Genomic DNA, 56,956 nt, shown 5'->3' on the forward strand with positions numbered 1-56,956 from the left:
AACCACCCGGGCGTTTCCGAACCGTATATGCCCTAAAGGACCGCTCTTCTCTGCCGATTCCTTGGTCATGACTAGTAATAAGTATATGCAAATCGGCCCGCCCGCTCGATGATTATCTTCGTTCAGAATGGATTGGTAACTCTGATTTCAGGTTTACACAGTCCAACCCGCAGGGTTAGGACCACAAGACCATCTCTCGAATCTCTGCGCGTGATTCTAAAGCCTCCAGCCGTGAAATCCAACTGAGGACCATAACCTACCAGCATGATCCATTCTAAAGGGGCCACAGCCACGGTCCTGGATTCCTACCGCCCAGAGCCGAATCTACGACTCACCTCCCTCGTCCTCGTCCTGGCGTTTCTCCAGTTTGTGGATGGTGAGTTCCACCCACCAGTTACCCTCTTCGCCGTCGATGCCGTAGCGATGGCGCACCGACGATGGGATAGTCACACGACCGCGAGTATCCATCTGAACGACGTGGTCCTGCTCGCGGGGATTGTCGATCTCGACCATGCGGACAAGGGTGGGTTCGGTCACAATCTTGTAGTGTTTGTCCACACACACCCTAATAAAATCTTCGCAGGGGGAGTTCACCCATGATTTCCCAACTACTGGATCACTGAGTGTGGTTTTACCTTGATCAGAGATATTGAGTGAGCATTTGGGGTACTTATACTATATAAGTGGCGATCTTTGAACCATACTGAGTGGTTATTTTAGTCGTCAAGCTTATTTTCCGCCCACCTAATTGGGGTTATTATGGGAAGTCGCAATATCACGGCACAAGTACAAGAAGACGTGATCGACAGGCTCGATGGAGAGGCCGACCAACTCGGCATGAGTCGGTCCGAGTACGTTCGCCAGCACCTCCACGTTGGACGGCGCGTGATGCAGGCGTCGGGACAACTGGACCGAAACTTCCTCGCAACCGTCGCCGAGGACGGGACCGATCACATAGAGGGAGACATGGCAACATCACTCGACGACATCGAAGACGAGATCCTCGATGCACTCCCAGCAGACGCCCGTCGTGCGATGGGACCAGAAGAGGTCAGAGAAGCTGTGTTCGGGAGCGACCATGAGCAACTGCAACACATCAAGAATGGCCTCGACAGACTCAATGAGCAGGGTGACATCACTATCACCGCCGACGCAGAGAGCTACAAAAGTGACTGAAGAGCGCCAGACAGACCGCGACCCTGACCGCGTCCAGACGCGGGCCTGTGAGCAACGCCGTAAGGAGCCACAACGGAAGTGGCGGCTCCAGCCAATCGAACAGTACGAGAAAGACCTCTACGACCGACTGATTGAACGAGATGCAAAAACGCGGATGAAAGTGGTGCGAGAGTTCGAATCGTACTTGCTCGAAGAGGTGGCCCCCAGCGCGGACGTGTCGATTCACGGCATCAGAGACGCCGTTCAGCGAGATGTTGAGGGGCACCGCGATGACGTACTCATTTCCAATCCGTCTCTCGGCTGGGAGACTGTTGAACGCCATCTACAGAATTCGCTCTTGTGTAGCGTAGCGGAACCAAGCCATCGAAGTTAGGGCATTCCGCCGACAGCAGTCGTTTATGACCAACAAACGCGCTGCTTTCGGCGGAATGCTTGAGCAACTCGTTGATCTCGGAGTAATAGAGTTTCGGCCAGAGCCGCTCGACGCCATCGTCGAGCGGCGACTCAAAGCTATCTGGACCAGCCGTGCCTGCCCAAACTGTGACGCCGACGCTCTCCATGCTCTCGATGGCTCGGCCCGCATCTGGTGTAGCCGTTGTGACTGGAAAACGACCTACACCCGCGGCACACCCTTCTACGACTCGGAACTCGCCCCCGGCGAGTTCCTCGTTGCCTTCATCCTCTACGCTGACACTCTCCTCAGCATCAACCAAATCGCACCGCTGCTCGACCGCGCCTACAAAACCGTCTTCGAGGCAATTAGCGACGTGGAAACCGCGTTCGCCCGCGGTTTCTCGACGGTGTGGGAACGCATCGGTGACACGATTGCTGGACCAACACAGGTGGACGAAACTCAGCGGGTGTGTTCGGGGTACAAAGGCCAGAACCCACCGCGGGACGGACTGTCCCGCGGCGGGTCTCCTGGACCCGGACGGACGCGATGGACAGGAGAGCAGGGCGATGAAATGACGCTCGTCGCGGCCTGCCGCGACGTGCTCCAGGTGATCTCAGCCGAAGAAGGATCGAAATACGACGAGAACCTCGGGCCAGTGATCGAGGAAGCAGGCGATCTCTCCCAGCCGCTGGGAGAGATCTGGACCGACGAACTCCCCGCGTATCAGCAGATGGAACACGAGCATCGAACCGTTGTCCACGATGATGAATACGTCTCGGACGACGGTGTCCACACGAATCAGGTCGAGTGCCTCTGGTCGTTAGTGCAGCCGTGGCTGGCGAAATTCCGCGGCCTCTCCAAGCAGGGCTTGGAGCAGGCCGCTCATACTTTCGGACTTCTCCGATCCCTGAATCTCGTCGGAGCACCCATCCACAGCCTCATTGATTGCGTCGCTGTCAATGCATTCCGCTAGTCTACACAAGAGCGACAGAATTTGAAGTCGTTCTACAGGACTCTGGACAAAAAGAAAGCATACGCCGGAAATCCAGTCACGGAGCCGCTATCGGACTACCGAGATGAGTACGGAAATGAATTCGGCTCAGGCCGCCCCTACATCCCATTCAGCCGACTGCAGAAGTTTCTGAACTGGCTGGACACGCCGTTCGGTAGAGCATCATGGCTCCTGGCGTTCAAGCAGGCTATTCGAAAGGGTGAGGCTCTTAACGTCGACCTGCGGTGTCTCAATCTCGACCATCCCGTCTTCTCCTCGGTCGTCAACAATCACGACGTCGTCCTTGACCAGCGGGTGCGCGACCGGCCCGACACCATCCTCGTTTACGGCGGGTTCAACGAGGGGGCCGAGGTACCGAACGACAGCATCACAGACTGGGAGGGGCCAGGGGAAGTACGAGAAGCTGGCAACAAGCGCAAGCAGGAAACCGGGTCCGTGCTGCCAGTCGATTCCGAGTTGAAGACAGCTCTCATCGAGTTGTTGCTGGTCCGGCCACCGACGTATAGTCTCGACGTCCACCCGCTGTTCGCTATCGGTGCTGGCAAACCCCGTCGGATTACTTCGACTTCGACTGGGCACCGTCTATGGGTGACTGATAGTCATATCGACAGCATTCAGCGATGGTCTGAGCAAGAGTCACTATCAGAGTGCCAAACCTGTGACAGTGACAGGCTGCTCCAACGGAACCCAGCAGATGGAGAAAAAACCGGCCGTCGGTATCGGTGCCAGAACTGCTCGGCTGTCCACTGGCGATCGATTCACTGGGAACAAGGCTTGGAGATGTCACAGAAGATGGTCTACCATCAGGGTCGCCACACGTTCTCGTCGGCACACAGCCCAAAGAACAGCGGCCTGCATGACAGCGCTATCCCGGATGCCGTCCGCAAGGAGGGAGTTCGGGGCGACTCGAATCAGCAGGGAGACACCGAGGATAGCATCTACGTCGAGGGGCAGTACCAGGACTTCGAGCAGGACGTTCGTCGGCCGTACCTCGACGGCATCTACAAGTTCGGCGTCTACGACGACCCCATCCCGGCGGTTGGTGAGGGGTGGAAACGATGACTGACATCTGCTGTCCTCGCTGCGGCGCTGAGTGTAGTTTCAATCGTTGACCTGCTAGGTTATACTCTCTCTAGTCGGTGAATTATACAAAACAACCACCGCATATAACCTGAAGCATATTAAGGCCTGTGACAATAGTTCTTGGGTATTTCTGATTATTAGCTGCATCGAGCATTGGGCATTGTCGGTATCAGACCTCCATTTCGGAGTGACAAAGCAGTTATAAGGCGGGCCATGGATGATACACGCAAAGCTAAGGAACACAAATAAAGTGCCCCATGGGAGCGGGGAGTACCAATCCCCGTCCCGGTGGAGTTTGACCGACACCGGGGCCACCCCAACCAACCAGTTGTGGTGGTTTCTCTGCGGCCCATAGTAATAAACGCTTGCCTCTGGTGAGCACCTGCTCTATCCTGTTCGTAGGGAGAGAGGTTTGTAACTGAGGAAAAGCGCTGTCATCGGGTATGACGAGGTGGCTCGCTCGTCAGCACTGGAATGCGGGCCAAAGCCCCCATGTCACTAGACATATCTCAACCCAGTGCTGATCGCATCGACGTCCGAAACGGTAGCTTCACTTCCGGGTTCTCCAGCCAGCCTTCGCTACCCACGAGTCACCGTGACTACCAGCTGTCCGTTCTATACTTCATGGAGGTGCGCTGATGAGCGACGCCGAGCAGCCTCCTCAGTGTCACACCCTCGGTTGCGAAAACACAGCTGTCGAGGCTGGCTACTGTACTGAGTGCGCCGAAATCTCTCCCGGCGTTCTCGAGCATCAACCCGACGAAAGCCATGCGTCTTCTGACGACGCTGATAGTGATGGCGATGCTGACCATGACACCTCCAACAAGAGTGGCTCTACCGAAGGGACACCAACCAAACGCGAGATTGACGATCGAGAGCCTCCACATGCGACGGAAGACCCAAACAGGGCCTTCGCTGATGCAATTGCGTGGTTCCACGACCAGATCGACAAGTCGGTCGCCGATCACGACAACAAGAATGGTGACCATCCTGATCGACCCACGGCCGCCCGTGAGTACTTCCACGAACGCGGCTGGACCGACGACACCATCGGTGACGCCCGCCTCGGCTGGGCACCACCGAATCGTACCGGTCTGCTTGACCACCTCATGCGCGAAGGCTACGATCGAGAAGCTATTCTTGGGACTGGCCTATTCACCGAAGACCTCCGTCCGCTCTGGCAGGGCCGCTACGTCCTCCCGTATTTCGACGCCGACGGCCAGCCCGTCTATGCAATCTCTCGATCAACTGGCAGCGAAGGTGGCGGCGCGGTCGGCTACGACGGTCACCCCGCCGACGGTCTCAGCGGGAAATACGCCAAACCTGCCCACACCAAAGAATACGCCCGTATCAGCGAACCCATCTACGGTCTCGGTTCCGTCGAAGACGGCCAGCCTGTGCTCGTCACCGAGGGTATCGCCGACGCCATTACCGCCCATCAGGCGGGGTACGCGTGTATCTCGCCAGTCACGACTCGGTTCAAGCACGACGATCGCGAGCGACTGCGCGAAGTCCTCAACGATCATAACGTCCCGCGTGCGTACGTCGTCCAGGACGCTGAGCGACCCAGCAGCGATATCGACGAAGACGGCCGACTCACGCTCACACAGGCTGGTGAGGGTCTCCGCGGCGCGCTCGATACCGCCGCCTATCTCGCTGAGAATGATATCGACGCCCGACTCGCCGAACTTCCCCGTCCCGGCCTCGACAAGGTCGACCTCGACGACTATCTCCGAGAATGGACCGACGACTCGCTCGCTACAGTTCTCGCGAGCGCGAAGCCTGCCCGAGAGCATCCCGCCTACGACCCACAGGATGCTGCCATCGACGCTGCCACCCGCGACCAGCCGGATCCACTCGACGGTGAGCGATCCGACGCCAGTCACTCGACACTGTTCGACCTCGATATTCGCGATGCGAGTGGTCTCGATGCCGACTACCGGGGCCAGAGCCCACTTGGCCACCACGGCGAGAGCGAGACGTACTTCGTCGTTATCGACGAGCGCGATGTCGCTTACGACCACAAGTACAAGGCCGCCTACAACGCGCTCACATACCTCCTCGCCGACGCCGGCGAGCGCCCGCCCGACAGTCCCAACGGACGTCTCGACGACGCCGAGGTGTTCGCTGCGTGGCGACACGCTAAGCAGAAGGGAATCCTCCCCGACGACGATCCGATCCCACGGCGTGCACTCCGTCATATCGCCGTCGATCACGGTCACTGCGAATCCAGCGATATTCAAGACGGCTGGAAGCTTCCACGCGACGCCCACGACGATGCGCTCAGCACACTCGAAGACAAGTACGGCCTCAACCCCGGTCGTGAACCGATCGGCACCGGTTGGAGCCAGTCTGCCGACGAGGTTGATCCTACCACTCTCGACGTCGTTCTCGATCCCGAACTCGCATGGCAAGCCGCCCAGCACGTCAACCCCGAGGACCTTCCAGACGTAGGCGCACTTGATCTCGAACCTACGTCTGATGGAGAGGCCTGGCAATGCCCACAGTGCGCCAATAGTGTCGACGTCGTCCGGGCGGTCGCCATCCACCGCGGCAGCGTGAGCTGCTGTGAGGAGCCGCTCGCTGACGATGAATACGACGCTACCTATCACCGTGCCCGCGAGGAGTTCGGTGCTCCCCTCCCTGAGTACGTCAGTGCCGCGACCGCGACCGACAACTGGGCACTCATCCAGGGCGCGCTCTCTCAGCTCACCCACTGGCATCTCTCCGAAATCGACTCCACCATCACTAGTCTCGGTGACGACGAGGACGTCCTCGCCGAGATCGATCCCACTTGGGAGGATTCAGCCTCTGGCGAGCGCGTCATTGCATTCCGCTCAGGTGGGTTCTACTGCCGTGAACACGACTGTACTATCGATCCCCTTCGACTGGTCGCACTCGAAGCCGGTCTCATCGACGCTTGTGACGATCCCCTTGCCGGCGAGGCGTTCAAGCAGGCCTACCACATCGCTCGCGAGGAGTACGGTGCCCCGCTTCCCGAATGGACGGTCGGCAATCCTGATCATGTGCCCGTCCTGCCGCCCGCGACGGACCTCCTCGGCGAGTTCACTACCGACCGTGATCGACTCGACGACGCTCGCGAAGACGTCGAGAGCCTCTATCGCGAACTCGCCAGCGACAGTCGACAGGCACACCTCCTGACTGCGCTTCCCGCGCTCGGCAAGACCACCTCTGTGGTCAAAAACGCCGACGAATACCCCGCACTCTATCTCGCCCCTCGGAAGGAGCTCATGGCCGAAGTAGCTGAGAAGGCGCGCACGCGCGGGATGACCCATATGCACCTCCCCGTCTTCAGTGAGGCGCGGCCAAACGAGCCCGCGCTCTACGAGGCTGCCAGTCTGATCCGTGAGGAAGGCACTGATCTGCTCCGAGAATTCGAGGATCTCGCCGAGCGTATCGAGGAGCCGATCCTCGAGAGCGATGATGGTGAGGAAGCTACCATCGGGATGCACGTCTCCGTCGAGGAGGAGAGTGATGAGCTCCACCTCGAACGCGGCAGCTGTCCAGTTGCAAACGGCCAGTACGGTGAAGCGTGGATGCTCGCAGTCCATGTCGCCCGACATCTCGGCCACGCTCCCAAGGACATCCATACCCACGACGAGGCACTGTTCGGCGAATCACTCCCCTGTCATTCCGACGGTGGCACGTGCGCGTATGCCGACGCCTGGGAGGCCGCCAATGATCCGGAGAATCCCAAAGACATCCTAATCGGCCACTACGGCCACGGCTACGTCGACGGTCCTCGTACCTACTATTCGGAAGTCGGTGAAGATTCCCAAGTCCTCGATCGGACCATCGCCATCGACGAGTTCCCCGGCGATGTTTACGACGAGCGCTTCGGCGAGATTTACCTCGACCACGCCACGTGGCTCGCTCGTGCACTCCGTAGCGACGTCGAGGACCGTCAGACGCTCTTCGAGGAGGACCTCTGGAGCGATGAGTGGGTCCGGGCGTGGCTCCGCGGCAACGCTACCAGTGAGATCGACGCCGTCGCCGACGTCGATCATCAGCTCGATCTTATGCAGCGAGTGCTCGACGCACTCGCCGTCGTTGACGATATCCTCGAAGCAAACCCATCCCTCGGTACGGACAGCTCCGGAGGCGATGAAACGGGCCTTGGCCACGCTCTCAGACGAGTTCGGGACCTCGGCCCTGAGTGGGACGCTGCGTCGATCGAAGGTGCCTGTGCGGGGCTTCGTGCCGCTCTCGATAGCGCTGCAGATGTGAGCCGACAGACGATCGAACAAATCAAGGATACCGTGCTCCCGCCACTCGCGACCACCGCTGTCGAACTCGATGATGAGACCTCACTCGGTGCCGGGTGTGTCGACGCTCTCGATCACTTCGGTGGTGACCTCACAGCAATGGTTGAGGAAGCCGTGACTGCTTTCCGCGAACGCCGCGACGGCGCTGGCGGACTGGTGAAGGCCGCCCAACGCGCTCTCAACGGTGGTGAAGAAGGCTGTCGGGAACTCGCTCTCCACGCCCACGATGGCTACGCTCACCCGCTTGCATACCTCCTGCTCCACGGCGTGATCGCTCCCGAAGACAACGAGGACGATGACAGTGCTGGGGCGACCACGATTCCGACCGATACGTTCTCGTTCGATCACGAGGAGGGGACCAATCTCAAGCGGACGAGCCTCGGCCGCGAGACGATCATCGTCGATCGCAATCACCACGGCGCTGTCGTCCACCATCCACCTGCTTTCGCCGAGGCCGACGCACAGAATCCCGTCGTCGGTCTCGATGCGACTGGTCGCGAGCGTCTCTGGTCGCTCGCTACCGGTGCCAACGTCCACGCACAGGATATCCACGAGACTGCACGCGAACGCCGTGCGTTCCTCCGGGACGTGCTGAACCTCCAGGTGGTCCAGACCAGCCCACACATTCAGACCTACTCCGGGCCCCCACAGAGCAAGAATTTTGATGGTGATGTCGCACTCGTTGAGTCCGTCAGCGAGGAGTACGCCGCCACGCAATTACGCCAGGACACGCTTACCGCGACAACCAAACCCGGCGTCATCACGACGAAGAAAGCTCGCGGTGAGATCGAAGAGCGCATCCAAGACGACATCGCCGCGATCGACCACTACGGGAACGTCACCGGTTCGAACGCACTTGGAGAATTGAATCTCGGTGTCGTCTTGGGCTGTCGGCACTTCGGCGACGCTGTCGTCGAGAAGTGGGCCGCTCTCGCTGGTGAAACCGTCCATCGATCGGGCAAGGGCGCTGATCTCGAATACGACAGCGAGACCGCCAATACGTTCCTCAAGCATATGCGCAGGGATCAGACTCTCCAGGCGATCCTGCGATTCGGCCGGGACAAGGAAGGCGCGGTAGTGTTCGGACACACGGCAGCGTTGGCCGAGAGCCTGCCCGTGGTTGGCGAGGGTGCGGTTGTCCGTGCGTTCTCAGAGGCTACCAAAGCCGTGACAAATGCTGCACAACGCTATCGCGGACGGGAGTTTGCCGTCAGCGATGTCGCTGACGCTGTCGACTGCTCGCGACGGACGGTTCAACGGGTGTTGAACGAACAGGTCGAACTGGGCTATCTCGAGAAACGCGAGACGAAGAACGGCCTCGCCAACGGCTTCCAGAATCTCGAACAACCCAGTGATGGTGAGATCGAATTGCCAGAACTTGATGCACCGTTTGACTCGGAGAAAGACGGGCCACCAGGGAGCTCCACTCATGGACAAGCATCTGCTGACCCCGACGATTCCTCCCTAGGAGTATCTAGTACGGGATTTGTCTGGGTGGTTGGAGTTAATGCAGGGGGTGAAGCCCGCTGTCGGAGTAGTCGGGCAACACTCCCAGCTCCCGAGGGGACTGACCCCGCCGGTTTGCCGGGATAGTTCGGATTATTTCCGGCAATCCGTGAGGTTGGCGTGTGGTGACCGTGGCGGTCGGAGAGCCAGTGGCCTGTTCAGCGAGATACCGATCGTCGATTCGGCTGCCGGGAGAGCTGAACTCAGGTGATGGTTTACTTGCGTGTGTCCCTGAGACTTTCTCATGGACGTGCCCGACCTGCCAGCGCCGGTGGTAATAGAGATGGACGACGGCGATACCCTCCGTGGCACGCTGATCGAAGAACGGACAGATGGATGGCTCCTCGACGAAGAAAGTGGTCGCCTGATTCTAGTATACTCACAGGATGTCGAGCAGATTGAGCGTGATACTGAGTCGACGAACTGAGCACGATAATTGAGTCGGACATGGCCGGCCGGAAGAGTTGCTGTGTTTGCAATACACGGGTAAGCACGTTTAGCACATCAGAAAGGTGCCACCAGTCCTTCGTGAGTAGTGCCTACCGTTGCAACTATCAGTTGGTGTATCAATTTTCAATCAGCGATGTCGGTCATCCCAGAAGAGTGGGTCGGATTAGATTCAACCGCGGGTCTGCTCTATGAGCTTGGCTGGCTTCTGCTGATGTTTGTGGTCCTTGGCGGTCTCCTAGTGCTCCAACCATTCTTTTTCGACGTCAAAATCACGCCAATCCGTCTCAGCGGATCGATTCTCCTGGGGGTGGTGCTTGGTGTTTTACTCGTTGTTTCAACTATGAGCGATCGCATCCGGCGATTTTGGGAGACTTATGAATATCGGTTCGGGGCTCTCTTGGTGTTCTCGTTGCTGTTTCAGGCAGTGTTACGTCTCGTACCAACGTGGACGCTTCTCACTGGAATCACGATCTCAATCGTTGCTGTCCCGGGTCGAATCGCGATCTATCTGCAAGCACGGGCAGAATAGATAACTCTCTACTCTCTACGCAGGATATGGGCACATCAGAGACCTTCGAAGAGACGCAGCGGTTTGGTCAGCCATGGATCTGGCTGCTCATCGGAGCCGTCGGAATCGTTTCGGTGATAGCGAGCGCGGGAGTGGGACTGGTGATTGTTGTAGCCATCGCTGCTCTCTTTTGGCTTGTTCGACTGACGACGGAAGTGCGTGAGGATGGTGTCTACGTTCGCTTTGCACCGTTCCATCGTTCGTTCCGAGAGATCCGCTTCGACGAAATCGAGAGTTGCGAGGTCACAGAGTTCGATCTCTTGACCTACGGTGGGATCGGCATTCGCTGGACACCATCAACGATCGCCTATATGACGGCCCGAGGGAGGGGTGTCGAACTTCAGCGAGACGGTGAAAAGTCGGTAGTGATCGGCTCACAGCGTGCTGACGAACTGGTCGCCGAAATTGATGGCAGACTGTGACATAGTTTACCGGCAATGATCTTGTTCCTGGCCAATACATGATTGTATATCTATTTCTGCAGATGCAGATATAGAAATGCATACAGAAATGTATATAGAAATGTCTATATTCTAAAAGTCAGTGAGACGTGCTTGTGCTGTCTGTGCGTCTTTGAGAACGTCTGGTGCGTGATCTTGTAGTGCAGCACGGAATGCCCAACGAAGCAACGTGCTCCGGTCCCACGTGGACTCATATTCACCACCTGCTGCTTCGGCCAACGCTCGTGCTACATCATCGCGATCATCATTCTGGAGTGCAGCAATGAGTGCAGCTCCTCGGGGGTCATAAAAGGAGACACTGCCGGACAGTTCTCCGTTTTCAACGTGGGTCAACTCTTCGGCAACTGCATCGACGAAGTCAGACTGGTCAGCTTCAGTCTCAAGCTGAGATCCGTGGGTCTCTTCTTCTCGCATAGCAGTGAGTTTGCGCTTTTCATCTTCGGAGAGATCACTGTCAGTCATGTCTGGAGTTGAGAGCGGAGTTCGTCCGCCACTGTGAGAAAGGAATTTTTTGCATCACGAGCAGTTGCACTGAGTTCATCTTCAGGCACTGCGAATAGTGTTTGACCGACATCGGTCGCGTTCTCAATGCCTTGACTCTTGACAATCCAATTGTCTGCGATCAGTCCGTTGAATTCGGCACGGAAATCTGCGAGCCGATTTTCATCGAGGTTTGTCCTCCGGTCGTAAAGGTTCGGAAGTAGCATAACCAGATCCATCGGTTCACTGTAAGAATCTGGATCTGAAATCATGACAAGTTCGTCGCGAAGTTGCTTTGCTTGGTCCAGCTCGAACGGCCCCATCTTTACAGGAGCCCATACCCGCTGAGTAGCCCAGAGGCCGTTGTAAGCAACGTTGTCCCCTTTTCCGGGCAAATCGAGGAGAACAACACTATAATCGAGTGGTTCGATGTAGTCGTTGAGGAACCCACGGAGTCGAGTATAGCGCTCACCGACATCATCGACATTACCAAGATCCGCATTGAGTGAGTCAAGGTCTGGATGAGCAGGGATTAGATCAGGCCCTTCAGCAGTCTCGTAAACAAGTTGGTTGACAGCCTTCTCCGGCCCAAGCATATCGGCGATTTCCGGCCACCGATCTTGCATTGTGGTGGCGATATTTGGGTAATCATCTTCGGCGGCAATATCCTCTTGAACATCTTGGTACCGCCCGAATACCTTGGCTAGATCACCTTGTTTCCCGGCGAGATCGAGTAGTAGAACTTCCTCACCAAGTTCGTGCAATGCAACGCCAATGTGGGCTGTGCAAGTGGTTTTCCCAGTGCCACCTTTGTCAAGATAGGTAGCAGCGCGCAATGTGTCTGCCATGCAGAAACATCTATAGATATAGCTATAGATAAACCTGTGTCAGACGTCTGGCTTGCGGCCGGCAAATTCACACTCTTATGCGCGGCGGATTCGCCAAATGGTGATTTTCACGCTTTGTGCAACCTGTATCGAACTTGGAAAATCCTCAGCCACTCTATCGGCCTTTAGTGAGATTACGGATGTCTTTGAAGTGGTTAACTTGACGTGGCTGCCGCACTACACTGCGCTCACACCGTTTGAGGAGTCGGCAAAGGCTTATTTGTGTGAATCCACAAGTTGAGCATGAGGACGCGGATCAGGCCCGCTGGCTGGAACCCTCGGGACTGGTTCGGTTAGGGATGTGGGGTAGTGGCCTACGTCCTGTTGACGTCCGTTCTACAAATGTTCATCTTCTAAGAGATGTCTCCGCAGCAGTGGTGAGTTCAAGATCCCGATAGAGCTCTCCCATTGGGATGAAATATCATGTGTATTCCCATCTGGATGCCGCCCTCTGATCCAAGCCACTATACGAGTTTTTTGAATTTCGCCGTAATCTCCGTTCACACCGCTGATTCGATAGAACGGCAGCGGGGATCCCTTTGGTTCGCGCCAATTCTTATCGTACCAGCTCACTTCATCAGGAAGGTCTGAGACAGATAGCCCGTTGCGCATTGCATCCGTGACGTAGCCAGCCAGATAATCAGCAGCAGCAACCTCGGGGTAGGTCAGGTCGGCTTTCGGCATTCCGGTGATATGGACGCTCCCAAATGATGACTGGAAGGCTCCGTCGAAATATTTGGCTGCCTGGGAGCGAAGGTACTCTTGATGATTACCATACATGCTGATAGCTCCATCAGCGATGAGGATTGAGCTTCCATTGTAGCTGTCGTCAGGAGTGATGGTTTTCTTTGCGAGTGCGCAAACGGCAGCGGCCTTGTGATGGATTGATTCTCCCGAGTAGCCAGCAGCTACTCGCCAGGGGATTCCTCTCGATGCAAGTGATTCTATCAAATCCTCTATCCGCCGATTGCGCTCTTCTCGGGAGGTATTGGCTGCTATTGTCTTCGATTTACCTTTCCAGGGCGAGAGATCGCTCTCAACCAGGCTCTCTGCGAGATTTTCCCCACTTTCCCTTGGGCATCGAACAACGGCAAGTGCAAACGGATTATTTGAGCCGACGACGTCGCCTGATTCGTCGACTCCAATCACGTGCTGGGCTCTGGCGGTGTTCCCAGAAGATTGTTCGATGAGACGTACTTTCCGCATAGAGATCTCGATACCTCGTGGCTACATACAGCAGTCCGGGGATATGCTTGAATCTTCACCTTCTGGCTGGATTCTTCAGGATCGGGTTGTGATGACTCCGGTTTCAGCGCGACTCGTTTTGTACATTTCACTCATCATGTAGGATGGAGTACAGCGATAGTCGAACCATTGAGTGTAGGAGTACCTTTTGCTCGCCGCGTCGAGACTGTTTGGTGTTGCGGGAAAGACGAATCCGATAGCGTCAGATCGGGAAAGTACCTCTAATTCCTGATACGAGAGCGGTCTATCTGGAAATCCGTTGAGCATGATGGATTATGTCCTGATGGATTGATGGTTTCGGCTGTCAAGTATGTCTTTTGTTAGCAACTCTCCTACAAACGGAGACAAGAGTTAATACGCTATACATGGTACATGTATTGTGATGGCGGCATCGGACAACCAACTCGGAGCCACCCGAACTGATCCAGAGGAGACGTTCAACGACTTCCTCACCTACGCTGAGTTATTGAATACACCGCAACTGGCCCGACTCTATACCTATATCCTTCGTGAAGGGCCAGTCGAGATCGAGACGGTCAAAACGGACCTCGATATGCCGCATTCAACTACCTACAAGTATGTGGGACGTCTCGAAGAGATGAATCTGCTGACCCGGCATGAGGACGACACACCGACGAGGGTGACCGTCGAGCCGATTCACCTGTTGCTGGATACTGAGCAGGGAGAAGTAGCTGCCTCGCCAACGCTTATCGACGCCATCGGCCGACAGCTTGACACAGAGGATATCGAACTATTCGTCGACCGCCAGGGCATTGCCAAACTGGCTGCCGCGCTGCACTACACGCTGCGCATCATGGACGAAGACTTCACTCAGCGGACAGCAGCGAACAAGCTTGATGTACATCCCGTCGAGGGAATGACGGTGTTCACTGCCCTTCAGGACGTGATTGAGGAGGCCTCCGCCTATGACCCGTATCTCGACCAGCCTGCGTGATGAGCCGAGAGTCAGAGATTCCGGCCAAGAGTACGGCCATCATCGACAGCAGCGTCCTGTTCGCGATGGGCGGTCCGGACAACGAGAAATACATCGCGTTCGAGGAGTTCGTGACGAGCCGCGGTCTCAGGGTCAAGGTACCTGAGCAGGTTGCCGAGGAGCTCGGGGAGGGGCCGGAGGCGTATGCGTATCAACGTGAGCGATTGCAGGCGGCACAGAATGCGGGCTGGTTGCAATCCAGTCGAATCGACTTCTCGAAGCCGCGTGTTTCAGAGGTCGTAGACAAGACACGGAAGCGAATGGCGGCTCTTTCTGCGGATGACGTCACCGAAGACGAAATCGAGCGGACGGATACCGTGCTCGCAGGGCTAGCGTATCAGTACGCAACGGGTGGAGCGAGCCACGTTACGATTTTCGTGAGTGATACAATTGCTGAACAGGCGATCGGGGATGTGTTGGGTGCGGTTGACGTTAGCAACACAATATCAGTAATTGAGGGACGCGCGTTTCTCGAAGAACTGGTTACTGATTGGCTCGGGTGAGGGAGATAGCCATACTTCATATAGCTACGTCTAGCATGGTCGTATTCACCTACCAATGGAGGAATTCGTCTACGAGTGTGTCGATTGCGGACATCAGATAAATGGCGACGAAGGCGCAGCGTTGTCCTGTCCGAAGTGTCGCCAACTGATGAAACGAACAGAATCGTCGTGACTCAACGAGAAAGTCACAATAGAAGCCGACAACCCGGACGACCTCTCTCGTATCTACACCTTATCGCCAGAGCCACTTAAAGAGCAGCGGAGACTGTCGGCTCATCGATTAGGCCGAGGAGCCGATGGTCAACTCCGGCAGACTCGGATCGCGGTAGGGATTACGCCCGTAGACCGCCTCGTGGAGGTCTTGTTTATCGAGTTGGTCGATCAGCGTCCGCCGGAGGCGGTTGAGGTTCGTCACGTCGAGGTCGTGTTGCTCGCAGAGCGCGGTGAACTGGTCGTCGTCGGTGATCGAGTGGAACTGGTCGTAGAGGTCGGCGAGCCGTTCCGGTGGCTGTTCGGCGATCCATTCCTCGTCGTGGAGACCGAGATGGTGTTCACGCTCGCGATCGACGACGTGACGGATCACGACGAGTGCGACCTTCGGGATGGCGCGCTGGCTGCCGAAGGCGGTGAGATCGAGATCGACCATCGTACCGATGGCACGGTCGCGCTGCCACGGCGTCAGCCCGAGGCTGCCACAGAATGCGTGGGTGAGACGGAGCTTTTCGAGACGGTGAGCACGCTGACTGTAGCCTTCCATCGCGGGGTGGCGTTCCTCGTGGAGGCGGCGGATGTTGTCGCTGAGATCGCCGTCGGGAGAATCAGCGCGTCCGATACGAGTTGCGCTTGGGGTGACCAGTCCCCAGCGGCGAGTGGTTTCGTCGCGCTGGAGATCGGCACGCGAGACAGTACTATCACCGGGACGGCGACTCAACCGATCGATGTCCTCCCGATCGGATTGGGAAGTCGGGCGTGAGGCGGTTCCACCGTTGGACATGGTTCAGATGATACTGGCTGCTGGGAATTGAAAGATGCGTCTACGTCGAATGAGATCTCGAACAGAAGGGGCGAACCTCTCTCGTATCTACACCTTATCGCCAGAAGTACTTAAAGAACGACGCGGATAGCCATTGGAAGGCATCTGTCGCATTGATGCTGCTGGAGTTGGTGCCTCCATCTGACAGTCTGCTATCGATATGTTTCGACGTAGCGGCCCGAATATCGTGCAAGCGCTTTCCCCTGTCAGATACAGATTGATATAGAGGAGGCTGAAACAACGGGTATGGATGAAGAGCGGCGACTTCTGCCGTTCGCTGAAGATGCACTCGCGGTGATTACCGACGCGGCGGGTGGGACTGGTGAGGAACTTCCGAGAGAGAAGGTTATCGAAGTGATCACTGCCGACGAGCGTTTCGATGAGGCCGACGCTGCAGCAGCCCTTGAAATGCTTCAAAGTCGGGGATACGTCTATTACGTCGGGGAATACGTCCGAATCACACCGACTGACGATTGAGTACCCTACTATACCCGGTAGAAGTTTCTTGTGAAGTTTTACTTTCAGAGAGCTTTGAAAGCTTCTATAAGCATGTGAGTGGCATACGGGACCGAGGTCGGAATAGGTCCGGACCTCAAAAGAGTGTGTCACACGCTCTCTTTCACTTCATTTCCTATACATGATGGCGCGTTACAGAAGCTGGTTCTGCTCTCAGATTCGATGTTTGCCAACGGTTCTTTAGACATCGGCTCTCTGAGTGCGATGTATGGCGATTCCGTTCGGCGCGACGTGGGGCACGCTGATCGAGCGGTGTGAGGATCTGCCCGATGAGGCGACGTTGATCACGCCGCTGGCATCGAAGCGATTCCGAATCACCGACGTTCAGGACCAGCGAATCATCATCGAAGACGTCGATTCGGGTGATTCCCAGCCGCTGCAACGCGAGCAGTTCGAAGCACTCGCCGAACACACACACACGCGAGGCGGTTGATGGCTACGAGCTCGATCGCTTGCCGCCGAAGGCCGAGCCCTACGCGGCGGTGCTTGCACTCCACCCGCGCTATGTCCTTGACGAGCGTGAGAACACGCTGACCGAACTCGACGAGGCCGACGAGAGCGCCGTACTGGATGAGACACCGCACTTGTCGATGACTGCGAGTGCCGAAGACGAGCAGGACAGCGAGCGCGAAGTGCCCGAGATTGACGTGTATTCGGATATGTTGCTATTGATCGATGCGCTCGAACGCGAGGACATGAGTGCTCTCGAAAGCATCGAGACGCCCGTACTAGTCAACCTCTACACCTTGTTATCGGACGTCCAACGCAACGCCAACAACCTGCGCCAGGACGTGACTGATGTGCTCTTAGAGCGCGTCGGGCACGATCGGCCAGTGCACGGCCAGTACGGTTCGGTTCAGCGGACGACACGCCGGAATCGCTCGCTGAAAGATGACGAGGAAGTGCTTGATGCGTTCGCCGAAACTGGCATCGATCGCGACCAACTCGTTGGCGTCGACCGCTCAAAAGTTGAGGAAGCGCTGGATGTGGTCGCCGTGCCCGAATCGGCCGTCTATGATGTTTCCGAGAGCGAGTACGTACGCAAGGCCGAGGTGGATGAAGAACGCAAGGAGACGCGTTTGCAGGGGCTCAAAGACCGGCTGGCGGTGAGTGACGATCCCGAAGCGGATGTCCTCCGCCAGGAAGTCGAGCGGTTGGAACAGAAGATCGAGGAACTGACCGAGTTCTCACCAGCGAGTTCGTTTGAGACGCAATCAGAAAGCGACTGAGATGCGAGTATGGGATCTCAGGCTCGGCAATGGGTAAGCCTCATGAGTACTGATTCTGTCGTAGCGATTAATTTCTCGAAAACAGGCGCATGTGTGTTCCTGTCGCATTTATCCGCGTTGCTTGTCATTAATATGACCCAGAAAATGGATAAGGCTTCAATAACTACCATTATTCTATGACAAGCACATCGGAGCAGGTGGGACAATCGATTACTGAGAACTTACAGAAGGTTTTGGCCGAAGCGGATGAGTCGGTGATTGCGGTGGGTTTGGACGAAAATTCGACCCGTGAACTCGTTGAGATAGTTGCTGAGAGCGAAGAGCCACCGAACGTCCGCTTGCTTGCTGAAGAGAGCGTGTTGAAATGGGTGAGAGATGATTTCATGTTGGCGAGTAGAGCTGCGGAGTTGCGTGAAGCGGATGTCCTGGAACTGCGAGCTGCTACTGAGCGGCTGGACGATACGCTGTTGGTGACCGAGGAGATGGTCGTCTCGCTGCTCACGCCAAATAGCGAGCAGAGCGCTGCGCTGGCCACCGATGACGAGGAGTTCGCTGCGGCCGTGCGCGAGCGCTGGAATGGTCTCTGGGCGGATAGCGAGGCGTTCGATCTGCGGACGCCAGGGTACTCACGCGTAGCTGAAACGCTTGCTGAGGAGTTCGACTCGGCGATGGAATCGGAGTTTGAAACAGTGCTGGAAGCGGTCGAGAGCGCGGATACTGTGGAGGAATTAGATGAGGTAGGAGTGAGCCTACTCGTGGCGGCCAAACACGAGCAGTTGCTCTACGACATTTCTCACTGGGGAGAGGACGTGGGTGTCGCGAGCAAGGCGACGTTCTCACGCAAGAAGACTCAGTTCGAAGAACACGGCCTCTTGGAGACGGAGAAAGTACCGATCGATGTGGGTCGGCCACGATTGCGTTTGCTGCTGGCTGACGAGCGTCTCCGAGAAGCCGACACGGAAGAACTGGCGAGTGTCGCACACGAGATGCTCTCGGCGGCTCCAGCCTAATCGCCACCGAGTAGCTACTTTGATAGTCGCGAGCAGCGACCAAGCGTGTCGGCGTGACGCCGGGCAAAGTGGTGGCTGCTGGGGACACCTGATAACGAGTGAGTGATGGGATCGAACTGCTGTCGGCAACCTTCGTCGGTAGCACTCGGTGAGTTAATAGAATCTTCGACGAGAATCGGGTACTGAGCAAAAGGATGGAACAGGGTTTTCGGGGTATACACGCTTACTCCACTAAGCACGAGTTCATTGCTTAGCCTGATAGACAGTTCCTCATTCCACAGGGTGGGGTTCCTGTCGCTCTTCGATTTTGTGGCTCGTTTCGCCTTCGTGTTCAACGGCGGAATACAGAGCTTGCTCGTCGGTGAGTGCCGCACCGGAAGTCCATGCGCACTCTGTGCAACTGTACCACGTCATTGAGGCGTGTTTGACGTGGGTTCTGGTGTAGGAATCATCATACTACGAGGGGAGTGTTCTGTTGTTGGTCGGTATGTTCGTGTCGGATGTGTCTTTTGAGGGGACTGTAGCCTCTCTGACCGATTTCGAATGTTCGGTTGCAGAACGGGCAGGACTGAAAGACGGTCATCGGGTGGGAATGTACCGCTAAGTTGCGTGTACTGTTAGTCGTGACGGTGGTTGGTGATTCAGCCAGCCGTTACTGTTTTCGCTTGCCTCAACTGTGATACTCGACAGGTTAATATCACTCACATACCTTCGGCAATATGAAGAACCGACGTTGCTACAGCCTGCAAATAAGGGAATGTTTATCTAGCCAGATGGCTGCTTGAGTGTCGGTCTAGATGATGCAATGATTGAATGCGGGACAGTCAGAGATGGGCGTATGGGTATTGTGTCTCGTCTGAGGCAATTCAACCGTCAAATCAACGATTTACCGCCACTACCGTATGGCGTCCTGATGGCCTGCATCTGGATTGCGGTATGGGTGATGATGGGACTATTCTATGGAGAGAGCTTTGTTGGTGCTCTCGGTCGTGGTCTTGTGGGAGGAGTGGTTTTTGGAACAGTGACTGGATTGGGGCAGAGATAATGCCCTCTTATCGCTCCTCGTGGGTGCGGCGGGTACGTCGTTTCCTACCTGACCGATGAGGACATCGAGGCGCGTGAGACGGTTCGGGTGTATCGACCGACGGCTGACGCCGACGATGAACGTCTCGTCCGCTACTTGTTCTGTTCGTCGGACTGCCGTGCCACGTTCATCAACGCGGTCGAGAGTGGTGAGCGCCCGGAAACGCTCTACGACGGTTCCGATTAATCACGGACGCCCACACCACGCCCGATCTGATATTCGATGTCGACCACGCCGGCGACCGTCACCGAGAGCGGGCCGGACGTCGAGGCGGCTCTCGACGAGACCGATCTCGTATCCATCCGTTCTAGGCTAACTCCGAGATAGCCGAAGAACGCCAGCCGTTAGCGCTCTGAGAAGCCGGTGGAAAGGGAATGCAACTACCACCGGATTCGGTGATAGAGGAACGGTTGGTGAAGACGTTTCCGAACAACCGGCTGCGCGAGCTTGCTCGCGCAACCGGGCTAATCCAACGTGACGGCGGGAAACTGAAGGCTGACGCCCTGTTCTGGTCACTTGCTATCGGATTTCTCTCCGGCAACTACAGAACCCTCGAAGAGTTCCGTCAGGAGTACATCGAAACCTTTGGCGGATCACTCAGCTATTCGTCCTTCCACGAGTGGTTCATGCCTGCTCTCTGTGAATTCCTTCGAGAGGTCCTCAAGCGTGCTCTTGAGGACCTCGAACACGAGAATGACCGTCTTCAGGGCCGCTTCAAGCAGTTCCGCGAGGTCTTCATCGCGGATGCGACCGTCATCACGCTGTACCAGTCGCTGTTCGAGACGTTTCCCGGCTATGGCGACGACCACGCTGGAGCGAAGCTCCACGTGGTCGAAGCCATCAGTAGCGGTCTCCCGGCTGAATTCAGCATCACTGACGCGCGCACGCATGAATTCACGCAACTCTCTACTGGTCCTTGGGTGGAGAACGCGTTGCTGCTGTTCGACCAGGCCTACTTCGATTACCGGACAATGGATCTGATCGACGCCAACGGCGGCTGGTTCCTCACACGACTCAAACCCAACGCAAATCCGGAGATCACGGCTGAACTCAGGAAATGGCGTGGCGACGCCATTTCCCTCGAAGGCAAGCAGGTACAGGACATTCTTGACGATCTTCACCGCGACGTCATCGACGTCGACGGTGAAGTCGAGTTCAAGCGACGCATCTACAACGGTACGCGCAGCCGTGCCGTCGAAACGTTCCGTGTCGTCGGCGTCTGGAACGACGAGGAAGATCGATACCACCTCTACATCACGAATCTGCCCGCTGAGGACTATCGCGCGCCTGATATCGCGAAGCTTTATCAGGCGCGCTGGGAGGTGGAGCTTCTCTTTCGGGAGCTCAAGACCACGTACGGACTCGACGAGATCAACTCGGGAAAGCCAGAGGTTGTGGAGGCGTTGATCCTGATCGGGCTGCTTTCGCTCGTAGTGAGCCGCACGCTCCGAGAACTTTTCATCGAGATCATCGAAGCACAGCAGGACGAGGAGAGCGACGACGTGGAAGCGTCGTCGCTCCTGCCTCGAGAACGATGGGCACGAGCGTTCGGACGGCACAGTGACCGGATTCTCCGCCGAGTCGCCGAGCGACTCGGCTACGAACCGCCGAAGTTGGTCGAATCGCTGATGAACGATGCGCTAGATCCGAACATTCACCGCATCCCGTTGCTTGACGAGGTGCAGTACGAACCGTTCGACGCTGACCTCGCGTAATCCGGCGTGATCGGGCTGGATTCGTGGGACTCCTTAGCTACAGCACTCGCGTTTGTCGAGAATTTCGGAGCGCTCACGCCGGTGAGCGCTCCTCAACGGACTCTGATCCAGCGACCGATTGCATTCCCCGATTGGAAAAGCAGATTCCTGACCAATTCGTCTCGGTCACAACAGGATTAGCCTAGAACGGATGATCTCGTATCATGTCAGCCGGCGACCAGCCTCCTGCGGTTCGTCCGGCCGCTGCTGCCTTGTGTAACAATTCGACTAGCGAGAAGGCGAAAAAGTTACATAAGGTTCAGTGAGAGCACCCACCGTGGGGCGGCTCAGTCGTTGTCGGGTGTGTCGAGAGTACTTTGCTCGCCGCCAGATCGACGCACTCCGCGTTGCTTTGCCGTGTCTCGCTGCTCTCGACACGACCGCCGTCCGTGGCGACACGCATGTCGACTATCCCGAAGCGTCAAAATCCCCTACCCTTAGCTTTGCACGTTAGACAGGTGATATGAACCACCATACTGCAGCCGATTGGAACCGAAACTTGTCGATTGTCCCAGCGCAGTATCGGCCACGACTCGGCTGAATCACAGCAAACTCACGATCAAACACAACTCATGACCACGATCGTTCTCGATTGAGACGTCAGTAGAACGCTTCGGACGTCTATTCTCTTCTACAATATATTATTCATCTAATGGGAGGAGCTGGGTGACATCTTTGATGGTGGTGGCGGGTTTTATCCTTGGCCGATCATCTGATCGTCATCTTCCCACTCCTGTTCTCTAAGCTCATTCTTTTGCAGTTTTCCGGTCGCTGTTTCAGGAAGCTCTTCGACGAATTCGATGCGATGGATTGTTTTGTAGCTCGCCAACTGTTCGTTGGTGAATTTGGTGATCTCATCTGTGGTCATTTCAGGGTTGTTCGGGTCGCCACTCGCTGGGACGATGAACGCTTTCGGAGTCTCGCCCCACTTCTCGCTCGGTGATGCAATGACCGCTGCGTTAGCGACAGCAGGATGATCGAAGAGTGTATCCTCGAGTTCGATACTAGAGATATTCTCTCCGCCAGAGATGACGATGTCTTTTTTACGATCTTGAATCGAAATCATTCCATTCTCATCAACGACGGCAAGATCGCCCGTATGGTAGTACCCTTCAACACGATCGGTGAATGATTTCTCGGTTGCCTCTGGATTGTTCCAGTACTTGTCCATTACCTGATTGCCACGGACGACGATTTCACCAATTGTTCCATCATCGCGAGCGACATCATTCCCATCTTCATCAACCACGCGAACGTCGGTACCGAGAAAGCCGAGTCCTTGGCGCTTTTTAATGCTGAACCGGTCGTCGCTATCACCATCGAAAAACCGAGAGAAATCTGAGGTCGTAATCAATGGTCCGGTCTCGGTCGCACCGTAGACGTGTTTCAGATACCAGTCAAACTGTTCCTCGACGGTCTTGATGGTTGCTTCTGGCGGGGAACTTCCTGCTGTGGCGATGCGGACTTCGCGGCCAGCCGTTGTTTGTGGATCGTACTCGTCGTAATACTCGGTGAGCATGGTCAGCACTGTCGGTGCGCCACACATGTATGATACACCTTCATTGATGACTGCGTCAAAGATACCTTCAGCGTCAACTCCACGAGTACAGACGTGTTTCGCTCCCATACCCGTGATAGCATAGATGTGCCCCCACCCATTGACGTGGAACATCGGCAATGTCCAGAGATAAACATCGTCATCAGCGATGTTTTGATGAACTGAAATCAGATACGCGTGGAGCGTCTCTGTTCGGTGAGTTCGACAGACACCTTTCGGATCTCCCGTCGTACCCGAAGTGTAGTTAATCGTAATGATCTCATCCTCGCTCATTGCGGGGCGTTCATACTCCGGATCAGTTTCGTCAAGTAGTGAATCAAATTCTTCCCAGTCACCCTCAACGGTATCAGCGTCGTTCGTAATGAACGTGTGAGTGGGCACCGAATCTCGCACTGCCTCAACAGCCTCGGTATATGCGTAGTCGGCGTAAATCACGTCCACACCGGCATCGTTCAGGATGTATTCAAAATCGTCCGGAACGAGACGATAGTTGAGCGGTGTATGGATAGCACCGATTTGCATACTACCGTAGGCCGCTTCTAAGTGGTAGTGGGTATTCGGATCAAGCACAGCGACACGATCACCTTTCTCAACGCCACGATTCTGGAGAACAGCCGAGAAACGATCTGCACGGTCCCCGAGGTCTGCATATGTATAGCGTTCACCGGTGGTCGCGACGACTGCTTCTTTCTCACCATAGTATTTGCGTGCCCGATTCAGAAAATCAGGCGTCAGCAGTGGTTTCTCCATGATGTGGGTACTCAAAGACTGACCATGCAAAATGATTATCGATTGTGTATAGAAGACATGGACGAGCGCAGGAGTAGAGTGTATGCTCTCGCAGAGAAGATTAAACGCCGGGTGACGCATTGTGATGTCTGCGTTCGAGATTTTTATTTCTAATTTCACCATTGAGAATGGTGAAATGTGGGAGAAGTATGAGATTAGACGACAATTCGCTATTTCCACAGAAAGTCTGTGTATTTGGGGGATGGCTCAGCAATTCGAGCACCAAAGGAATTAAGACGACGAACTCTGATTTAGCTATAATAGACCTTGGTACGGGGCACGAGAACGAGATTTCAATCACCGCGTGGTGAACGCCGTTAGCGTCGACATTGCCCTCGTGAGCTAATCCACCGGTAGGATCGGTGAGTGAATAGGCACATTTTTAATTTAGGATGTCGAGGGCATGGTATGGCGGTACATGGCCCTCAGAATGGCGATGAGATTTCGCCCGAACTTCCAGATATCATCCCATTCGCTCTCCAACCGTTAACCCGGATGAGTTGTGAATTGGGGCTGCATATCGTTAAGGATACTGAGACCACAGTTCTGGGCAAGTGGGAACGGACAGCCACCTCGTGGATGCTGTCAGTGTTCCAAGTGACAGATAACACCGTCATCATACGTATCACAACGCCTGTTGGTAGAGAGAGATTTTATGGAACAACTTACTCGGATTTAGATGCAGCACTGCCAAGTCTTGCTGCAGCTCCATACTGGGAGCAACTTCCGAACTGAGTGTTAGGCTCCGCCTCTGCTATCGGTATCATCGTGACGCTCGCGTTCAGTTCGTGCGCCATGATCACGGAGGAAGGCATCGACGCGTTCGGGGAGGTCGGCTGACTATTGACCGTCAATGAACGATGAGCGACGAGTGTTCGCGATCGCTGTTGTCGATGACGAGCGAGGGTTCGTTGAAATCGTTTGAGTGGCGATAGGCCACGAACTCGTCGGCGACGGCGTCGGCGAGATCGTGCTCGACTACCTCAAGGAGCACAATATCGACCACATCGACTATCTCGTGACCTCTCATGCCGATGCTGACCACATCGGCGGCAACGCCGCCATTATCAGATACTACGAGACCGAGGCCAATGGGATCGGTGCGATCTACGATCCCGGGATCGCCTCGAGCTCCCAGACTTACCAAGACTACCTCGACGCGGTCGAGAAATACAACGTCACGCTGTATGAGACTCATGCTGGCGACGATATCCCGTTCGAGGGCGTCCAAACACCATCCGTGTTCGGTTAAGGTCTCATCTCTGTGTTGAAGGCGTGAGCCACTCGTTTGTTCAGGGTGAGGCGTGATCTCTCTGGTTGGCGTGCCTCACGACGCACCAGTTCAGGGAGATTCGGTGGTGGATGACCCAGAGCAACGCCGAGATCACCAAGCACTGGCTGGGCGACCGACCGGAAGGTCGTCGCCCAGCGTTCTTCTGGATACTCCACGTCAGGATCGAGCTCCTGAAACACTGCCAGCAAGGCTCTGCTGACCAGCAGTGTCAGCAGAGCCGCCACCACAAGTAACTCTGCAATCGCTTTATTGCCCGTTTCGAACTTCTCCAAGCCGTACCGCGACTTCAACTCGCGGAACAGCAACTCAACCTTCCACCGAAAACTGTACAGCGCCGCTACTTGCTCCGGCGTGAACTCATCCGGAAGGTTCGTCACGTAGAGGTGGTAGTCGTCGGTGTTCTCGTTGCGGACACCGACGACGCGGAACTCTCTGGTGGCAGCTGATCGGCTTTCACCGTACTGCCGTCGCTTGAACCCGAATTCGCCAGTTACGTCGATATGCTTCCGCTTGAGTTTCGAGAGATGATCTCGAAGGTGGCTCCCGGTCAAGGAAATGGCGCGCCCGCGCCATTTCCGCCGCTCGTCCACGATCAACGGATTCGCGTTCGTCTTTAACCGACTCACGAAGTAGCCGTCGTTCTCGTCGATCAACGCGAAGCGGCGGTAGCCGTAGAAGCCGAGATCGAACAAGAACAGCCGCCCACGCAGCCAGTTCCCGGTGCGGAACTGGCTGCTTTCGTGGGTTCGTTCGTCAGTGAGTTTGAACTGTGCAAGCGTCTGCTTTGTGACGTTGTAGACGAGGTGCAGTTTGGCACCAGATTGGTCGTCGTGAGTGGCTGGAAACGCAGTAAGGAGCCGATGCAACCGGAAGACGGTTGCATCGGCGATCATCGTATCGCGGAACTGGGTGAGTTGGGGCGCGATAGTGTGAGGAACCGCGACCTCCTCGAGCGCGTGCGCGAGGAGGTCGCTCAGGAGATCGCCAAGCTCTGGCGTAAATCGGTCGTAGAAGCTTGACCGAACCACGGTCTGGTTGGTGGCAGTCTGGTAGGCACGTTGAAACGCAGCGATAGAGCGGGTTTCGCCGTCCACGGCGAAGCCCAAGATGAGCGACCAGACGAGCATCGTAATGTCGATTTTCCGGTGGCGCTGGACGGCATCGCGCTCGCGCGCGATGCCTTCGACGAGCTCGGCGGGAAAGAGCGAAGTCAATCGGCGTCGTATGAGCGTTGGAGAGAGTTCGGGAATCACAACCTCTCTCTACGCGGTTCTTGAAGATAACCCTATCACGACAGCGCCGTCTGCGTGTTTTGCTCCTTAACCGAACACGAATGGTCCAAACACAGGTGTTGAACCCTCCGGAGAACTACATCGACAGCGAACAGCGCAACGAAAACAGCATCGTGGTACGACTCACGTTCGGCCAGACGAGCTTCATCCTGCCGGGAGATATCGAAGAGTCGGGTGAGAGCCATCTCGTGGATGAATACGACGCTCGGCTCAATTCGACGATATTGAAAGCCGCCCACCACGGGAGCGGTGGCAGTAGCACCAACTCGTTCCTTGATGCGGTCTCGCCGAAACTGGCGCTCATATCGAGCGCCTACGAATCACGGTACGACCATCCACGGCCCGAGACGCTTCGTCGACTTGCCGACCACGATATCGAGGCCTACTGGACCGCGACACACGGGAATATCGTTCTCACCAGCGATGGAGCGACGATCGACATCGCCACACAACGACAGGCTCCGACCGACCCAACTTCAGTTCGGGATGGCGACCCTGTTGAACCCGGTACGGATGGACCAGTCACCCATCGCGAGTCCATCAAGGTCGCGGGAGGCTCGTCGCCACCATCCTCAGGGACCGAGACGGACACCCCTGTACCCACGACGACGGCACCGACCTCATCTACGACCGGTACATCGGTAGCGACGGATGGTGGAACTGAAACTACCGCACCAGTCACTGGTGAGAGTCCGCTGGCCGTGAAGACGGTCCACGCCGACGCCGACGGCGACGATACCGACAACCTCGCCGACGAGTATATCGTGTTCACGAACACGGGATCGCATTCGCTGGATGTCTCCGGGTGGACGGTCAGCGATGCCAGCTCGCATACCTACACCATTCCATCGGACACCACTATCGAGGCCGGCGAGACGCTCACGCTCCACACTGGCGAGGGAACGGATGCCGGGAACGACCTGTACTGGGGGTCTGGCAGTGCGATCTGGAATAACGGCGGTGATACGATCACAGTTACAAACGCGCAGGACGAACAGGTCCTCACGGAGGAGTACTGATGGCGACCGAAGAGTACCGCGGAGTACTGGACCGCTTCGAGGACGATCTCGCAGTGGTACTGCTCGAACGCGATGGAGAGACGGCTGAGGACATCTCACTTCCCCGAGACCAATTACCAGAAGAGGGTCGCCATCAGGACGCGATCTTCAGGGTCGAGATAGAGGGCGAGGAGGTTCGCACGCTCTCATACCGTCCAGAAGAAACACGCAAGCAGGCCGAGCAGGCTCAGTCACGATTCGATCGCCTCTCACAGCGGCCGCCGGGAAGTGATGAGGAGAGCTGATTGGACAAGCCTGATTGACCAGAGGCGAGGGCTTCGTTAGGAAATCGGCCTCGGTAGCCTGGTAGTCGGGGTTCTGGAGGACGAGTGAATCTTTTCAATAGCCGAGGTTCTGAACCGGGGGTCAGGAAGGAGTACCTTTTGGACACTCTCGAATACAGTTTTCCCAGGCCGGTAGGACAACTATTATTTCAGCCCCTCACACACAACCGCATATGACTGATAGCCGGGGCACTCACGGACAGGAGCAGCGATGAGTTCCGCGGCAGGAGCGGATAATGGCTCCAGCACTACCCCCACCGAGTTCGTTCTTGAAGAGTTCGATACTAGCGTTCCTGAGGGCGCAGTTGAGGACCTCACCCGCACGATAGAGCAGATTGTGAGCGACCTTCGAGAGCGGATCGTCTCCGATGACCGTCTCGAAACCCTCCTTCGTGGACAGCCGGGACCCGATATTCTCCACGGGAGCGACATCACCGAACAAGGTGATCCCGAACCATTCACTCAGCGGCGGATCATTGAGCCGCTGTTCGAGGCGCTTGAATATCCTGATTTCACTACCGAAGCTAGCGGTCTCTCCGACCAGCAGCGCCAGAAAGCCGATTACCTGTTTTCGCTGCGCGAGTTCGACGCTATTGAGTCCGAACGCCTTCCCGTTGAGGCCGAACCGCTGAACAAGAAACTCGATCAGCAAAATCACGGCATCGGGCAGGTCGAAGGCTGGCTCGACTCATACAGTTTCGGAGCCGAGTTCGGTATCGCTACCGATGGGATGCGGTGGGTACTCATCAAGTACGACCGCGAACGTTACCAGTACGATACGCTCGCAGAGGTAAACCTCCAGCCGGTGGTCATCGCGGCGTTCGAAAATCTCACGGGCCGAAAGGAATAGTCTTCAGTATTGAACTGCCAGAAATCTCTATATTCTACATCGGAGAAAATATTATGAGAGGAGTATTTGTTAACATACGCTGCATATACCCATATCAAGAACTCGATTTGCGGCAAAACGAGGTTGATTACGGACGCATAGCGTTCGTCTCTGTAGTTATCAATCATCTCATCTATGATCGTGGATCGCTCGCTTAGGGAGGGCAACTCTTTAGCCTCCTTCTGGAGTGTATCAAGATAGCCATCTTCAGGTACGCTACGCTCTCGGAACGCTTGATACGAAGCGTATCCTTCCTGCAATGGAGAAACCCTCTCTGTCGAAGGTCGTCCACACTCTACTCGTGACCGACGAGCCGCTCGTCCAAAGCGATCTCGCCAACCAAGCAGGCGTCTCAGCACGATCGGTTCGCACGGCCGTGGTTCGTGGCAACCTCGGCTGACGATTCGGAAGCGGACGGGACATTCGTTCAGGACGTGCTCGATGATGTGGTCTACAACCTACTCGGTATCGAACGGTATGCCGATCCGGACGATCCAGTGGGCGGTGCGCTATTCGGCCCACTAGGAGAGCTGATATCGGCACTCCGTGAATCGTGGGAGTGGTTAGACCCGTGGCTGTCAGTGGTTCGGACGCTTCTCGATGCACCAGGCGGTCCACCATCGGGCCGAACGGTCGCGACGGTCGGCATTGAACCCGAGCAGGCAAGTCTCACAGCGGCAATGGATTTCGAGGAAGCCGGTTGACGTATCGTTGTAGGACAAGAGAGTGTGTCAATTAGGAGTGGTTGAAGGGTCTCCGGTGGAAGAGATCATCACATTATCTGCCTCCTCAATTGTCGAGAGAATGCTCTGGTAAATTCCAACGCGGTCGATAAGGTCGCTCATTCCGTTGACCACCAGCCGAATTTCGTGGTTGAGGATATGGTCTCGATATTGACCACCGGAGAGACCATCATTTCGTTGCGAAGATTCCACGATACTCAGTGCATACAATTCGGAGAGGAAATCACGAACGCGCCGATTTGTTCGGCAGCTCATACCGGCGATTTCACACAGTTCCTCGTAGCGTTGGAAGACGGTCTGTGTACGGGCGGGTGTTTCTCCTTCCGCTTCAATCGTCGTTAGCGCATAGAGAACCAGTTGTTGATGATCGGCGAGGTTTGCGATACCGTCCATCAGTTCTTCGCGTTCGAGTTCATCGCGAGCCTCCCGAACATGATTCTCAGTGATGCGATCGGCATTTTCTGCACGGGCAATATCACCCGCTCCGCGCAGTAGATCGAGTGCCTTTCGAGCGTCACCCGCGTCCTGTGCACCGAATGCCGCACACAGGGCTACAACTTCATTGTCGAATGCATCGTCATGGAACGCCACGTCAGCACGCTGTTTGAGGACAGCCTGCAATTCTGTTGCACCATACGGTGGGAACGAGATAGATTTTTCACAGAGCGACGAACGGACTTTTGCCGACAAATTCTCGCGGAAAGCGAGATCATTGCTGATTCCGATGATGCCTACCTTCGCTTCTGAGATGTTTCCGTTGCTCCGGGCACGTGGTATCTGATATAAGATACTGTCATCGTCTCCAATGTTATCCACCTCATCGAGCACTAACAAGATGGTCCCGCCGATTTCGTCGAAGGCATTCCAAAGGAAATCGTATACTTCGTACTGCGGATGTCCAGTTTTGCTAATATGGGATTCTGCTGGTCGTATGCGATTGACGAGATTTACCGCGACCTGATACGACGAGTTGAGACCCTCGCAGTTGAGCTGAATCACCGTGAGATCAACGGAAAACTGGTCAGCATCATTCGCGAGCTGCTCAAGCAGATACCTTGTCACGGCAGTCTTACCAACGCCAGTCTTACCGTACAGAAAAGTATTATTCGGCGTTTCTCCGTTGATGACTGGCTGCAATGCTGAGTGATACTGACTTATTTCACTATCCCGTCCCACGATCGTTTCGGGGGTGTAATTTTCCGAGAGACTGTCACGATACTTGTACAGCGAGTCGTCCGGTGTGAAGCTGATATCTCCCATGTGTAATGGTTCATTCCTTCGCGTTTCAGGTGAGTTGGAATGGCGTCGTTTCCAGTGCTTTTTCTAGGGCGATGTTTCCAGTGCTCTTACAGTGAGTGCCATTTCCAGTGCTTTAGTCATTTTCATAGTTGCACCAGCGTTTCCGATGCTTCTACAGAGAGTGGCGTTTCCAGTGCTTCATGTTAGAATACAGGTAAAAGTTCCAATAACCGTATTTTAGATCCTCTTGGCCGCAGATATTGAGGATATAGAAATAATGATCTGTCGATGAAGCAGGTAACACAGAGAGAGTGGCGTTTCCAGTGCTTCGGATGGAACAAGTGGAATCGGCTGTGGAAACCCTATCCATAGAACAAAAGATTAATAAGTTATAGTTGATTACTACTCCGCAGTAAGGTTCAACAGACGACATGACTCGAACTAAATTGCATAGTTCTAGATCGATACGCATGACGTTGAACAATAGAGACGAAAGCACCGGAAACACCACTCTCTCTGTTTCTGCTAGATAATCTGTTATTATCGCGAATCCCGCTGTCCTCTTCGGATTCAATAGAGTCGTGTTGGTCAGAACACTCACTCTTTAGTTGAGTACATAAAACAGAGCTGGCGAACCTGCCTATGAGGAGCGGACCGAAGACCCGTCCGAAGACGAGCGGAAGCTATCGAGTGCGAATTCACCCTACTGAGACGAAGTGGCCGAAAGCTTCCGTTCGGATATTTGGATCGAGATCGGACGAAAGTCGACGATATGTGACTGAACTGAAGGAGGAGAGTGATCTTGCTTCAAGATCCATTGCTCGACCGATGCCTGAGGTGGGTAGTCAGCGATCACCGCTGTGATTATTTGGTCGCGTCGGAAAATCGTTCAGAACCGTCTGGGCAGTCGCTGAAACGAAGTCGTAGCTGACTCCTCGAAGGAATGGGGACTGTTTGATGAACGTGAACGAGTCCCCGATTGAGGTTACGGTCACGATCCACTTCGTTCTGACTATTGACCCAACTGAACAGTACCCACTTGCCGCCTTCGCGGAGTTTCTGACCGAGCAGCGTCTCGAATCGACGCTGCTCGAAGCAATCATCGAGAGCCTCAACGACGTACTCGTTGAGGCGTACTGTGGCGAAAAACACGCACAGGGAAACGGAACCAACCGATTCCAACGCTCGACAACGAAGATTCGCACAGCGGTTACTACCGTCGGCGAGCACGAGTTCTCCCTTGGCTACGTCAAAGACACTGCGGCAACTGACGACGAGAACGCTCATTTCCGCCCCATCGAACAATTCGTCGATTTCAACGGAAAGAAGCGATATCAGCAGGATATCGCTGCGCGAACAGTCGATCTTGCGACGGCTCTCTCCTACCGTGACGCAGCCTCACATGCTGAGGACCTCGAAAGGACGCCCTCGAAGGACACCATCCGCGACCGCGTGACCGAGTGCGGCAGGAAACTCACAGAGTTCGTTTCCAGCCGCATTGCCGGGTCTGAAGCTGAAACCGTCATCCCTGACGGAACCAACTGCTACAGTCAGGACGAGGACCGTGAGTACCACGACGTACGAGTAACGCTCGCAGAAGACACCGAAACAGCGTCACGATCAGTGCTTGATGTCTCGGTGAACACTCCCTGGAGTGAGATTGCGGATACTCTGGATACTGCTGAGGCGATCACTGACGACGCGAAAGTCGTCAGTGACGCCGAAAAGAGCCTTGTTGGGGCCTTTCAAACAGACACACGCGATCATCAACTCGATTTGTCTCACGTTCCGCGCACACTTGGCTACAAGCTGTGGGACGACGGTGCGCTCTCATTGGAGGACCGTAACGAGATCATTTCGGAGGTCTCTGGAGAGTTGTTCCACCTGAAGAACTCCGTCGAGAAACATCGTCCGCAAGAGGAGTATTCGGCGATCCGCGAGCGGATCGCCCGAACGAAAGAGCGTATAGAGAAGACAGCATGGCAGTTAGAGCAACTCTCTTCGCTGAAAGCAGCATCGTACCTTCGTAGTGGACTGGATTCGATGGTGACGTTTGCTGAGGACGCGATAGACGGGTTCGAGGTGCCGTGGACCTCGAACCCTGTCGAACGAGCAATGGGTGAGGTAGCCAAGCGATGCAAGCGTGACTGGATGCAGTGGAGCGAAGAAGGGTTAGATACGCTGTTGCAGTTGTCTCTCACGAAATACGCCAATCCCGAATACTACCGCGAGTTCTTCGATGAGTTCCTCCAGCGGTCAACTCACGAAAAGATACGATGTAGCGTGTCGGTCACAACGAACGGAGGTGAACTCTGAACGGTTTTCCGACGCGACCGATTATTTTGCCTCACGTACGTCATTTCCTTCCCGAATCATGTCAGGACAGTTCGGGCAGACGCGCACGGTGTCCATCCCAGTCGGGGCGAATACACGAACGTCCTGCTTGGTGACGGACCCGCCACAATTCAGACAGTCAGGCATGATAGAGTCCGCCAATCTTCGGGAACTTCATTCTATCGCCACGTTCGAAGTTTGCGTTGTGTGAGAACATTCGAGACATCATCCTCGGACAAATTCGAAGACCGAGTCGAGGGCCCATTCGATAACTGAAACCAGTATGTTTTACTGATGGACAAACCACCGCTGGGACATGTATGATTTGACTGGCTTCCAGCGCGACCTGCTGTACGTGGCAGCTGGCAAAGACGAACCACATGGTCTCGGACTCAAGGATGAACTCGAAGAGTACTACGAGACGGAGGTCCACCACGGGCGGCTCTATCCGAATCTCGACACACTTGTCGACAAAGGACTCCTCGAAAAGGGTGAACTCGACAGCCGAACGAATTACTATCAGATAACTCAGCGGGGGCACCGTGAGATCAAGGCGCGTCGCGAGTGGGAAGACCAATACGTCTCGCCAGAAACGTGATTTCATGCGCAGTGTTATAGTGCCCCAAATACGCACTTTCGATAGATACTCATCGAGAATAAGAATGACCAGCGACGGATATGAGGCTATCTAATGGTCGAAATCCCTGACCGGCTCGCGTGTCTGTTTACGGGTTCGGTTATTGAGACGGACGATTCCTACACAATCGAGGTACCAGCAGACGAACTTGACACGGGAGTGATTACGCCCGGCGAAACGTATCGAGTCGTTATCCTTGAGAACGCCATGCCTGCCGAAACCGACGACCAACGGAATCTCTCGGAGAATCTAACGACGAAGTCTCCGGAGCCGCCCGTCTCACGAGGCGAGATGCGTGAGGTGACGATCAAAGCGCTTGGCGATCAAGGCGATGGGATAGCGAAAATCGAGCGCGGATACGTGCTGATCGTCCCAGGAGCACGTCCTGATGACCAAGTGACCGTTGAAATCATCGAAGTCCGCCAGAACGTCGCATTCGCAGAGGTTCGCCACCAGACCGGTATCTCGGAGAGCCAGTAGCCCTCTTCGCCCGGAAAGAGCTGTATTTGTCGAAAGAAACCGCCTGACGCAGGTACATTTATCACATTGCTCGTACTGTACTTACCTTAGAAAACTCATGACCAGCACATCAGACGACCCTCGGAATTTCACTCTACGCGAGGAGAGCGGTGAGGAAACGAGTGTTTTTACCGGACAGACGCCACGACAGGCGGCGCTCAAAGCCGCTCGGCGACTTGATCCAGCCGATAGCGAAGCCCAAGCAAGCCGGGAGAGATTTCGCCTGCGGGAAAAGGAACGAAGAAACTCCACATCTACGAGGGATGGGCATGGCGCGAACAAGCACCGGAGGACAAACCTGATTGGATGGCCGAGACGATAACCCAAGCGAACGTTTCGAAAGAGGGCATCGAGTATCTCGACGAACTGTAACCCAGCAGTCGGACACAGATTCATATGGGGGTAGTCGAAACAACGAGTATGGACCGAGAGCGGCGGATACCGCCGTTCGCCGAAGACACGCTCGCATTGATGACTGACGCCGCGGGTGGAACCGGCGAGCAGCTCCCACGAGAGGAGGCTATCGAACTGATCGCTGCCGACGAGCGGTTCGATAAAGTTGACGCTACAGCAGCTCTTGACCTTCTCCAAAAGCGCGGCTACATCTATTACGTGGGAGACGACGTGCGCATCACACCAGGCTGATCGAGCACTCTTCATCCCCGGAGAGTGTTTTTTGCGAAGTTTGGTCTCAGAGAGTTTGAAAAGCTACTATATGCATGCGGTTGGTATACAATACCGAGGTCAGGCCAGGTCCGGACCTCGAAAGAGTGTGTCACACGCTCTTTCTCCTTCAATTCTGGTGTGGATTAAACCATCACAGAAGCTGATTGTGCTGTCGATCCTGGTGTTGCCAATGGTTCTTTAGAGATCGACTCTCTGAACGAGTGTATGGCGATTCCGTTCGGCGCGACGTGGGGGACGCTGATCAAGCGGTGTGAGAAACTCCCTGCCGACGCGACGCTGATCACATCGTTGGCGTCGAAGCGATTCCGGATCACCGGTGTCCAGGATCAGCGGATCCTCATCGAGGACGTCGATTCTGGTGACTCCCAACCCCTTCAACGCGAGCAGTTCGAAGCACTCGCCGGGCACACTCGCGAGGCAATCGAGGGCTACGAACTCGACCGCTTGCCACCGAAAGCAGAGCCCTACGCAGCGGTGCTTGCACTCCACCCGCGCTACGTCCTCGACGAGCGTGAGAGCACGCTGACCGAACTTGAGGAGGCCGACGAGAGTGCCGTGCTGGACGATGCACCACACTTGTCGTTGAATACAGGAGCGGATGGTGAATCGGACAGCAAGCGCGAAGAACCCGAGATCGACGTTTATTCGGACATGCTGCTGTTGATCGACGTGTTCGAACGTGAGAACATGAGCGCTCTCGAAGGCGTCGAAACGCCCATCCTGGTGAATCTCTATACGCTGTTGTCGGATGTCCAGCGCAACGCTAACGACCTGCGACAGGATGTGACCGATGTGCTCTTAGAGCACGTCGGACACGACCGCCCAGTCCACGGCCAGTACGGCTTGGTCCAGCGAACGACGCGCCGAAACCGCTCGCTGAAAGACGACGAGACAGTGCTCGAAGCATTTGCGGAGACCGGCATCGATCGCGAGCAACTGCTTGGCGTCGACCGAAACAAGGTTGAGGAAGCACTGGATGTTGTCTCCGTATCCGAATCGGCCGTCTACGATGTTTCCGAGAGCGAGTACGTGCACAAGGCCGAGGTGGACGAAGAGCGTAAGGAAACGCGCTTGCAGGGACTCAAAGACCGGCTGGCGGTCACCGACGACCCCGAAGCGGATGTCCTTCGCCAGGAAGTCGATCGTTTGGAACAGGAAATCGAGGAACTCACCGAATTCTCGCCGGCCAGCACGTTCGGTGAACAGGCCGAGAGTCAGTACCTCACAAAGCACGCCAGTTGATTGCTTCTGAGGCGTGAATTTAGTGGAGAAGTCGGTATCGAGCAACTGCTGAGGGCGAGGTTCAACACCGAAAGCATCGAACCTGTCGCAGTCGGCGGCGGAACGCCGCCGACGCGACGGTGTTGCCACTCATCGAGCAGGCATTCCCGGTCGGTGGGTTAGCGCTCGAAACGGTCGTCCGGAGGCTTGTTTGCGGGGACGGCGCGACGTACAGCGAGTGCCGTCTCCGCTGCACGACGCACCATTCCGAGGAATTCATCGAATCGCCATGACCAGAGGCGTCGCGCGCCTCGGCGCGGCGACGCCACGTACTCCCAGTGGAGATACCGCCACGCATTCTGGAGGAGGAAGCTAATCAGCACGTACAGGAACCGCACCGCTGGATTCTGTGTCGTCGTGTTCGCTACACTTCGCTCAGACAGACGGTAGGACGATTCGATACCGAATCGACGGCTGTAGTGTTTCCTGGCTTGGCGTGGCGTCTCGATGAACGGCGCGTCGACGGCGTAGCCGTGACGCGCCACACCTTCCTCATCGTACTTCCCTTGCTGGTACGTACAGTCGATATAGACCGGGAAATCGACGGTCCACGTGTGACCGTCGATTTCGCCTTGGAGGTCGTGATCGATCACGCGACTCCAGCCTGTGCTCAATTCGTTCTGAATCTTCTCGCCCCACTTCACGATCGGCATGACGAAAGCGTAGTTGTGGGCAGCAAGCAGCGTCAAACAGTACGTATCGTAGAACTCGCGGTCGAGGTAGACGGCCTTGACTTCGAGGTCAAGGCCGTCGAGCACGCCGAGTAGTTCCGCGAGGATCGAGCTGGCGGTGTCGCCGTCGGTCAGACGGCGCACCGCCAGCGTATAGCGTTTGTTGCGTACGCGGGCGTAGAGCGTGGCATAGCCGTGGAACGTCGTCGTTCCGGCTTTAGCGAGTGAATTGTAGAGCTCATCTTTAGATTCGTACTCCTCGCCGTAGTACGGACGGAGATGGAGGTCGGCGACGACCTCCACCGGCCGATCCGGAAGCAGTTCGAGGATATCCTGCTGGATGAGTGTCTTGCCGACTCGTTCGAGCTCAGAGAGTTCGAACTTCGTCCGAAGGTGGTGGAGAATCGTATTGCCATGCGGTGAGTCCTCTGAAATCTCGCAGAGGTGGCTGACCGAGTCCTCGTCGGCTGTTGCGCCGACGAGGACGTCCCAGATGTCCTCGGAATCGATATCGGCGTTTTCGCCGAGTTCGATATCGATCTCCTCGTCGAGGGTGTTGACGAGAAAGTTAAGGACCTGGTCCTCTGTGAGTTCACTGGCTGCTTGGTTGGCCTCCATCAATCCACCAAGCAGCCCCTTCACATAACCAGCTTTGTGAGGTACTGAGAGTAACTGAAACTGGAATTGTGGGATGTCGTCTTTCGGTAGTGTATCCGCGCTTGTGAGCGGCAACTCAGCCTTGTGTAACAATCGGAAGTGCCATGCAGAACCAGCCATTACATAAGGCAATCATGGCAGACGAGGACCCGCCGGCACCGCCGGGATCGCTGCCGAAGTATCTTGCCGAGGGGCTCCCGAAACAGGACACCGAGACGCTGCTGGAGACTCGAGAGTATCTCGAGACACTGATCGAATGGTCCCAGCGCCCGGTCGAAGGGGCGGAACTTCCCGAGGATGCCCAACCGGTCGAAGGCGCATCTGAGGCACGAGGAACTGTCGTCGAGGAGATGGTGACCTGTGGCGACGAGACGTGCGCGTGCATGACTGATGGCGAGAAGCATGGGCCGTATCTCTATCGCTACTATCGAGAAGGCGGAACGCTCACCTCGGAGTATCTCGGGAAGCCGTAGGCGATCCTTCGCCTTGTGTAACCACTGATGGGTAGTGAGCCATCGTTATGTTACACAAGGTGAGTCGGTTACTTCAGGAACTTCCTCAATAACCGTCAAATGTTGTTCGGTAAGTCTGTCTTTCTCGGAAGCGGTCGCATGTGTGCCTCTATCATATTTATTCGGTTTGAGCTAGTGTAATATGATGCGAAAGGAAAATATGGCTCCAATGGCAATATAGTAAATATGACACTCAGTTCTGATCTGGTGGGACCATCAGCAGTCGAGAACCTGCGAACGGTTCTTGACGAGGAGAGTGGAGACGTCATCGCAGTACGCTTTGGTGAGGAACTGACGGCAGGACTCATCGAGATACTCGCCGAGAGTGAAGAACCACCGACCGTGCGCTTGCTTGTCGACGAGAGCGTTCTGCGATGGCTGCGAGATGATTTCGTATTGGCGAGCACAGCTATGGAGCTGGTTGAAGCAGGGACGCTGGATCTGCGCTCGAGCGAGCAGCGAGAAGGGACGGTGGTGATGACCGGCGAGACGGTCATTTCGCTTCTCCGATCGGATGGTGAACAGAGCGCCGCGTTGGCGACCGACCACGAGGAATTCGTCGCGGAAGTACGCGACCGCTGGAACGGTCGCTGGGAAGACGGTGAAACGTTCGACCTTCGAACACCGGCGTATTCCCGAGTGCTCGAAACGATCGCCGAAGAGTTCGACTCGACGATGGAGTCGGATTTCGAGATGGCCTTGGATCCACTTACGGAACAGGACGATGACGAGTTAGACGAGGTGGCAGTGGCGCTGCTTGTGGCGGCCAAACACGAACAGTTGCTCTACGACATCTCCCATTGGGGTGAGGACGTGGGTGTCGCGAGCAAGGCGACGTTCTCGCGCAAGAAGACCCAGCTCGAAGAACAGGGACTCCTGGAAACGGAGAAAGTGCCGATCGACGTGGGGCGGCCGCGGTTGCGTCTCTTGCTGGCTGACGAGCGTCTTCGAGAGGCAGATGCGGACGAACTGGCGAGTGTCGTACACGAGATGCTCTCGACGGCTCCAGCCTAAACAACGGCGCTAAGCGGTTATCTGTGGCTGACAAGAATGCAATATTGGTATCGCTACGATGCGTGTCTGATGTCTCTCGAAACAGGCGAGAAGCTCTGGATAGGGTAGCTGGGTTTAAGTACATCAATTCTCTAGATCAGGTAGATACTATGGTTGATTTTCTTCACTTGACGCTCTTGCCGAATCTAGTGAAACACGTTGAGGGCGAAGCAGTCAACGAGGCCGTGTAGCGGTGCTCCGACGAGATTCAACGTCCGTACGAACCCGTAGGTTCGGACGGACTGCTCCAATCCTGGTTTGGAGAGGCCGCGGAACTTCTCCAGCCACGGTTGGATCAGTGACCAGAGGCATTCGACTTGATTTGTGTGGACGCCTTCGTCTGAGACGTACTTATCGTCGTGAACAACGGTTCGATGCTCGTGGTTCATCTGCTGATACGCGGGAAGTTCGTCGGTCCAGATCTCTCCCAGCGGCTGGGAGAGATCGCCTGCTTCCTCGATCACTGGCTCGAGATTCTCGTCGTATTTTGATCCTTCTTCGGCTGAGATCACCCGAAGCACGTCGCGGCTCGCCGCGACGAGCGTGAGTTTGTCGCCCGGTGCTCCCTCCCAGCGTGATCGGCCCGGTTCCCCAGAACCGCCGCGGGAGAGACCGTCCCGCGGCGGCGATTGACCTTTGTAGCCCGAACACTTCGAGCCGGTTTCATCGATCTGTGTTGGTCCCTGAACGGTGTGCTGGATGCGCTCCCAGACGAGGGGAAAGCCGCGTTCGAACGCGGCTTCCCCATCGCGGAGTTGCGTATGGATCGTGTCGTAGCAGGAATCGAATAGTTGGGCGATCTGGTTGATGCTGAGCAAGGTATCAGCGTAGAGAATGAAGATGAGAAGGAGTTCACCGGGTGTAAGACCGGTGTTTGCGAACGGCGTGTTTCGGGTGTATGTGAAGCTATAGCGGCAGTTGCGACACCAGACTCGGGGACTGCCGTCCCGAGTCTGGAGAGCTGTTTCCCCACACTCGGGACAGGGAGCCTGCTCCCACGCACGCTTGCAGCGCCGCTCGACAATGGCGTCGAGTGGCTCAGGGCGGAACATTATTGCTTGGCGCTCAACAACTTCTCGGAGCATCCCGCCGAAAGCTGTCCGTTGGAGCACATCCACTAGCATACGGCGGGATGCTGTAGTTCCTACGCGACTGTTTCACCAGACTCGGCAAGAGCGAAAATGGTTTATTTGCTGCCAAGAGTTATTCGGGTATAGTGCGTAGTCGACGAGAGATGGTCACGAAACTGGAGCGGATCGCGGATTGCCCAAGTGGATATCCATGACCGAGCCGGGAGCAGTGGCGTTCGTGTTTGTTGCCGGACTAGTCACGGCACTTGCGACGGGATTGGGTGCGATACCGTTCTTTCTGTTCGACGACATCAGCGACCGATGGAACGTCGCGTTGTGGGGTCTTGCCTCGGGCATCATGCTCGCAGCGTCCGGATTCGGCCTCTTGGGCGAGGGGCTCGCAGTTTCGACGGGGATCCCAATACTGCTCATACTCGGGAGCATCGCTGGCGTCATCCTCGTGATAATCGCCGACGCTGTGCTCGACAGGATCGATCTGAGCGACCAACCGACTTCCTCGGAGATTGGTGGCTCCACCGCGGACGAGGACGCCAACGCCCCTCGATCCGATGGCGGACCCTCGGATACCGGGCAAGCAGACACTACTGTGCCAGTAGAAGATGCCCCATTGGCCACTCACGTAGTCGCTGAAGGCGACCTGCGAAAACTGGTGTTGATACTCGGTATTTTGACAGTGCACTCGTTTCCCGAGGGAGTGGCTATCGGGGTTTCGTTTGCCGATGTTGGTCTGGAGGGCGGTGTCACGATGTTCGGTCTCGTCGTGCCCGTGCTGGCAGTATTCATGACGATCGCGATTTCGATCCACAACATTCCCGAGGGAATCGCTATCTCGATCCCGCTCCGATCGATGGAGGTGAGTGAGTGGCGTATGGTTGGCGCAGCAGTGTTCTCGTCGTTGCCCCAGCCGATCGGTGCGGTGATCGCGTTCGCATTTGTTTCGTGGGCACGAGGATTCTTGCCGTTCGGATTCGGGTTCGCTGCTGGAGCGATGATCTACCTCGTCATTACTGAGTTTATCCCCGAGGCGCTACAGATCGGTACCGGACTGGACGGTGGTGGCCATCGAGAACTGGTTGCTGGCGTTGCTGGTGGCATCACGTTGATGCTGCCGTTGATGGCGATCTAAGTCGTTGTCCGCCGGTACACGGCTCGTATGCGTCCGTTGTGAACTCTATTGCGTCCTCGACGATCTCCCGCAGCGACGCCCTCATCGAATGGAGACACACCCTCAACCCCTGACGGGTATTGGGTGTGCCCATCCCGACTCAACACAACCCACGTTCAACGTCTCTCTGAGTAGGTCCGTGAGTTTCATAGATAGTGCTCGCTACGACCTGCCCGTTCCTCAAGCCAGCTCAAATAGATACTGCCGAAGTGACTCAGACACTACGAGTGTATCGAATGTAAATACACAGGCCAATTCTCCACGGTTTAGAACTGTCAGATAGATTTATATACTGCCGAACTGTTCCGACGAACGATGTACGAGACGATCCTCGTTCCGACCGACGGCAGTAAGCACGCGATTCGAGCCGCCGAACACGCCCACTATCTCATGCAGGCGTTCGACGCAACGGTTCATCTCGTCAGTGCTGCCGACATACAGACGGCGGGTGGGATGTTCAACGCCGGCGGGGTCGATCGACAGTTCGTCGAACGCATTGAAGCCGAATACGAAGACGCCATCGCGACAACCGAGGAGACCTTCGAGGGCGACGCGATAGAGACGTCAGTACTCAGAGGGAAACCTGCTGATGCGATACTCGAATACGCTACCGAACACGATATCGATCTCGTCTCGATGGGGACGCACGGTCGAACCGGGGTGAGTCGATACGTGGCGGGTAGTGTGACCGAGCGCGTCGTTCGTCAGGCTTCGTGTCCAGTGCTGACGGCCAAGGCAATCGAGCGGAGCGAACTCAGCGGGGACTACGAAGACGTACTGATTCCGACCGACGGCAGCGAGGCCGCAAGCATGGCCATCGATCACGGCATCGAGATCGCAAGACGGGCCGGCGCTCGCGTTCATGCAGTCAACATCGTCGATGCCGGCTCGGTAACACTCACACCCGGCTACTCCGCGCCACCGGAGTTGGCCGAGCGTTTCGAAGCCGAAGGCGAGCGCGCGACCGAGGAGATCGCTACGCGCGCGGCGGATGTCGATCTCGATGCAACGACAAGCGTCTACGAGGGGCTTCCGGCACGCGATTTACTTGACTACGCTGATGAGAACGGGATCGATCTCATCACGATGGGGACGACTGGCCGAACCGGTCTCAACCGCTACCTCCTCGGGAGCACGGCCGAACGAGTCATCAGACACGCCGACATGCCGGTGTTGGCGGTCAACGCGCGGAAGGACGTGCGCCAATGACGACCGATGAACTGAGTGAACACGGCATGGTACAGATGGACGAAGAGTCGATCCGCGGGTTTCTGTTGAGCCAGAGTGTGGGCGTGTTGGGACTTCCGACGGACGGTGCACCCGCGCTGCGTCCGATGTCGTTTTGGTTCGACGATAATTCGCGGCTCTACTTTTTCTATCTCACCGGTTCCAGTAGCCGGAAAGTCGAGTTGACCGATCAAGCGACAGTCGCTCGATTTCTCGTCTATCGCGCGGAGACGACGTTCAACTGGCGTCGCTCTTGTGTAGCGTAGCGGAACCGAGTCACGGAGATTACGGCATCCCGCCGACAGCAGTCGTACATGACCAATGAACGCGCTGCTCTCGGCGGAATGCTTGAGCAACTCGTTGACCTCGGAGCAATAGAGTTTCGGTCGGAGCCGCTCGACGCCATCGTCGAGCGGCGACTCAAAGCCATCTGGACCACCCGTATCTGCCCGAACTGTGACGCCGACGCCCTCCACGCTCTCGATAGTTCGGCCCGTATCTGGTGTGGCCGCTGTGACTGGAAAACCACCTACACCCGCGGCACACCCTTCTATGACTCGGAACTCGCCCCCGGCGAGTTCCTCGTCGCCTTCGTCCTTTACGCTGATTCCCTCCTCAGCATCAACCAAATCGCACCGCTGCTTGACCGCGCCTACAAAACCGTCTTCGAGGCAATTAGCGACGTGGAAACCGCGTTCGCTCGCGGTTTCCCGACTGTTTGGGAACGCATCGAGCACACGATTGCTGGGCCGACACAGGTGGACGAAACGCAGCGGGTGTGCTCGGGGTTCAAAGGCCAGAACCCACCGCGGGACGGACTGTCCCGCGGCGGGTCCCCCGGACCCGGACGGGCGCGATGGACAGGAGAGCAGGGCGATGAGATGACGCTCGTCGCGGCCTGCCGCGACGTGCTCCAGGTGATCTCAGCCGAAGAGGGGTCGAAATACGACGAGAACCTCGGGCCAGTGATTGAGGAAGCAGGCGATCTCTCCCAGCCGCTGGGAGAGATCTGGACCGACGAGCTTCCCGCGTATCAGCAAATGGAATACGAGCATCGAACCGTTGTCCACGACGATGAATACGTCTCGGACGACGGTGTCCACACGAATCAGGTCGAGTGCCTCTGGTCGTTAGTGCAGCCGTGGCTGGCGAAATTCCGCGGCCTGTCCAAGCAGGGCTTGGAGCAGGCCGCTCGCACCTTCGGGCTTCTTCGCTCCCTGAATCTTGTTCAAGCACCCATCCACAGCCTTGTCGATTGCGTCGCCGTCAACGTATTCCGCTAATCTACACAAGAGCGGGCTCGATAGCTTCCACGATCGTCTTCGGAGCGTGGATGGCGAGAGCGTGTTCGCCCGGATCGCGGGCATTGCTCGAACGTTCGCCGCGTGGGATGCACGGGCGAATGTCGCTACCGAAACGAGCGGCCCATCTGATGACCAATGAACCGTTCAATGACGTATCACGACCGCCCGCGGCGGGCGCGCACTGACTCCGATCACACATAAATCCGCTATGACAGACACCATCGATTCCAACGACCTGCGCGACAGACTCCGTAGCATCGACGACCCGGACCTCGACGGCGATATCGTGACGACCGGTATCGTCCGAGAGGTAGCGATCGTCGATACCACTGCCCATATCGACCTCTCACTCGGTGCGGTCCATTCGCCGACCGAGCAGCGCATTGCCGACGAGGTCCGCCGCGTTGTTGGCGAGGCCAATCTTGATGCGAGCTTGACGGCGACGCCTGAGCGGAAGGCTGGTGCTACCGATGTGCTTCCGGGTGTCGATGTCGTTATTGCCGTCGCCTCTGGGAAGGGTGGCGTCGGCAAATCGACGGTCGCTGCAAACCTCGCAGCAGGTCTCTCCGATCGCGGTGCCAAAGTGGGGCTGTTCGACGCCGACGTTTACGGGCCGAACGCCCCACGGATGCTCGGCATCGACAGCACTCCCGAAGTGGAACAGCGAGACGGCGAGGACCGTATTATCCCGCCCGAAAACCACGGCGTGAAACTGACTAGTGTAGGCTCACTCGTCGGTGAGAACGAACCGGTCATCTGGCGCGGTGCGATGGCCCATGGTACGCTGACCGATCTGTTCGACGACGTCGCGTGGGACGGTCTCGACTACCTCATTCTGGACCTACCGCCGGGCACCGGTGATATCCAGATGACTGTCCTCCAGAATCTTCCCGTGACGGGTGCACTTGTCGTCACCACGCCCCAATCAGTGGCGACAGACGATACCGGCCGGAGCATGCGTGCATTCGGGAAGTTCGATACCCCTGTGTTGGGAGTCGTCGAAAACATGCGAACGTTCGTCTGTCCTGACTGCGGGAGCGCTCACGATGTCTTCGGGGCCGGCGGCGGTGAGGCACTCGCTGAGGAGACCGAACTGCCGTATCTCGGTGCACTCCCACTCGACCCGCAGGTTCGCGTTGACGGTGATGACGGTAAACCCATTGTGCTTGGCGAGGGTGAGACTGCTGCGACGTTTCGAGACCTCGTCGGTCGGGTTGCTGACAACGTCGGACTGCTCCGCCGACACCGTCGGATGAAGAACGTGATGCAGCCCGACGAGGTAAGCGCATGAACGATACTATCGACAGTACGGGGGAGTTGCCCTCGACGGCTGGGGATCTCGCCGACCGTCATCCCGACGTGGGGGAGCATATGCTGATCTCGGGAAAGCCTGTTCGGCGGCCGGTCCCATCGACGACGAGACGAAGCGACTCGTGAAACTCGCGCTTGCCGTTGGTGCGCAATCGGAAGGAGCTGTCCACTCGCACATACGAAGGGCGCGTGAAGAGGACATCTCGTCCGAGAAATTACAGCACACCGCCGTACTCGCCATTACAACCCTTGGCTATCCGCAAGCGATGGCGGCGATGACATGGATCACTGACCTGCTTGAAGAGGAGCGGTAGACCCCCAAGCGTGTGTTCGAATTGGTGTTTCTGGGAATCGGGTTCGACCGGCACCAATATTCGAGATACTCTTCGATAGACCGTGAATTTACGCTTTTCCGCCGGATTGGCCATGTGCAAAACGCCTACTTCAGGAATCTGTCTGCTGATCGGCTTCTTCGAAGGCGCTGGTCATCTGATCAGCGAGTTCGCCAGCTTCGATGTGCGAGTAATGCTCACGAACCACTTCCTCGGAGTTATCGAGCGCACGAGCGGCGGCCGCATGTCCTGACGTACGCACAAGGACTTCACCAGCACCACGTCGGGCACCGTGAGGCATCAGATATTCCTCGCCGTCATCGAGTTCGATTCCCGCCTCTTCACAGAGACGTTTGAGGACGTGCCGACCAGCGTCGGTCGTTATCGACGGTGGTTCGATGTCGTACTCGACGCAAACCTCAATCAGCGAGCGATCGGCGCGCATCTCTTCGATTTCCATACCAGTGTATCCACGTCGATCTAGTGTATCCATCACCCGTTGAGAGAGCGTCGGACGATGAAACGAGGGAAACACTGGCCAGCTCTCGCTCGGTGCATCCAGCACCTTCTGGTACATTTGTAGTGGATGGAGTACTGGCTCGGGAAGACCTCGATCGTCGAGGCGCTGCTTTTTCGCGAAGACCGTCGCATAGCGATCCCCGAGATGGACGTCTTCCCACCGAAGCCCCTGCCGACGCTCATCACTCCGATCACGAAGAATCTCCGCCCCACGCACGCCAGAATACGAGAGGATATAGACCAATGCCCGGTCGCGGCAGGCTTTGATCGCTGCTTCTCGGTCCTCACCGACGTCGTCGATCGCAGCGCTGGCCTGCTCGTCGACGAAGGAGGTGAGTTGCTGGCGATCTTCGGCGGACCATGCTTGCTGGTCGCCGCTCTTGTGACCGCCGTCGTCGGGAATGGGTTCGGTTGCGTTGCGCCGCTGGGCGACGTTCTCGGCGAGGTGGCCTTCACGAACGGCCCAGCCGCAGAACGCCGAGATATACGCGTAGTAGGTGCGCACTGTACCTGCAGTCCAGCCTTGACGAGTAAGGTGACGTGCGTATTCGCGGAGGTGACCGGAGTCCAACTCGTCGAACGTCGTCGGACTGTCTTCGTGCTCGACGAGGAATTCGACGAACCGATCGAGCTCTCGGCCCGCGTCTTGGCGGTAATTGCCACTCTCGCCACCCTGGCCTTTGCCCTTGTCCGTCAGGAAGTCCTCGGTGACCGCATCGATCCGTACCACGCTACGCGCCTCCGTTGCGTTCGCTGGCTCGAGCACTGTTCTCTGGGCGAGTAACCGTGGTTCTGGGTCGTGACATCTGGTACGCTGTGGGGGAGGGCAGGGCTTCGGATAAAACTACTCGTCCTTATTGGACTAAGCACGAGTAAACGGCAAAACCGCTAATTCCGCCGATTACAGCTACGTCAGCCTGTCCAGAGTCAATATTACTGACTATACACCATATGCTGGTTCATAGAATCTCAGCCGACCGACAGGCTTATTCCAGATTGTGTATAATCTGTAAACACGCGTTTCAACTATGTCACGGACAGCTTCACGGCAGGAAGGAGAAATCATTCGCGATTTCCTCTCTATCGCTGATCTCCTCGAACAGCCCCAACTCGCTCGTGTCTATGATTTCTTCTATCGGGAGGGTGAAGCAACTGCCAGCGAACTCATCGACGAACTGGATCTCGCACAGGGAACCGCCTACAACTACGTCAATCGGCTCACCGATGCTGGTGTTCTCACTCCTACGGCAGACGGTCAGCCACAGCGGTACGCAGCCAACGAAATCGAACTCACCCTGACCACCAACGACGATCGTGAGTACACCATCTCGCCCGCCCTGATCGCCGCAGTCGCGCGTCGACCAATCGACGACACCATCGACTCGTATATCGATCGCCACGGCGTGCACGGACTCGCAACTGCGCTTTCCCACACTATCGCTCGTGAGCAGGGCGAAACTACCCATCGTCTCGTCGCCGACGATCTCGGTATCCCCGAGCTCAAAGCCGAACTGATTCTCCAGGCGCTTCGACCGGTCGTTCACGAGCACTTCTCGCTCGATGACTCTGGTGCGTCGCTGGCAGACGTCGTTGATGACGAAAACCTCGACGTGTGAGCGCGCTCTATGACACGCTACGGGAAGCTACTCGCCAAGTTCAGCATCTGCAATCAATGTGCTATCGCGAGTCGTGCAACCAGTGATGTGTAGGGGAATCCGGGTCTCGAACAGCGGGCCATCAACCGTGAGAGTGTGATATTCACCGAACTCACCAATCGGATGGAGATCGTGCGAGAGCAGGTAATCGAGGAATTCCTCATCAAGCGACGCTCCGAGCCACTGATCCGCAACGCGCTCAGTATCAATTTTCACTATACGGGCCTCAAACCCGCATTTGATGAAGTTTCGATAGAGTTCAACAGGATCCTCGTCCCAGAGAGGATAGACCGATGTTAGGTCAAGATCATCGCATAGGTTATCGACCCAGCCACGCTGATCCTTACCTTCGACGTTTCCGAAAATGCCGTAGTCGGAATCGAGGGTCGAAAGCGTCTCTCGATACGTCTCCTCATAAGTGTTCCACGTCACTCGTCGTTGGACGAGAGGAATGCCGACTTCTTGGGCCTGTGCAGATAGTATCTCATCGACAGCATCAAACTCCGGTCGAGTGTCGTCGCGAACCGCCATGTGGACCAACACATCGACATCGTATTCTTGTATCGCCCGGTAACACGCAAAACAGCTATCCTTGCCGCCAGTCCACGAACAGAATGCTGTTGGAACCGAATCGTGTTCGTGAGTGGTTCTCTTCTCAGCGATACTGTGGCTCACACAATCGTATTCCGCGATGCTACCATATGTGTTCGGTCGCGTGATGCCAGAGGTTCGGAAGGTGAATTTCTACACACCACTGCCATCTCTCGTATCATCGACGGGTGTTGAATACGCTCTCAGCGAAGCAACCACGGTATCCAAGTTCTCGATGTCGTCACGATCGGATCGATACGCTGGTCGCCACCACGCGGCCGTTTGAAGAACAAGCGCATCGTCAGTCAGGGAATGCCCTGCGAGTGCCGACCACGGCTTGAATCGGTGCTGGAGTGGACGTCCGACAGCGAGTCCGGCTTCGGTTACACGAAACGTTCGAGGATTTTCGAGAGGTATCCAATCCTCAGCACTCGTGTGTCCGTCCTGTTCCGGCAGGTCTACATCGATTAGTACGATTCGACATGCAATCCATCGATCGCCTCGAAGTCGCTATCGTCCGTGACGACTGGTTCGCCGTACTTCAGCCCGGTCGCAGCGACAATGGAATCCCCGGGATCGAGGGCCGGTTTCGTATCACTCGCTCGGTGGACTCCCATCAGGGTACCCGCTCGCCGGGCGAGGTTCCCATCGAACGAGACGATTGGTTTGTTGGCGATGAGTTTCTCGTATGCCCGTTGGTTCGACACTGTGTCCGTGCCTGCTCCAACCCCGAAGTAAAGCTCCCAGACGACGATAGACGGGAGACGGAGCACCAGTCCTGTCGATTCGATCTTGTTTGCCTTGGCTTCGGCGCTCGCATCGTTGTTTCGGAGGGCAATGAGAAAGTTCGTATCAAGTATCATCCGGGATCATCGTCTGCTCCAGCTCTCCAGTATATTCGTCGTAAGCCTCTTTCAGTTCCGCTCGCTCAGCTTCATCGTCGATCGATTCAGTTTCGGTTGTGAAATCAAGCAGCGTATACCCGCCGATGAGACGGTCAACCGCCTCTCCCATCGTTTCGTCATCCCGCTTCAGTGCCTTGACTCGGTCATGAACCCGAGCAGGCACCCGGATATGCTTATCTGTTGTCTCTGAACTCATCGTTAACGAGCGTAAACGCCGATGATATATCAACCCTCGGTCGCCATGTCCGCCACCTTTCGAAGTCGGGACAACTGTTTTCCTGCCTCTCGTTGAATATCAGCGCATCGGGAACAACGCGATCTGATATGAGGAGTGATGCAGACTCAGACTCGTCGCTACGAACAGCGCTCGGTGAGGCGCTCGAACAGGAAGACAGCGAGGAGATCACCACACTTGCTGAGACCATTCCATCGGCCGCTGTCGAGACCCGCAAGGCGTGCCTCCGGTCGCTGAAAGCCGCCGTAGCCGACAACGTGACCACAGTAGAGCCAGCGCTCCCGGCATGTGAAGGTCTTCTTGAAGACGACGAACGCTCGGTGCGACTGACGACCGCCAAACTGTTCGTCGCCGTCGCGGAGGCCGACCCGGATGCCATCATTCCAATGGTGCCGGCACTGGCCGACGACGAGGAGTTCTACTACGTGCGCGCCCGTTCGACAGAGGCACTCGGGTACGTTGCGCTCGAACATCCCGACTCCGCAACCACACCCGAGATGCTGGCGGACCTCAGAATCGGGCTGTCGTTCGACGAACCAGAGGTGAAAGAGAAATTGGCGAAGGCGCTCGAACATGTCGCTCTGGGCAATCCCAGCAGGCTCGCCCACAGCGTGTCGACCCTTGCGGAGCACCTCGACGAGGACAACGAACTCGTGCGCTATCACCTCTGTACGGCACTGGTGATTGTCGGCTGTGAGCACCCTAAGAAACTCGATGAGGCAAGCGACGCGCTCGTTGGACGGCTGGCCGACGAGAACACGTACGTCCGAGGGCGGGCTGTCGAGGCGCTCGGCCTGCTTGTACGCTCGAAAGCCGATGTGTCGCTCTCGGAGCCACTCGCAACGCTTGAAGGGGACGACGAACCGTTCGTTTCCAAGCGAGCCCGCTTTACCCGCACTGCCAGTGGCCTCAGCGACGAAAACGAGACGGTCAAGACGGCTGAGAGAATCGGCACTGTCGAGGCGATTCGGAAAACGACCGACGAGGTCGTCGCGGAGATCACGGCACCTGACGGCGAGTGTTCCCACTGTGGACTTGCGCTCCCCGAAGGTGGCCCGCCGATGTGTCCGCGGTGTGGTGCGCCGCACTGACTCGTCCCAATTTTGGCCGGCCGAAAATCGAAATGGCTATGTGGGTTTAGGCGAGCCTAATCCCATGGAACACAAGACACCGACGCGGCGCGAATATATGAAGTACGGCGGCGCGGTCATCGGTGGCGGCCTGCTCGCAGGCTGTACCGGCAGTAGTTCCGGTGACGGAGTGAACAGTTCAAACAACTCAGGCAGCGGAGCGACTAGCTTGAACAGTTCTGGCGGGAACGCGACGACTGGTAGTGAGAACTCGTATTCAGTGACGATGGCCCCGATTGGCGAAGTCGAATTCGAAACCGTCCCAGAAACATGGATCGCGAACAACGGGAGCTGGGCGGACATGGGCATCGCGCTCGGCCAGGAGCCGCCAAAGGGACTCTGGCGACCCAATCGGTATCACACGCATGTTTACGACGATATTCCCAGGGTTGATGTGGACTGGAAAGATCTCGATGAACTGTGGGGGTCAGCACTCAGCAAGGAGCGATTCTACGAGATCGGTGCTGACGTTCACGTCTTTGATCCCGTCTTCGTGTTGAGTCGGTCGAAGTGGAAGCAGGCCGATCTGGACGAAATTCGTGAGAATGTCGGGCCAGTCTTTGGAAACAGCATCTACTCCCAAGCGTTCCAGTGGCATGATCATCGGTACTACACTCTCTACGAGGCGTTCGAGAAGCTCGCGCAAGTTTTCGACGAGGAGCAGCGGTATCGGGCGTTCAAGCAGCTTCATGACGAGTTCATCGGGCGGGTACAAGAACGACTCCCACCGAAGTCCGATCGTCCATCCGTCGCGATCATTATGGTCACCTCAAACAAGCCCGAAGAGTTCTATCCCTACCCGATCAACAAGGGGACGTCGTACAAACAGTGGCGCGACCTCGGTGTCACAAGCGCCCTCAAAGAGGCTGGAATCAAGGATTACTACGTCTCCGGCGGGACGATCGACTACGAGACACTGGTTGAGGCTGATCCAGATATCCTCTTGATGTGGGACGGTCGCGGCCGCTTCGAGCGCATGTCTCGCAAGAAGTTCCGGAACACGCTCGTCTCGTTCATGGAGAGCCACGACGTGGCGAGTCAGTTGACCGCCGTCGAAAACGACGACGTGTACCGTGGTGCCGGCATCTATCAAGGACCGATTATCAACCTCGCGTGGACCGAGCGCGGCGCGTGGCAGCTCTATCCCGACGAGTTCGATCGCGATGAACAGCTGTTCGATCGACAGCACGTCGCGGATATCATCAACGGGGACATCTGAACATGGCGGGAGATCACGGAAACGAGTCCGAGGCATCGACGCGGCGAGACCTACTCAAAATGGGCGGCGGAGCGGTGATCGGGGCGGGATTGCTCGCCGGCTGCACGGGTGAAAGCAGTCCCGGTAAGACGGATAGTTCGAACGTCTCCGGAACTCGGAACGACAGCACGGACGGTGGTGATGGGTCGCCCGCGAACGCGAGCAACGCTGGAGTGTCAAGCGGCGGATCATACACAGCGACGATGGCACCGATGGGTGAACTCACGCTCGACGAACCGCCTTCGACGTGGGTCGGTGGTCTCGGGTTCGCTGCGGACGTACTGACCGCGCTCGGACACGCCGACGGTGCGGTCGGGATGGCCGACCCGCGCTTTTGGTACACCGGATTCTACGACTTCCTCGATGGTGTGACGGCACCTGTACCCGACGAACTCACCCCGTTCACGACCGAAGATCGTGACACAGATCTAGAAGTGCTGTACGAGCTCGACCCGGACCTGCTGGCCGCCGACCCGAACCCACTCATCACGATCTACGGGCTCGAAAAGCGCGAGGCGAAGGAAATTCAAGAGAACATCGCCCCGTGGTTCGGCAACGAGAGCCGACGCAAGCGTGTCGACGGCTGGTCTCATTGGCCGGCCGGCAAGGCCTATCCCTATCTCTCGTTGCCCGAATACATCTCGAAGTACGCCGCCCTGTTCGGGGAGGAAAAACGCAGCGACGCGCTCTTGAAACTGTACGAGCCGTTCATCGAGGACATCCGTTCGCGCGTACCTTCGAAGAGCGAACGTCGGTCACTGGCGCTGGTCAACGGACGATACAACCCTGAAAACCGGGATGGATGGGTGATTTACAACCCGAAATCGAAAGTCGAGAAGACGTGGGGCAAGAAACAGTACCGTGACCTGAACGTCGTCGATGCGTTCGCGGGGGCCTACAAGGGCCAATCTTCCGTCACCGTCGATTACGAAGGGCTGTTGGAGTACGACCCGGACGTGATCGTCTTCAACTTCGGGATCACGTACCGCGATTTCCAGGGGAAGAACCTAATCAAACGACAGCGCGAACTGCTCGAAGACCACCCCATCGGTAGCGAACTGACCGCGGTGAAAAACAGCGACCTCTACGTTGGTGGGACACCGTATCAAGGCCCGATCATCAACATGTTCCAGACGGAGATGACAGCGAAACAACTCTATCCCGATGAATTTGGGGCATATCCCGGCTACGGAAAACTCTCGAAGAGCGAACAGTTATTCGACCGCAAACGACTTGCCGGGATCATCACAGGAGACCGCTGATCATGACCGACGACAGATCCACCGATAACCGAACCGAGATCGAGCGCACGACCGACACGACTGGGACGCCCGACCACGACGTCGTCATCGTCGGCGGAGGGCCGGCGGGCTGTTCGGCAGGCGTCTTCTGTGCCCGCTACGGTCTCGATACGTTGGTATTCGACCGCGGGCGCTCCTCGATTCAGCGCTGTGCTCATCTCGAAAATTATCCCGGCTTCCCCGCCGGAATCGACATCGGGACATTCTATGACCTGTTACACGCCCACGCCGAGGAAGCCGGCTGTGAGGTCGTTCCGGATATGGTCGAATCGGTCGAGCGTGTCGACGAGGGATTCGTCGTCGAGCCACAGGAGGGCGCGAGAGTCACGACGGTACGGGTCCTCGCAGCCACACGCTACGGCGGCGAGTACCTCCGTCCGCTCGATGGTGGGGAGGATGGGGGACTGTTCGAGAGCCACGATCACGACGGAGAGGTACACGAACACTTCGACCGTTCGTACGCCAAACCGGATGGAACGACGCCGATCGATGGTCTCTATGTCGCGTCGCCGTCGGCAGCGGCTGACCGACAGGCCATTGTCGCCGCCGGGCGCGGCGCGCGCGTCGGGTTGACCATCCTCGACGAGATACGTCGCGAGCACGGGCATCCCGAAGGACTCGTCGACCACTACGATTGGGTTCGCAACAAGACCGAACTCACCGGCAAGTGGGCCGACCGCGAGCACTGGCGCGAGTACGCTGATACCCACCGACCCGACGACCACGACATGAACGATGAGCGGTGGGCCACTCTGCGCGAGCGCGAGATCGACCGCCGGTTCGCCCAATACATCGGCCCGGATGAGATCGAGGAACGCGAAACTGCGGGTCAACGAGCGCTTCTCGAACATCTCGACGACGCCCTCATTCTCGAACGTGCTCGTGAGATCACCGCCGAAGGAAACTCACTGGAGGAGCGAGTGATCTGAGCGATGGTAAGTGAAAACCACTACTGGAGCGGAGTCGACTCCACGCGTGAACGCTGGCGGCAGCCCAGAACAGATCACGAGTCGTCGGCATCGGCCTGCCGTCGGCGGGCTTCGTCGTCGTACCCACCAGTTTCTCCCTCACAACGAGCTTGACTCACGCTTCTCGAGGTAGCCTGATAGGCACGATATGAGCCTTCACCGAATAGACTCGTGGGCAGTTCGTGTCCTCGCCACTGTTATATGTCATATGGATGCCGGCACTGTATCATACTTGCGTCCATCAGGTGCTCCAATACGGAATATGACGTCCTGTGCGCAGATCAAGGTAGTTTGTAGAAGAGTAGCGGGGTCCATTGAGGATATCGATGAGCGTAGTACTGAGCCGATTCACCGTTCTGTCACGACGGGCGCGGAAATGCACGCTACGGCATGTCTGGATCACCGGTGACGATCCAGTTGATGACCCGATCAACAGTCTTTGAGCCGCGTTTGTTCCATGCACCGCTTTCTTCGGGTAGCGGTTTTTCCGGATCGCGATCGGTAGCGTCGTCGGGCGTCGAACCGCTGTGCTCCTCGCTGGAGGCCGACTCACCAAGCACGAGGCGGGTAAGGATCCGATCCAACCAGACCGAGCCGGGTTCATCGCCAGTCCCGCCTTCTCCCCGCGGCGGTTTCTCGGGCGTACGATCGACCGTCCGGTCTCCTCTGGCCATATCCATCAACAACATCTCCGGAGACTTAAACGAACGGCGGGGAACCACACTGACGTCAGGTGCGTCGCAAACAATTACATTCCGAGCCCTCACGGAGGCAGCGTGTGGTTCGGGTGAACGAAGGATCTAGCCAGATACACAGATGGTAGTCACACATCACTCGCATCGAAATCGCCCGCCAGATATCCCCTCCCCTCCTCAGTAATCTCGTACATACCTCGTTCGACCTTTGCGACAAGGCCGTGGTCGGCCAGCGTTTGGAGTCGCCGATTTACCGCCTCGCGGCTCAAATCAAGATTGAAACTGATGATTGACGGGGAGAGTACCATGTCCGACGACTCCAGCGCCTCTAACAGCAAGTCATCCATCGGCGTCATCCACTCTCCACGCTTGCGCATACGCGTGATTTGAGGCCAAAACGCCGGATAGTGCTATCGGTAATCCGATAAGTGATCATTAAATAGTAACCAGCAGCTACTAATTAGTGACTAGATTTATGTGAGTCGCACCGAGATTGCCCTCCATCAGAGCATGAACGCATTACATTCCAACTGGAGACCTCACGTCGCAACTGCGACTGTTCGATCCCACCAAGGGCTGAGAACACCTCTTATGACCACGGAGCATGAACTGTGACCAACTCGGCCGACACCAGTCAGTGGCTTGTCGTTGGATGGCCCTTGAACCGGCAAGCACACGTTCGCCGAGACGTCGACGCGGTTCTCTACGAATTCACCGACAGCGTCTATACCCTCACCAAGGTATCGATTCCCGTACAGTTGATTGGGCTCGAACGTGTCGGTGACTGGGAGATCGCTCCCGGCGTGCTCGCACTCAACCAAGCTCCAGACTCACGGCGAACAGAACTTCTCGATTGCCTCCCCGACGACTACGCCGCGGACCGGACATGGATCGACCCGACTGTCCCCTGGATGCGGCTTCGGGTTCATTCTTCGTGGTGTATCGCTTCATTCGTTTCTGAACTCTGTCGCATCCAGCAGGACGCTCTCCACCGGGGCGGGGCACGTGCTACAACTCCTCAACGCACTATGACTGATTGGGAAACTGCCCGCAGAATATATCACCTCATCGCTATTTACTTCGGGATTCCTGCACTGCAGGCTGCGGTGAGCGACTACAATCCTGGTTCGACGGCAGATAACCGGACGCTGCAGGTCGTGTTCGAGACACCAGTCGACTTACCCTCGTTGGTACACATGCAGATCGAACGCGACACAGACGGACTCATCACACTCATGCTCTGGTATCGCTTCGGAACGCAGGAACCCTGGCACCGCTTTTGTGATCACACGGTCGATCAGATCTTCGGATTTCACGGTATCGCTAGCATGCGGGCTGTCATCGCCGAACTCATCGCGTTCGCCAATCAGGGGCTCACCCGCGACGAAATCATCACCTATCTCGGCCGGTTGCACGACGAAGTTAACGATTCGGAGTGGTCTCGGTTTCAACTCGCCGCCACCGACGCGATCGACGAACGCATACAACCAACCCGATCCAAGCTCACGGAAATGATCTCCGAGTGACTGAACCACCCGTCAAGAACTCCTCACAGCACGGGCGACCAGTGTGAGAGTCAGAGCTCACTTTTCTCCGGGGATCGTGATGATCCCCGAGAAAGCTGGTTTCAGTCGGCCTGTTTCGCTGGATCGAGGTCCCTGAGATACTCTTCCAGAGCGCTGGCAGTCTGGAATGCCTGAGTATTCACCGCTTCGACTGGATCTGGCTCGTCCGGCGGATGGACGTACCAGACATTCTGACCGTCTGAATCTCCAGCGAGACGGAGGTCGACACCGTGGATTTGCACCCACGCGCCGTGTTCGTACACCCCTGCCATGAGTTCTCCCAGAACGGCAGCACTCGTCCACTGTGAGTCTTCGTCAGGGTACACGACGGCAAACCCGTCGTCTCGTGAGCTCATGCTCGCCACCTCCCGACAACAGAGTCGGCAGCTGCGCGAGTGCTGGAGCCAGTGCTGTGGCGGTGAGTCGGTTCGTGAGTGCGATCGATACTCTCGTGATACGGGCCGATGGCTTCAAGCCCGCGTGCGTTCGTAGCGTCCATTGGTCTTCCATCCAGAGAAGACCGGTCCGGGTGTTCC

57 protein-coding genes and 4 pseudogenes are annotated in these 56,956 nt (G+C 56.6%); 42 read left to right on the top strand and 19 right to left on the bottom strand.

Features of this window, described 5'->3' with window-relative positions; genetic code table 11:
* Positions 1-324 precede the first annotated feature (324 nt).
* Positions 325-513, bottom strand: coding sequence for a hypothetical protein (locus MUK72_RS19850; RefSeq protein WP_244707283.1), 189 nt, complete (start codon positions 511-513; stop codon positions 325-327).
* Between the two features lie 246 nt (positions 514-759).
* On the opposite strand from MUK72_RS19850, the gene MUK72_RS19855 reads away from it, so the two are divergent.
* The 3 genes from MUK72_RS19855 to MUK72_RS19865 are packed head-to-tail and all read left to right on the top strand — an operon-like array spanning position 760 to position 2,543.
* The gene (locus tag MUK72_RS19855; protein WP_244707285.1) at positions 760-1,176 is read left to right on the top strand and encodes a ribbon-helix-helix protein, CopG family; all 417 of its coding nucleotides are present in this window, start codon (positions 760-762) and stop codon (positions 1,174-1,176) included.
* On the top strand, positions 1,169-1,549 hold the full coding sequence (locus MUK72_RS19860; protein ID WP_244707287.1) for a hypothetical protein: 381 nt from the start codon (positions 1,169-1,171) through the stop codon (positions 1,547-1,549). The genes MUK72_RS19855 and MUK72_RS19860 overlap by 8 nt, the downstream gene beginning before the upstream one ends.
* Positions 1,550-1,574: 25 nt before the next feature.
* Entirely contained in the window at positions 1,575-2,543 is a 969-nt protein-coding gene (locus tag MUK72_RS19865) for an IS1595 family transposase (protein WP_244698287.1), read from the top strand.
* 201 nt (positions 2,544-2,744) lie between these two features.
* Here the strand turns inward: MUK72_RS19865 and MUK72_RS19870 are convergent, their stop codons facing one another.
* Positions 2,745-3,101, bottom strand: a complete 357-nt coding sequence (locus tag MUK72_RS19870) for a hypothetical protein (RefSeq protein ID WP_244707289.1) — start codon at positions 3,099-3,101, stop codon at positions 2,745-2,747.
* 273 nt (positions 3,102-3,374) lie between these two features.
* Between MUK72_RS19870 and MUK72_RS19875 the strand changes: the two genes are divergently transcribed.
* The 5 genes from MUK72_RS19875 (at position 3,375) to MUK72_RS19895 (ending at position 10,897) form a co-directional block, all read left to right on the top strand.
* Complete coding sequence (locus MUK72_RS19875) at positions 3,375-3,644, top strand: hypothetical protein (RefSeq protein WP_244707291.1); 270 nt, start codon at positions 3,375-3,377, stop codon at positions 3,642-3,644.
* A gap of 659 nt (positions 3,645-4,303) precedes the next feature.
* The gene (locus MUK72_RS19880; RefSeq protein WP_244707294.1) at positions 4,304-9,544 is read left to right on the top strand and encodes a hypothetical protein; all 5,241 of its coding nucleotides are present in this window, start codon (positions 4,304-4,306) and stop codon (positions 9,542-9,544) included.
* A 157-nt stretch (positions 9,545-9,701) separates the two neighbouring features.
* On the top strand, positions 9,702-9,884 hold the full coding sequence (locus MUK72_RS19885; RefSeq protein WP_244707296.1) for a hypothetical protein: 183 nt from the start codon (positions 9,702-9,704) through the stop codon (positions 9,882-9,884).
* 156 nt (positions 9,885-10,040) lie between these two features.
* A complete protein-coding gene (locus MUK72_RS19890; protein WP_244707298.1) occupies positions 10,041-10,436 on the top strand; it encodes a hypothetical protein in 396 nt (131 codons plus the stop codon).
* A gap of 26 nt (positions 10,437-10,462) precedes the next feature.
* A complete protein-coding gene (locus MUK72_RS19895) occupies positions 10,463-10,897 on the top strand; it encodes a DUF6141 family protein (protein WP_244707300.1) in 435 nt (144 codons plus the stop codon).
* 111 nt (positions 10,898-11,008) lie between these two features.
* Here the strand turns inward: MUK72_RS19895 and MUK72_RS19900 are convergent, their stop codons facing one another.
* The 3 genes from MUK72_RS19900 to MUK72_RS19910 all read right to left on the bottom strand — a co-directional run bounded on the left by MUK72_RS19900 (position 11,009) and on the right by MUK72_RS19910 (position 13,452).
* Positions 11,009-11,398, bottom strand: a complete 390-nt coding sequence (locus MUK72_RS19900; RefSeq protein WP_244707302.1) for a DUF8115 family protein — start codon at positions 11,396-11,398, stop codon at positions 11,009-11,011.
* Entirely contained in the window at positions 11,395-12,264 is an 870-nt protein-coding gene (locus tag MUK72_RS19905) for a ParA family protein (RefSeq protein ID WP_244707304.1), read from the bottom strand. The genes MUK72_RS19900 and MUK72_RS19905 overlap by 4 nt, the downstream gene beginning before the upstream one ends.
* Positions 12,265-12,639: 375 nt before the next feature.
* Positions 12,640-13,452: a DUF4823 domain-containing protein gene (locus MUK72_RS19910; protein ID WP_244707306.1), complete on the bottom strand. Its 813-nt coding sequence runs from the start codon at positions 13,450-13,452 to the stop codon at positions 12,640-12,642.
* A 478-nt stretch (positions 13,453-13,930) separates the two neighbouring features.
* On the opposite strand from MUK72_RS19910, the gene MUK72_RS19915 reads away from it, so the two are divergent.
* Positions 13,931-14,503 carry a helix-turn-helix domain-containing protein gene (locus MUK72_RS19915; protein WP_244707308.1) on the top strand — a complete coding sequence of 191 codons (573 nt, stop codon included), beginning with the start codon at positions 13,931-13,933 and terminating at the stop codon, positions 14,501-14,503.
* Positions 14,503-15,045, top strand: coding sequence for a PIN domain-containing protein (locus tag MUK72_RS19920; RefSeq protein WP_244707311.1), 543 nt, complete (start codon positions 14,503-14,505; stop codon positions 15,043-15,045). Before MUK72_RS19915 ends, MUK72_RS19920 begins: the two co-directional genes overlap by 1 nt.
* 280 nt (positions 15,046-15,325) lie before the next feature.
* Here the strand turns inward: MUK72_RS19920 and MUK72_RS19925 are convergent, their stop codons facing one another.
* On the bottom strand, positions 15,326-16,039 hold the full coding sequence (locus MUK72_RS19925) for a DNA-directed RNA polymerase subunit epsilon (RefSeq protein ID WP_244707313.1): 714 nt from the start codon (positions 16,037-16,039) through the stop codon (positions 15,326-15,328).
* 285 nt (positions 16,040-16,324) lie between these two features.
* Here MUK72_RS19925 and MUK72_RS19930 point away from each other — a divergent pair, with 285 nt between their 5' ends.
* The 5 genes and pseudogenes from MUK72_RS19930 (at position 16,325) to MUK72_RS19950 (ending at position 21,632) form a co-directional block, all read left to right on the top strand.
* Positions 16,325-16,555, top strand: coding sequence for a hypothetical protein (locus MUK72_RS19930; RefSeq protein ID WP_244707315.1), 231 nt, complete (start codon positions 16,325-16,327; stop codon positions 16,553-16,555).
* Positions 16,556-16,802: 247 nt separating this feature from the next.
* Positions 16,803-17,823 (top strand): annotated as a pseudogene (locus tag MUK72_RS19935) (DUF7983 family protein).
* A gap of 176 nt (positions 17,824-17,999) precedes the next feature.
* A complete protein-coding gene (gene tbsP / locus MUK72_RS19940; RefSeq protein ID WP_244707318.1) occupies positions 18,000-18,833 on the top strand; it encodes a transcriptional regulator TbsP in 834 nt (277 codons plus the stop codon).
* A gap of 1,132 nt (positions 18,834-19,965) precedes the next feature.
* Positions 19,966-20,103, top strand: a complete 138-nt coding sequence (locus MUK72_RS19945; protein ID WP_244707320.1) for a hypothetical protein — start codon at positions 19,966-19,968, stop codon at positions 20,101-20,103.
* A 188-nt stretch (positions 20,104-20,291) separates the two neighbouring features.
* Positions 20,292-21,632, top strand: coding sequence for an IS4 family transposase (locus tag MUK72_RS19950; RefSeq protein ID WP_239640528.1), 1,341 nt, complete (start codon positions 20,292-20,294; stop codon positions 21,630-21,632).
* Positions 21,633-22,365: 733 nt separating this feature from the next.
* Here the strand turns inward: MUK72_RS19950 and MUK72_RS19955 are convergent.
* Positions 22,366-23,979, bottom strand: a complete 1,614-nt coding sequence (locus MUK72_RS19955; protein ID WP_244707322.1) for a long-chain-fatty-acid--CoA ligase — start codon at positions 23,977-23,979, stop codon at positions 22,366-22,368.
* Between the two features lie 447 nt (positions 23,980-24,426).
* Here MUK72_RS19955 and MUK72_RS19960 point away from each other — a divergent pair, with 447 nt between their 5' ends.
* Both MUK72_RS19960 and MUK72_RS19965 read left to right on the top strand, forming a co-directional pair.
* Positions 24,427-24,753 (top strand): hypothetical protein, encoded by a 327-nt coding sequence (locus MUK72_RS19960; RefSeq protein WP_244707324.1) that lies wholly within the window; start codon positions 24,427-24,429, stop codon positions 24,751-24,753.
* A 226-nt stretch (positions 24,754-24,979) separates the two neighbouring features.
* A pseudogene (locus MUK72_RS19965) lies at positions 24,980-25,252 on the top strand (MBL fold metallo-hydrolase); the annotation flags it as partial.
* Between the two features lie 14 nt (positions 25,253-25,266).
* Here MUK72_RS19965 and MUK72_RS19970 read toward each other — a convergent pair.
* Positions 25,267-26,565: an IS4 family transposase gene (locus tag MUK72_RS19970; RefSeq protein ID WP_244707326.1), complete on the bottom strand. Its 1,299-nt coding sequence runs from the start codon at positions 26,563-26,565 to the stop codon at positions 25,267-25,269.
* 80 nt (positions 26,566-26,645) lie between these two features.
* On the opposite strand from MUK72_RS19970, the gene MUK72_RS19975 reads away from it, so the two are divergent.
* The 5 genes from MUK72_RS19975 (at position 26,646) to MUK72_RS19995 (ending at position 29,539) form a co-directional block, all read left to right on the top strand.
* Positions 26,646-27,623 carry a lamin tail domain-containing protein gene (locus MUK72_RS19975; protein WP_244707328.1) on the top strand — a complete coding sequence of 326 codons (978 nt, stop codon included), beginning with the start codon at positions 26,646-26,648 and terminating at the stop codon, positions 27,621-27,623.
* Positions 27,623-27,907: a DUF3006 domain-containing protein gene (locus tag MUK72_RS19980; protein WP_244707329.1), complete on the top strand. Its 285-nt coding sequence runs from the start codon at positions 27,623-27,625 to the stop codon at positions 27,905-27,907. Before MUK72_RS19975 ends, MUK72_RS19980 begins: the two co-directional genes overlap by 1 nt.
* 250 nt (positions 27,908-28,157) lie before the next feature.
* Positions 28,158-28,796, top strand: coding sequence for a hypothetical protein (locus tag MUK72_RS19985; RefSeq protein WP_244707331.1), 639 nt, complete (start codon positions 28,158-28,160; stop codon positions 28,794-28,796).
* A gap of 298 nt (positions 28,797-29,094) precedes the next feature.
* On the top strand, positions 29,095-29,235 hold the full coding sequence (locus tag MUK72_RS19990; RefSeq protein WP_244707236.1) for a hypothetical protein: 141 nt from the start codon (positions 29,095-29,097) through the stop codon (positions 29,233-29,235).
* A complete protein-coding gene (locus MUK72_RS19995; RefSeq protein ID WP_244707239.1) occupies positions 29,219-29,539 on the top strand; it encodes a hypothetical protein in 321 nt (106 codons plus the stop codon). The genes MUK72_RS19990 and MUK72_RS19995 overlap by 17 nt, the downstream gene beginning before the upstream one ends.
* Before the next feature lie 27 nt (positions 29,540-29,566).
* Here MUK72_RS19995 and MUK72_RS20000 read toward each other — a convergent pair whose 3' ends face one another.
* Positions 29,567-30,838: an orc1/cdc6 family replication initiation protein gene (locus tag MUK72_RS20000; protein WP_244707241.1), complete on the bottom strand. Its 1,272-nt coding sequence runs from the start codon at positions 30,836-30,838 to the stop codon at positions 29,567-29,569.
* Positions 30,839-31,795: 957 nt separating this feature from the next.
* Here MUK72_RS20000 and MUK72_RS20005 point away from each other — a divergent pair.
* A complete protein-coding gene (locus MUK72_RS20005) occupies positions 31,796-33,133 on the top strand; it encodes an ISH6 family transposase (RefSeq protein ID WP_425311083.1) in 1,338 nt (445 codons plus the stop codon).
* A gap of 21 nt (positions 33,134-33,154) precedes the next feature.
* Here MUK72_RS20005 and MUK72_RS20540 read toward each other — a convergent pair whose 3' ends face one another.
* Positions 33,155-33,298, bottom strand: coding sequence for a DUF7563 family protein (locus MUK72_RS20540; protein WP_425311117.1), 144 nt, complete (start codon positions 33,296-33,298; stop codon positions 33,155-33,157).
* 169 nt (positions 33,299-33,467) lie between these two features.
* Here MUK72_RS20540 and MUK72_RS20010 point away from each other — a divergent pair, with 169 nt between their 5' ends.
* From MUK72_RS20010 to MUK72_RS20030, 5 genes and pseudogenes are all read left to right on the top strand, one after another.
* A complete protein-coding gene (locus MUK72_RS20010; RefSeq protein ID WP_244707243.1) occupies positions 33,468-33,749 on the top strand; it encodes a PadR family transcriptional regulator in 282 nt (93 codons plus the stop codon).
* 93 nt (positions 33,750-33,842) lie between these two features.
* Positions 33,843-34,268 (top strand): TRAM domain-containing protein, encoded by a 426-nt coding sequence (locus MUK72_RS20015; protein WP_244707245.1) that lies wholly within the window; start codon positions 33,843-33,845, stop codon positions 34,266-34,268.
* Between the two features lie 97 nt (positions 34,269-34,365).
* Positions 34,366-34,658: pseudogene (locus tag MUK72_RS20020) on the top strand (non-histone chromosomal MC1 family protein); the annotation flags it as partial.
* 69 nt (positions 34,659-34,727) lie between these two features.
* A complete protein-coding gene (locus MUK72_RS20025; RefSeq protein ID WP_244707247.1) occupies positions 34,728-34,952 on the top strand; it encodes a glycine/sarcosine/betaine reductase component B subunit in 225 nt (74 codons plus the stop codon).
* Between the two features lie 246 nt (positions 34,953-35,198).
* A complete protein-coding gene (locus MUK72_RS20030; protein ID WP_244707249.1) occupies positions 35,199-36,236 on the top strand; it encodes a DUF7983 family protein in 1,038 nt (345 codons plus the stop codon).
* 158 nt (positions 36,237-36,394) lie between these two features.
* Here the strand turns inward: MUK72_RS20030 and MUK72_RS20035 are convergent, their stop codons facing one another.
* Entirely contained in the window at positions 36,395-37,564 is a 1,170-nt protein-coding gene (locus MUK72_RS20035; protein WP_244706366.1) for an ISH3 family transposase, read from the bottom strand.
* Between the two features lie 173 nt (positions 37,565-37,737).
* On the opposite strand from MUK72_RS20035, the gene MUK72_RS20040 reads away from it, so the two are divergent.
* The gene (locus MUK72_RS20040) at positions 37,738-38,076 is read left to right on the top strand and encodes a DUF6788 family protein (RefSeq protein WP_244707251.1); all 339 of its coding nucleotides are present in this window, start codon (positions 37,738-37,740) and stop codon (positions 38,074-38,076) included.
* Positions 38,077-38,301: 225 nt separating this feature from the next.
* Positions 38,302-39,129 carry a transcriptional regulator TbsP gene (gene tbsP, locus MUK72_RS20045; protein ID WP_244707253.1) on the top strand — a complete coding sequence of 276 codons (828 nt, stop codon included), beginning with the start codon at positions 38,302-38,304 and terminating at the stop codon, positions 39,127-39,129.
* Positions 39,130-39,314: 185 nt separating this feature from the next.
* On the opposite strand, the gene MUK72_RS20050 is transcribed toward tbsP (MUK72_RS20045), so the two are convergent.
* Entirely contained in the window at positions 39,315-40,292 is a 978-nt protein-coding gene (locus MUK72_RS20050; protein ID WP_244707255.1) for an IS1595 family transposase, read from the bottom strand.
* Between the two features lie 157 nt (positions 40,293-40,449).
* Between MUK72_RS20050 and MUK72_RS20055 the strand changes: the two genes are divergently transcribed.
* From MUK72_RS20055 to MUK72_RS20080, 6 genes and pseudogenes are all read left to right on the top strand, one after another.
* Entirely contained in the window at positions 40,450-41,385 is a 936-nt protein-coding gene (locus tag MUK72_RS20055) for a ZIP family metal transporter (RefSeq protein ID WP_244706106.1), read from the top strand.
* Positions 41,386-41,739: 354 nt separating this feature from the next.
* Positions 41,740-42,633 (top strand): universal stress protein, encoded by an 894-nt coding sequence (locus MUK72_RS20060; RefSeq protein WP_244706108.1) that lies wholly within the window; start codon positions 41,740-41,742, stop codon positions 42,631-42,633.
* Positions 42,630-42,917, top strand: coding sequence for a pyridoxamine 5'-phosphate oxidase family protein (locus tag MUK72_RS20065; protein WP_244706110.1), 288 nt, complete (start codon positions 42,630-42,632; stop codon positions 42,915-42,917). Before MUK72_RS20060 ends, MUK72_RS20065 begins: the two co-directional genes overlap by 4 nt.
* Before the next feature lie 48 nt (positions 42,918-42,965).
* A complete protein-coding gene (locus MUK72_RS20070) occupies positions 42,966-43,934 on the top strand; it encodes an IS1595 family transposase (protein ID WP_244706112.1) in 969 nt (322 codons plus the stop codon).
* A 241-nt stretch (positions 43,935-44,175) separates the two neighbouring features.
* Positions 44,176-45,246: an Mrp/NBP35 family ATP-binding protein gene (locus tag MUK72_RS20075; RefSeq protein ID WP_425311107.1), complete on the top strand. Its 1,071-nt coding sequence runs from the start codon at positions 44,176-44,178 to the stop codon at positions 45,244-45,246.
* Positions 45,243-45,580, top strand: a pseudogene (locus tag MUK72_RS20080) (carboxymuconolactone decarboxylase family protein). The gene MUK72_RS20075 and the pseudogene MUK72_RS20080 overlap by 4 nt, the downstream one beginning before the upstream one ends.
* Positions 45,581-45,710: 130 nt before the next feature.
* On the opposite strand, the gene MUK72_RS20085 reads toward MUK72_RS20080, so the two are convergent.
* Positions 45,711-46,847 (bottom strand): tyrosine-type recombinase/integrase, encoded by a 1,137-nt coding sequence (locus MUK72_RS20085; RefSeq protein ID WP_244707258.1) that lies wholly within the window; start codon positions 46,845-46,847, stop codon positions 45,711-45,713.
* Positions 46,848-47,145: 298 nt separating this feature from the next.
* Between MUK72_RS20085 and MUK72_RS20090 the strand changes: the two genes are divergently transcribed.
* Positions 47,146-47,733: a winged helix-turn-helix domain-containing protein gene (locus tag MUK72_RS20090; protein WP_244707259.1), complete on the top strand. Its 588-nt coding sequence runs from the start codon at positions 47,146-47,148 to the stop codon at positions 47,731-47,733.
* 27 nt (positions 47,734-47,760) lie between these two features.
* Here the strand turns inward: MUK72_RS20090 and MUK72_RS20095 are convergent, their stop codons facing one another.
* From MUK72_RS20095 to MUK72_RS20105, 3 genes are all read right to left on the bottom strand, one after another.
* Positions 47,761-48,447, bottom strand: coding sequence for a Dph6-related ATP pyrophosphatase (locus MUK72_RS20095; RefSeq protein WP_244707261.1), 687 nt, complete (start codon positions 48,445-48,447; stop codon positions 47,761-47,763).
* 383 nt (positions 48,448-48,830) lie between these two features.
* Complete coding sequence (locus MUK72_RS20100; RefSeq protein ID WP_244707263.1) at positions 48,831-49,226, bottom strand: PIN domain-containing protein; 396 nt, start codon at positions 49,224-49,226, stop codon at positions 48,831-48,833.
* Positions 49,216-49,464: a hypothetical protein gene (locus MUK72_RS20105; RefSeq protein ID WP_244707265.1), complete on the bottom strand. Its 249-nt coding sequence runs from the start codon at positions 49,462-49,464 to the stop codon at positions 49,216-49,218. The genes MUK72_RS20100 and MUK72_RS20105 overlap by 11 nt, the downstream gene beginning before the upstream one ends.
* A gap of 128 nt (positions 49,465-49,592) precedes the next feature.
* On the opposite strand from MUK72_RS20105, the gene MUK72_RS20110 reads away from it, so the two are divergent.
* From MUK72_RS20110 to MUK72_RS20125, 4 genes are all read left to right on the top strand, one after another.
* Positions 49,593-50,594, top strand: a complete 1,002-nt coding sequence (locus tag MUK72_RS20110; RefSeq protein ID WP_244707267.1) for a HEAT repeat domain-containing protein — start codon at positions 49,593-49,595, stop codon at positions 50,592-50,594.
* 64 nt (positions 50,595-50,658) lie between these two features.
* Positions 50,659-51,852: an ABC transporter substrate-binding protein gene (locus tag MUK72_RS20115; protein ID WP_244707269.1), complete on the top strand. Its 1,194-nt coding sequence runs from the start codon at positions 50,659-50,661 to the stop codon at positions 51,850-51,852.
* 2 nt (positions 51,853-51,854) lie between these two features.
* Positions 51,855-53,153: an ABC transporter substrate-binding protein gene (locus tag MUK72_RS20120; protein WP_244707271.1), complete on the top strand. Its 1,299-nt coding sequence runs from the start codon at positions 51,855-51,857 to the stop codon at positions 53,151-53,153.
* Positions 53,154-53,155: 2 nt separating this feature from the next.
* Positions 53,156-54,121, top strand: coding sequence for an NAD(P)/FAD-dependent oxidoreductase (locus MUK72_RS20125; RefSeq protein WP_244707273.1), 966 nt, complete (start codon positions 53,156-53,158; stop codon positions 54,119-54,121).
* 422 nt (positions 54,122-54,543) lie between these two features.
* On the opposite strand, the gene MUK72_RS20130 is transcribed toward MUK72_RS20125, so the two are convergent.
* Both MUK72_RS20130 and MUK72_RS20135 read right to left on the bottom strand, forming a co-directional pair.
* The gene (locus MUK72_RS20130; protein ID WP_244707275.1) at positions 54,544-54,834 is read right to left on the bottom strand and encodes a hypothetical protein; all 291 of its coding nucleotides are present in this window, start codon (positions 54,832-54,834) and stop codon (positions 54,544-54,546) included.
* Positions 54,835-54,983: 149 nt separating this feature from the next.
* The gene (locus MUK72_RS20135) at positions 54,984-55,232 is read right to left on the bottom strand and encodes a winged helix-turn-helix domain-containing protein (RefSeq protein ID WP_244707277.1); all 249 of its coding nucleotides are present in this window, start codon (positions 55,230-55,232) and stop codon (positions 54,984-54,986) included.
* 651 nt (positions 55,233-55,883) lie between these two features.
* Between MUK72_RS20135 and MUK72_RS20140 the strand changes: the two genes are divergently transcribed.
* The gene (locus MUK72_RS20140; protein ID WP_244707278.1) at positions 55,884-56,381 is read left to right on the top strand and encodes a hypothetical protein; all 498 of its coding nucleotides are present in this window, start codon (positions 55,884-55,886) and stop codon (positions 56,379-56,381) included.
* 101 nt (positions 56,382-56,482) lie between these two features.
* On the opposite strand, the gene MUK72_RS20145 is transcribed toward MUK72_RS20140, so the two are convergent.
* Entirely contained in the window at positions 56,483-56,776 is a 294-nt protein-coding gene (locus MUK72_RS20145; RefSeq protein WP_244707280.1) for a hypothetical protein, read from the bottom strand.
* Positions 56,777-56,956: the final 180 nt, after the last annotated feature.

Origin of the sequence: Halococcus dombrowskii (assembly GCF_022870485.1) — an archaeon.
Lineage (GTDB): Archaea > Halobacteriota > Halobacteria > Halobacteriales > Halococcaceae > Halococcus > Halococcus morrhuae.

What these genes read in the sequence shown, in the direction of transcription:
- MUK72_RS19850 (WP_244707283.1), bottom strand. Translation starts at nt 513, where the DNA reads ATGGTCGAGATCGACAATCCCCGCGAGCAGGACCACGTCGTTCAGATG.
- MUK72_RS19855 (WP_244707285.1), top strand. Translation starts at nt 760, where the DNA reads ATGGGAAGTCGCAATATCACGGCACAAGTACAAGAAGACGTGATCGAC.
- MUK72_RS19865 (WP_244698287.1), top strand. Translation starts at nt 1,575, where the DNA reads ATGACCAACAAACGCGCTGCTTTCGGCGGAATGCTTGAGCAACTCGTT.
- MUK72_RS19875 (WP_244707291.1), top strand. Translation starts at nt 3,375, where the DNA reads ATGGTCTACCATCAGGGTCGCCACACGTTCTCGTCGGCACACAGCCCA.
- MUK72_RS19880 (WP_244707294.1), top strand. Translation starts at nt 4,304, where the DNA reads ATGAGCGACGCCGAGCAGCCTCCTCAGTGTCACACCCTCGGTTGCGAA.
- MUK72_RS19885 (WP_244707296.1), top strand. Translation starts at nt 9,702, where the DNA reads ATGGACGTGCCCGACCTGCCAGCGCCGGTGGTAATAGAGATGGACGAC.
- MUK72_RS19890 (WP_244707298.1), top strand. Translation starts at nt 10,041, where the DNA reads ATGTCGGTCATCCCAGAAGAGTGGGTCGGATTAGATTCAACCGCGGGT.
- MUK72_RS19895 (WP_244707300.1), top strand. Translation starts at nt 10,463, where the DNA reads ATGGGCACATCAGAGACCTTCGAAGAGACGCAGCGGTTTGGTCAGCCA.
- MUK72_RS19900 (WP_244707302.1), bottom strand. Translation starts at nt 11,398, where the DNA reads ATGACTGACAGTGATCTCTCCGAAGATGAAAAGCGCAAACTCACTGCT.
- MUK72_RS19905 (WP_244707304.1), bottom strand. Translation starts at nt 12,264, where the DNA reads ATGGCAGACACATTGCGCGCTGCTACCTATCTTGACAAAGGTGGCACT.
- MUK72_RS19915 (WP_244707308.1), top strand. Translation starts at nt 13,931, where the DNA reads ATGGCGGCATCGGACAACCAACTCGGAGCCACCCGAACTGATCCAGAG.
- MUK72_RS19920 (WP_244707311.1), top strand. Translation starts at nt 14,503, where the DNA reads ATGAGCCGAGAGTCAGAGATTCCGGCCAAGAGTACGGCCATCATCGAC.
- MUK72_RS19925 (WP_244707313.1), bottom strand. Translation starts at nt 16,039, where the DNA reads ATGTCCAACGGTGGAACCGCCTCACGCCCGACTTCCCAATCCGATCGG.
- MUK72_RS19930 (WP_244707315.1), top strand. Translation starts at nt 16,325, where the DNA reads ATGGATGAAGAGCGGCGACTTCTGCCGTTCGCTGAAGATGCACTCGCG.
- tbsP (WP_244707318.1), top strand. Translation starts at nt 18,000, where the DNA reads ATGACAAGCACATCGGAGCAGGTGGGACAATCGATTACTGAGAACTTA.
- MUK72_RS19950 (WP_239640528.1), top strand. Translation starts at nt 20,292, where the DNA reads ATGCAACTACCACCGGATTCGGTGATAGAGGAACGGTTGGTGAAGACG.
- MUK72_RS19955 (WP_244707322.1), bottom strand. Translation starts at nt 23,979, where the DNA reads ATGGAGAAACCACTGCTGACGCCTGATTTTCTGAATCGGGCACGCAAA.
- MUK72_RS19960 (WP_244707324.1), top strand. Translation starts at nt 24,427, where the DNA reads ATGGCGGTACATGGCCCTCAGAATGGCGATGAGATTTCGCCCGAACTT.
- MUK72_RS19975 (WP_244707328.1), top strand. Translation starts at nt 26,646, where the DNA reads ATGGTCCAAACACAGGTGTTGAACCCTCCGGAGAACTACATCGACAGC.
- MUK72_RS19980 (WP_244707329.1), top strand. Translation starts at nt 27,623, where the DNA reads ATGGCGACCGAAGAGTACCGCGGAGTACTGGACCGCTTCGAGGACGAT.
- MUK72_RS19985 (WP_244707331.1), top strand. Translation starts at nt 28,158, where the DNA reads ATGAGTTCCGCGGCAGGAGCGGATAATGGCTCCAGCACTACCCCCACC.
- MUK72_RS19990 (WP_244707236.1), top strand. Translation starts at nt 29,095, where the DNA reads ATGGAGAAACCCTCTCTGTCGAAGGTCGTCCACACTCTACTCGTGACC.
- MUK72_RS20000 (WP_244707241.1), bottom strand. Translation starts at nt 30,838, where the DNA reads ATGGGAGATATCAGCTTCACACCGGACGACTCGCTGTACAAGTATCGT.
- MUK72_RS20540 (WP_425311117.1), bottom strand. Translation starts at nt 33,298, where the DNA reads ATGCCTGACTGTCTGAATTGTGGCGGGTCCGTCACCAAGCAGGACGTT.
- MUK72_RS20010 (WP_244707243.1), top strand. Translation starts at nt 33,468, where the DNA reads ATGTATGATTTGACTGGCTTCCAGCGCGACCTGCTGTACGTGGCAGCT.
- MUK72_RS20015 (WP_244707245.1), top strand. Translation starts at nt 33,843, where the DNA reads ATGGTCGAAATCCCTGACCGGCTCGCGTGTCTGTTTACGGGTTCGGTT.
- MUK72_RS20025 (WP_244707247.1), top strand. Translation starts at nt 34,728, where the DNA reads ATGGACCGAGAGCGGCGGATACCGCCGTTCGCCGAAGACACGCTCGCA.
- MUK72_RS20030 (WP_244707249.1), top strand. Translation starts at nt 35,199, where the DNA reads ATGGCGATTCCGTTCGGCGCGACGTGGGGGACGCTGATCAAGCGGTGT.
- MUK72_RS20035 (WP_244706366.1), bottom strand. Translation starts at nt 37,564, where the DNA reads ATGGAGGCCAACCAAGCAGCCAGTGAACTCACAGAGGACCAGGTCCTT.
- MUK72_RS20040 (WP_244707251.1), top strand. Translation starts at nt 37,738, where the DNA reads ATGGCAGACGAGGACCCGCCGGCACCGCCGGGATCGCTGCCGAAGTAT.
- tbsP (WP_244707253.1), top strand. Translation starts at nt 38,302, where the DNA reads ATGACACTCAGTTCTGATCTGGTGGGACCATCAGCAGTCGAGAACCTG.
- MUK72_RS20050 (WP_244707255.1), bottom strand. Translation starts at nt 40,292, where the DNA reads ATGCTAGTGGATGTGCTCCAACGGACAGCTTTCGGCGGGATGCTCCGA.
- MUK72_RS20055 (WP_244706106.1), top strand. Translation starts at nt 40,450, where the DNA reads ATGACCGAGCCGGGAGCAGTGGCGTTCGTGTTTGTTGCCGGACTAGTC.
- MUK72_RS20060 (WP_244706108.1), top strand. Translation starts at nt 41,740, where the DNA reads ATGTACGAGACGATCCTCGTTCCGACCGACGGCAGTAAGCACGCGATT.
- MUK72_RS20065 (WP_244706110.1), top strand. Translation starts at nt 42,630, where the DNA reads ATGACGACCGATGAACTGAGTGAACACGGCATGGTACAGATGGACGAA.
- MUK72_RS20070 (WP_244706112.1), top strand. Translation starts at nt 42,966, where the DNA reads ATGACCAATGAACGCGCTGCTCTCGGCGGAATGCTTGAGCAACTCGTT.
- MUK72_RS20090 (WP_244707259.1), top strand. Translation starts at nt 47,146, where the DNA reads ATGTCACGGACAGCTTCACGGCAGGAAGGAGAAATCATTCGCGATTTC.
- MUK72_RS20100 (WP_244707263.1), bottom strand. Translation starts at nt 49,226, where the DNA reads ATGATACTTGATACGAACTTTCTCATTGCCCTCCGAAACAACGATGCG.
- MUK72_RS20105 (WP_244707265.1), bottom strand. Translation starts at nt 49,464, where the DNA reads ATGAGTTCAGAGACAACAGATAAGCATATCCGGGTGCCTGCTCGGGTT.
- MUK72_RS20110 (WP_244707267.1), top strand. Translation starts at nt 49,593, where the DNA reads ATGAGGAGTGATGCAGACTCAGACTCGTCGCTACGAACAGCGCTCGGT.
- MUK72_RS20115 (WP_244707269.1), top strand. Translation starts at nt 50,659, where the DNA reads ATGGAACACAAGACACCGACGCGGCGCGAATATATGAAGTACGGCGGC.
- MUK72_RS20120 (WP_244707271.1), top strand. Translation starts at nt 51,855, where the DNA reads ATGGCGGGAGATCACGGAAACGAGTCCGAGGCATCGACGCGGCGAGAC.
- MUK72_RS20125 (WP_244707273.1), top strand. Translation starts at nt 53,156, where the DNA reads ATGACCGACGACAGATCCACCGATAACCGAACCGAGATCGAGCGCACG.
- MUK72_RS20130 (WP_244707275.1), bottom strand. Translation starts at nt 54,834, where the DNA reads ATGGCCAGAGGAGACCGGACGGTCGATCGTACGCCCGAGAAACCGCCG.
- MUK72_RS20135 (WP_244707277.1), bottom strand. Translation starts at nt 55,232, where the DNA reads ATGCGCAAGCGTGGAGAGTGGATGACGCCGATGGATGACTTGCTGTTA.
- MUK72_RS20140 (WP_244707278.1), top strand. Translation starts at nt 55,884, where the DNA reads ATGACTGATTGGGAAACTGCCCGCAGAATATATCACCTCATCGCTATT.
- MUK72_RS20145 (WP_244707280.1), bottom strand. Translation starts at nt 56,776, where the DNA reads ATGAGCTCACGAGACGACGGGTTTGCCGTCGTGTACCCTGACGAAGAC.